Origin of the sequence: Bradyrhizobium sp. Bra64, assembly GCF_024519875.1 — a bacterium.
GTDB lineage: Bacteria > Pseudomonadota > Alphaproteobacteria > Rhizobiales > Xanthobacteraceae > Bradyrhizobium > Bradyrhizobium japonicum_G.
Genome location: NZ_JALJRD010000002.1, coordinates 343,917 through 399,556, shown reverse-complemented (window position 1 = coordinate 399,556; position 55,640 = coordinate 343,917). Strand labels below are relative to the sequence as shown.

58 protein-coding genes (2 of these 58 cut by a window edge) are annotated in these 55,640 nt (G+C 63.9%); 30 read left to right on the top strand and 28 right to left on the bottom strand.

Annotated features, from left to right (window positions below):
- On the bottom strand, positions 1–377 hold the beginning of the coding sequence (locus tag NR187_RS09445) for a nitronate monooxygenase family protein (protein ID WP_211382969.1). The gene continues 619 nt to the left of window position 1, outside the view; the window shows 377 of its 996 coding nt (coding positions 1–377); the start codon lies at positions 375–377; its stop codon lies off the left edge, out of view.
- Positions 378–1,422: 1,045 nt separating this feature from the next.
- On the opposite strand from NR187_RS09445, the gene NR187_RS09440 reads away from it, so the two are divergent.
- The 9 genes from NR187_RS09440 to NR187_RS09400 all read left to right on the top strand — a co-directional run bounded on the left by NR187_RS09440 (position 1,423) and on the right by NR187_RS09400 (position 7,654).
- Positions 1,423–1,683, top strand: a complete 261-nt coding sequence (locus NR187_RS09440; RefSeq protein WP_256806334.1) for an AlpA family transcriptional regulator — start codon at positions 1,423–1,425, stop codon at positions 1,681–1,683.
- A gap of 52 nt (positions 1,684–1,735) precedes the next feature.
- Positions 1,736–2,080 carry a hypothetical protein gene (locus tag NR187_RS09435; RefSeq protein ID WP_256806333.1) on the top strand — a complete coding sequence of 115 codons (345 nt, stop codon included), beginning with the start codon at positions 1,736–1,738 and terminating at the stop codon, positions 2,078–2,080.
- A 151-nt stretch (positions 2,081–2,231) separates the two neighbouring features.
- Positions 2,232–4,451 (top strand): bifunctional DNA primase/polymerase, encoded by a 2,220-nt coding sequence (locus tag NR187_RS09430; RefSeq protein ID WP_256806332.1) that lies wholly within the window; start codon positions 2,232–2,234, stop codon positions 4,449–4,451.
- A 154-nt stretch (positions 4,452–4,605) separates the two neighbouring features.
- Positions 4,606–4,911 carry a hypothetical protein gene (locus tag NR187_RS09425; RefSeq protein ID WP_256806331.1) on the top strand — a complete coding sequence of 102 codons (306 nt, stop codon included), beginning with the start codon at positions 4,606–4,608 and terminating at the stop codon, positions 4,909–4,911.
- 75 nt (positions 4,912–4,986) lie between these two features.
- Positions 4,987–6,051: a hypothetical protein gene (locus NR187_RS09420; protein ID WP_256806330.1), complete on the top strand. Its 1,065-nt coding sequence runs from the start codon at positions 4,987–4,989 to the stop codon at positions 6,049–6,051.
- On the top strand, positions 6,048–6,251 hold the full coding sequence (locus NR187_RS09415) for a hypothetical protein (protein WP_256806329.1): 204 nt from the start codon (positions 6,048–6,050) through the stop codon (positions 6,249–6,251). The genes NR187_RS09420 and NR187_RS09415 overlap by 4 nt, the downstream gene beginning before the upstream one ends.
- A gap of 2 nt (positions 6,252–6,253) precedes the next feature.
- Positions 6,254–6,799: a hypothetical protein gene (locus NR187_RS09410; protein WP_256806328.1), complete on the top strand. Its 546-nt coding sequence runs from the start codon at positions 6,254–6,256 to the stop codon at positions 6,797–6,799.
- Entirely contained in the window at positions 6,792–7,037 is a 246-nt protein-coding gene (locus tag NR187_RS09405; protein ID WP_256806327.1) for a hypothetical protein, read from the top strand. The genes NR187_RS09410 and NR187_RS09405 overlap by 8 nt, the downstream gene beginning before the upstream one ends.
- A 239-nt stretch (positions 7,038–7,276) precedes the next feature.
- Positions 7,277–7,654, top strand: a complete 378-nt coding sequence (locus NR187_RS09400; protein WP_256806326.1) for a hypothetical protein — start codon at positions 7,277–7,279, stop codon at positions 7,652–7,654.
- 1 nt (position 7,655) lies between these two features.
- Here NR187_RS09400 and NR187_RS09395 read toward each other — a convergent pair whose 3' ends face one another.
- The gene (locus tag NR187_RS09395) at positions 7,656–7,814 is read right to left on the bottom strand and encodes a hypothetical protein (protein ID WP_256806325.1); all 159 of its coding nucleotides are present in this window, start codon (positions 7,812–7,814) and stop codon (positions 7,656–7,658) included.
- A gap of 88 nt (positions 7,815–7,902) precedes the next feature.
- Here NR187_RS09395 and NR187_RS09390 point away from each other — a divergent pair, with 88 nt between their 5' ends.
- The 3 genes from NR187_RS09390 (at position 7,903) to NR187_RS09380 (ending at position 9,269) form a co-directional block, all read left to right on the top strand.
- The gene (locus NR187_RS09390; protein WP_256806324.1) at positions 7,903–8,199 is read left to right on the top strand and encodes a hypothetical protein; all 297 of its coding nucleotides are present in this window, start codon (positions 7,903–7,905) and stop codon (positions 8,197–8,199) included.
- A gap of 4 nt (positions 8,200–8,203) precedes the next feature.
- Positions 8,204–8,665, top strand: coding sequence for a hypothetical protein (locus tag NR187_RS09385; RefSeq protein ID WP_256806323.1), 462 nt, complete (start codon positions 8,204–8,206; stop codon positions 8,663–8,665).
- Between the two features lie 421 nt (positions 8,666–9,086).
- Positions 9,087–9,269, top strand: coding sequence for a hypothetical protein (locus NR187_RS09380; RefSeq protein ID WP_256806588.1), 183 nt, complete (start codon positions 9,087–9,089; stop codon positions 9,267–9,269).
- 318 nt (positions 9,270–9,587) lie between these two features.
- On the opposite strand, the gene NR187_RS09375 is transcribed toward NR187_RS09380, so the two are convergent.
- The 10 genes from NR187_RS09375 to NR187_RS09330 form a co-directional block, all read right to left on the bottom strand.
- Complete coding sequence (locus NR187_RS09375) at positions 9,588–11,039, bottom strand: site-specific integrase (protein ID WP_256806322.1); 1,452 nt, start codon at positions 11,037–11,039, stop codon at positions 9,588–9,590.
- Between the two features lie 680 nt (positions 11,040–11,719).
- Entirely contained in the window at positions 11,720–12,367 is a 648-nt protein-coding gene (locus NR187_RS09370; protein WP_211382970.1) for a hypothetical protein, read from the bottom strand.
- Between the two features lie 58 nt (positions 12,368–12,425).
- A complete protein-coding gene (locus NR187_RS09365; protein ID WP_211382971.1) occupies positions 12,426–12,626 on the bottom strand; it encodes a hypothetical protein in 201 nt (66 codons plus the stop codon).
- Between the two features lie 191 nt (positions 12,627–12,817).
- Complete coding sequence (locus NR187_RS09360) at positions 12,818–14,224, bottom strand: hypothetical protein (protein WP_256806321.1); 1,407 nt, start codon at positions 14,222–14,224, stop codon at positions 12,818–12,820.
- 173 nt (positions 14,225–14,397) lie between these two features.
- A complete protein-coding gene (locus tag NR187_RS09355) occupies positions 14,398–15,183 on the bottom strand; it encodes a fumarylacetoacetate hydrolase family protein (protein WP_256806320.1) in 786 nt (261 codons plus the stop codon).
- The gene (locus NR187_RS09350) at positions 15,183–16,202 is read right to left on the bottom strand and encodes a 2-dehydropantoate 2-reductase (protein WP_211382973.1); all 1,020 of its coding nucleotides are present in this window, start codon (positions 16,200–16,202) and stop codon (positions 15,183–15,185) included. Before NR187_RS09350 ends, NR187_RS09355 begins: the two co-directional genes overlap by 1 nt.
- A 100-nt stretch (positions 16,203–16,302) precedes the next feature.
- Complete coding sequence (locus tag NR187_RS09345) at positions 16,303–16,731, bottom strand: CBS domain-containing protein (protein WP_211382974.1); 429 nt, start codon at positions 16,729–16,731, stop codon at positions 16,303–16,305.
- A gap of 178 nt (positions 16,732–16,909) precedes the next feature.
- On the bottom strand, positions 16,910–18,232 hold the full coding sequence (gene oxlT, locus NR187_RS09340; protein ID WP_256806319.1) for an oxalate/formate MFS antiporter: 1,323 nt from the start codon (positions 18,230–18,232) through the stop codon (positions 16,910–16,912).
- 241 nt (positions 18,233–18,473) lie between these two features.
- Positions 18,474–19,760 (bottom strand): oxalate/formate MFS antiporter, encoded by a 1,287-nt coding sequence (oxlT, locus tag NR187_RS09335; RefSeq protein WP_211382976.1) that lies wholly within the window; start codon positions 19,758–19,760, stop codon positions 18,474–18,476.
- Between the two features lie 247 nt (positions 19,761–20,007).
- The gene (locus tag NR187_RS09330; RefSeq protein ID WP_211382977.1) at positions 20,008–20,145 is read right to left on the bottom strand and encodes a hypothetical protein; all 138 of its coding nucleotides are present in this window, start codon (positions 20,143–20,145) and stop codon (positions 20,008–20,010) included.
- Between the two features lie 311 nt (positions 20,146–20,456).
- Here NR187_RS09330 and NR187_RS09325 point away from each other — a divergent pair, with 311 nt between their 5' ends.
- A complete protein-coding gene (locus NR187_RS09325; protein WP_211382978.1) occupies positions 20,457–21,788 on the top strand; it encodes an Hsp70 family protein in 1,332 nt (443 codons plus the stop codon).
- 77 nt (positions 21,789–21,865) lie between these two features.
- On the opposite strand, the gene NR187_RS09320 is transcribed toward NR187_RS09325, so the two are convergent.
- Together NR187_RS09320 and NR187_RS09315 are read right to left on the bottom strand one after the other, a co-directional pair.
- Complete coding sequence (locus NR187_RS09320; RefSeq protein ID WP_256806318.1) at positions 21,866–22,309, bottom strand: SRPBCC family protein; 444 nt, start codon at positions 22,307–22,309, stop codon at positions 21,866–21,868.
- Positions 22,310–22,439: 130 nt separating this feature from the next.
- Positions 22,440–23,129: a hypothetical protein gene (locus NR187_RS09315; RefSeq protein ID WP_256806317.1), complete on the bottom strand. Its 690-nt coding sequence runs from the start codon at positions 23,127–23,129 to the stop codon at positions 22,440–22,442.
- Between the two features lie 286 nt (positions 23,130–23,415).
- On the opposite strand from NR187_RS09315, the gene NR187_RS09310 reads away from it, so the two are divergent.
- The 4 genes from NR187_RS09310 (at position 23,416) to NR187_RS09295 (ending at position 25,541) form a co-directional block, all read left to right on the top strand.
- A complete protein-coding gene (locus NR187_RS09310; protein ID WP_211382981.1) occupies positions 23,416–24,387 on the top strand; it encodes a hypothetical protein in 972 nt (323 codons plus the stop codon).
- Positions 24,388–24,710: 323 nt separating this feature from the next.
- The gene (locus NR187_RS09305) at positions 24,711–24,920 is read left to right on the top strand and encodes a cold-shock protein (RefSeq protein WP_211382982.1); all 210 of its coding nucleotides are present in this window, start codon (positions 24,711–24,713) and stop codon (positions 24,918–24,920) included.
- Positions 24,921–25,017: 97 nt separating this feature from the next.
- A complete protein-coding gene (locus NR187_RS09300) occupies positions 25,018–25,260 on the top strand; it encodes a transcriptional regulator (protein ID WP_256806316.1) in 243 nt (80 codons plus the stop codon).
- Between the two features lie 56 nt (positions 25,261–25,316).
- The gene (locus tag NR187_RS09295) at positions 25,317–25,541 is read left to right on the top strand and encodes a hypothetical protein (RefSeq protein ID WP_211382984.1); all 225 of its coding nucleotides are present in this window, start codon (positions 25,317–25,319) and stop codon (positions 25,539–25,541) included.
- 87 nt (positions 25,542–25,628) lie between these two features.
- Here NR187_RS09295 and NR187_RS09290 read toward each other — a convergent pair whose 3' ends face one another.
- From NR187_RS09290 to NR187_RS09275, 4 genes are all read right to left on the bottom strand, one after another.
- Positions 25,629–25,811 (bottom strand): hypothetical protein, encoded by a 183-nt coding sequence (locus tag NR187_RS09290; protein WP_211382985.1) that lies wholly within the window; start codon positions 25,809–25,811, stop codon positions 25,629–25,631.
- 363 nt (positions 25,812–26,174) lie between these two features.
- A complete protein-coding gene (frc, locus tag NR187_RS09285) occupies positions 26,175–27,452 on the bottom strand; it encodes a formyl-CoA transferase (RefSeq protein ID WP_211382986.1) in 1,278 nt (425 codons plus the stop codon).
- A 62-nt stretch (positions 27,453–27,514) separates the two neighbouring features.
- The gene (oxc, locus tag NR187_RS09280) at positions 27,515–29,248 is read right to left on the bottom strand and encodes an oxalyl-CoA decarboxylase (RefSeq protein WP_256806315.1); all 1,734 of its coding nucleotides are present in this window, start codon (positions 29,246–29,248) and stop codon (positions 27,515–27,517) included.
- Positions 29,249–29,322: 74 nt separating this feature from the next.
- Positions 29,323–30,015, bottom strand: coding sequence for a GntR family transcriptional regulator (locus tag NR187_RS09275; RefSeq protein ID WP_211383539.1), 693 nt, complete (start codon positions 30,013–30,015; stop codon positions 29,323–29,325).
- 347 nt (positions 30,016–30,362) lie between these two features.
- Here NR187_RS09275 and NR187_RS09270 point away from each other — a divergent pair, with 347 nt between their 5' ends.
- From NR187_RS09270 to NR187_RS09235, 8 genes are all read left to right on the top strand, one after another.
- Entirely contained in the window at positions 30,363–32,492 is a 2,130-nt protein-coding gene (locus NR187_RS09270) for an acetate--CoA ligase family protein (RefSeq protein ID WP_256806314.1), read from the top strand.
- Positions 32,493–32,553: 61 nt separating this feature from the next.
- Positions 32,554–33,402, top strand: coding sequence for an IclR family transcriptional regulator (locus tag NR187_RS09265; protein WP_211382989.1), 849 nt, complete (start codon positions 32,554–32,556; stop codon positions 33,400–33,402).
- Positions 33,403–33,507: 105 nt separating this feature from the next.
- A complete protein-coding gene (locus NR187_RS09260) occupies positions 33,508–34,308 on the top strand; it encodes an NYN domain-containing protein (protein ID WP_211382990.1) in 801 nt (266 codons plus the stop codon).
- A gap of 85 nt (positions 34,309–34,393) precedes the next feature.
- Positions 34,394–36,196: an adenine deaminase gene (locus tag NR187_RS09255; RefSeq protein ID WP_211382991.1), complete on the top strand. Its 1,803-nt coding sequence runs from the start codon at positions 34,394–34,396 to the stop codon at positions 36,194–36,196.
- Between the two features lie 152 nt (positions 36,197–36,348).
- A complete protein-coding gene (gene gcl, locus NR187_RS09250; protein WP_256806313.1) occupies positions 36,349–38,139 on the top strand; it encodes a glyoxylate carboligase in 1,791 nt (596 codons plus the stop codon).
- Between the two features lie 12 nt (positions 38,140–38,151).
- A complete protein-coding gene (gene hyi, locus NR187_RS09245; protein WP_211382993.1) occupies positions 38,152–38,937 on the top strand; it encodes a hydroxypyruvate isomerase in 786 nt (261 codons plus the stop codon).
- Positions 38,938–39,107: 170 nt separating this feature from the next.
- Positions 39,108–40,019, top strand: coding sequence for a 2-hydroxy-3-oxopropionate reductase (locus NR187_RS09240; protein ID WP_249128951.1), 912 nt, complete (start codon positions 39,108–39,110; stop codon positions 40,017–40,019).
- 123 nt (positions 40,020–40,142) lie between these two features.
- Positions 40,143–40,526: a DUF1236 domain-containing protein gene (locus NR187_RS09235; RefSeq protein WP_211382995.1), complete on the top strand. Its 384-nt coding sequence runs from the start codon at positions 40,143–40,145 to the stop codon at positions 40,524–40,526.
- Positions 40,527–40,565: 39 nt separating this feature from the next.
- Here NR187_RS09235 and NR187_RS09230 read toward each other — a convergent pair whose 3' ends face one another.
- The 3 genes from NR187_RS09230 to NR187_RS09220 form a co-directional block, all read right to left on the bottom strand.
- Positions 40,566–40,943: a VanZ family protein gene (locus NR187_RS09230; RefSeq protein WP_211382996.1), complete on the bottom strand. Its 378-nt coding sequence runs from the start codon at positions 40,941–40,943 to the stop codon at positions 40,566–40,568.
- 76 nt (positions 40,944–41,019) lie between these two features.
- Positions 41,020–41,616: a thiamine pyrophosphate-dependent enzyme gene (locus NR187_RS09225; protein ID WP_249128952.1), complete on the bottom strand. Its 597-nt coding sequence runs from the start codon at positions 41,614–41,616 to the stop codon at positions 41,020–41,022.
- 22 nt (positions 41,617–41,638) lie between these two features.
- Complete coding sequence (locus tag NR187_RS09220; protein ID WP_211382998.1) at positions 41,639–42,205, bottom strand: thiamine pyrophosphate-binding protein; 567 nt, start codon at positions 42,203–42,205, stop codon at positions 41,639–41,641.
- Between the two features lie 246 nt (positions 42,206–42,451).
- Here NR187_RS09220 and NR187_RS09215 point away from each other — a divergent pair, with 246 nt between their 5' ends.
- Together NR187_RS09215 and NR187_RS09210 are read left to right on the top strand one after the other, a co-directional pair.
- Entirely contained in the window at positions 42,452–43,501 is a 1,050-nt protein-coding gene (locus NR187_RS09215; protein WP_211382999.1) for a hydroxyacid dehydrogenase, read from the top strand.
- A gap of 119 nt (positions 43,502–43,620) precedes the next feature.
- Entirely contained in the window at positions 43,621–43,833 is a 213-nt protein-coding gene (locus tag NR187_RS09210; protein WP_211383000.1) for a hypothetical protein, read from the top strand.
- Positions 43,834–43,836: 3 nt separating this feature from the next.
- On the opposite strand, the gene NR187_RS09205 is transcribed toward NR187_RS09210, so the two are convergent.
- From NR187_RS09205 to NR187_RS09195, 3 genes are all read right to left on the bottom strand, one after another.
- The gene (locus NR187_RS09205; RefSeq protein WP_211383001.1) at positions 43,837–44,415 is read right to left on the bottom strand and encodes a GNAT family N-acetyltransferase; all 579 of its coding nucleotides are present in this window, start codon (positions 44,413–44,415) and stop codon (positions 43,837–43,839) included.
- A 6-nt stretch (positions 44,416–44,421) separates the two neighbouring features.
- Complete coding sequence (locus NR187_RS09200) at positions 44,422–46,779, bottom strand: Orn/Lys/Arg decarboxylase N-terminal domain-containing protein (protein ID WP_256806311.1); 2,358 nt, start codon at positions 46,777–46,779, stop codon at positions 44,422–44,424.
- 449 nt (positions 46,780–47,228) lie between these two features.
- The gene (locus tag NR187_RS09195; RefSeq protein WP_211383002.1) at positions 47,229–47,714 is read right to left on the bottom strand and encodes an Lrp/AsnC family transcriptional regulator; all 486 of its coding nucleotides are present in this window, start codon (positions 47,712–47,714) and stop codon (positions 47,229–47,231) included.
- A gap of 134 nt (positions 47,715–47,848) precedes the next feature.
- On the opposite strand from NR187_RS09195, the gene ald reads away from it, so the two are divergent.
- Positions 47,849–48,964, top strand: coding sequence for an alanine dehydrogenase (ald, locus tag NR187_RS09190; RefSeq protein WP_211383003.1), 1,116 nt, complete (start codon positions 47,849–47,851; stop codon positions 48,962–48,964).
- 2 nt (positions 48,965–48,966) lie between these two features.
- Here the strand turns inward: ald and NR187_RS09185 are convergent, their stop codons facing one another.
- The 4 genes from NR187_RS09185 to NR187_RS09170 are packed head-to-tail and all read right to left on the bottom strand — an operon-like array spanning position 48,967 to position 53,658.
- Entirely contained in the window at positions 48,967–49,602 is a 636-nt protein-coding gene (locus tag NR187_RS09185) for a 2-hydroxychromene-2-carboxylate isomerase (RefSeq protein WP_256806310.1), read from the bottom strand.
- A gap of 11 nt (positions 49,603–49,613) precedes the next feature.
- Complete coding sequence (locus NR187_RS09180) at positions 49,614–51,524, bottom strand: NAD(P)/FAD-dependent oxidoreductase (RefSeq protein WP_256806309.1); 1,911 nt, start codon at positions 51,522–51,524, stop codon at positions 49,614–49,616.
- Positions 51,521–52,168 carry a TetR/AcrR family transcriptional regulator gene (locus tag NR187_RS09175; protein WP_211383006.1) on the bottom strand — a complete coding sequence of 216 codons (648 nt, stop codon included), beginning with the start codon at positions 52,166–52,168 and terminating at the stop codon, positions 51,521–51,523. Before NR187_RS09175 ends, NR187_RS09180 begins: the two co-directional genes overlap by 4 nt.
- Positions 52,165–53,658 carry an AMP-binding protein gene (locus tag NR187_RS09170; RefSeq protein ID WP_256806308.1) on the bottom strand — a complete coding sequence of 498 codons (1,494 nt, stop codon included), beginning with the start codon at positions 53,656–53,658 and terminating at the stop codon, positions 52,165–52,167. The genes NR187_RS09175 and NR187_RS09170 overlap by 4 nt, the downstream gene beginning before the upstream one ends.
- A 169-nt stretch (positions 53,659–53,827) precedes the next feature.
- On the opposite strand from NR187_RS09170, the gene NR187_RS09165 reads away from it, so the two are divergent.
- Together NR187_RS09165 and NR187_RS09160 are read left to right on the top strand one after the other, a co-directional pair.
- Complete coding sequence (locus NR187_RS09165; protein ID WP_211383008.1) at positions 53,828–55,087, top strand: ABC transporter substrate-binding protein; 1,260 nt, start codon at positions 53,828–53,830, stop codon at positions 55,085–55,087.
- A gap of 90 nt (positions 55,088–55,177) precedes the next feature.
- A protein-coding gene (locus tag NR187_RS09160) for a branched-chain amino acid ABC transporter permease (RefSeq protein ID WP_211383009.1) crosses the window boundary here: on the top strand, positions 55,178–55,640 show its 5' portion. 440 nt of this gene lie beyond the right edge of the window; 463 of the gene's 903 nt are visible here — the first part of the coding sequence; its start codon is at positions 55,178–55,180; its stop codon lies off the right edge, out of view.

The following is a 55,640-nucleotide window of genomic DNA, read 5'->3' as shown; positions in this document are numbered from 1 at the left end:
ACGCTGGTGCATTTGTGCACGACCTTGACGCCGTGCTTCCTGAACTCGTCGACATGCTCCTGCGGCTTGTTGCCGGCGGTCTCGACCACCGTGATGCCGCTCTCGATGATGGCGGCGCGGTATTCGGCGTAGGGCGGCGGCTTGATCGCGGGCAGGATGGTGAGGTTGACGCCGAACGGCTTGTCGGTGAGGTCGCGGCAGCGCGCGATCTCCTTCCTGAGGTCCTCGGGCGTCGGCTGGGTCAACGCCGTGATGAAACCGAGCGCGCCGGCATTGGCGACGGCGGCGACCAGCTCGGCGCGTCCGACCCATTGCATGCCGCCCTGGACGATCGGATGCTCGACGCCGACGAGCTTGGTGAACCGTGTCTGCAACATGATCTGTTTCCCCCGCCTGCGTGGCGTCTTGTTGTCGGTTGATCGCGGCAGGATGCCGCCGGGGTCGGGAAAAGTCTATTGCGCGCGTGTGCGGTGGGGGCGGGGCGATCATGCGACGGGTGGGGGTGATTCCGTGAGGCGGATAATTGAGGTGTTGGCACCGGGGTGGCGCGAGGGTTTTTATGCGCCGCTACTTCAATTCCGTCATTGCGAGCGCAGCGAAGCAATCCAGGCTGTCCCCGTGGAGGGATTCTGGATTGCTTCGCTGCGCTCGCAATGACGGAGGATGAGGAGCCTTCGGAGATCATCAAATTGCATTTCCGTCGCAAGGCACACCTTTGCATCCTCGCGGCGCATCCGCCCGAGCTTTGCTTCGTCCACATCGCCCTCATCGAGACAAGGGCGCAGGGAAGGCCGGGCGCCGGCTGGCACCCGCAGGTCCGTGCGCCAAAACAATGCACACGGGTTGGACCACAGGTCAGCCAATCGCCCGGCCTTCCCTGCGCGATGGTTTACGGCTTACTTCGCGCTCTCCCCGGGGAGCGATGCACTATTGCCCCCGTCGCCCTCGCGGATCGCTGATGCGTGTGCCCGGTCGGGCGGCACGCATCACCACAGGACTTGACGCACAGACCCCGGGCGTCAGGACCACACGACTTGACGTCAAGGCCACTTTTCCCGGTGTTTTCGTTTGGTTCGCATTGCCGGGCCCCCACAGGCCCTGTTTCAGCGGGTCGGATGGGTGAAACGATATCCTGCAGTCAGATAAGGCCTGATAAACACGGCGACCGGCTTGCGGACTCGGTGAAGTTGGGCCAAGCTCAAAGGTGCTTCCGCGCCCGCTGGCCATGCCAGCCCGGCCCCGCACAGCCCCGGCCTTCCAGTATTCAGGATTGCCCGGATCAAAAAATCGCAAAGCGCAGGCGCCACCGGGCATTCCAGAAACTCGCCGCCCGGATCGTTGAACCCCAACAACGAGGGCATTGCGATGACCGCAATCGGACCACGCAAAACGACAGCCGACACCAAGAAACTGCGCGACGTCATGCTGCCGACGACGAGCGGACCACGCCGCATGATGAGTGAAGCCGAGGTGCGTGCCGTCGTTCCGGTGTCGCGCTCGACGCTGTGGCGGATGGAGCGCGAGGGCAAATTTCCGCCCGCGACCTACATCAGCGCAAACAGGCGCGTCTGGTTCGAGGATCAGATCATCGCTTGGCAAAATCAGATCGACGGATTTAGCCCGTACCGGCGTCGGGGCAACAGGCGGCGCGCACAGCCTGATCAACCGGTGGCGCCGTCGTGATGACGGCACGATCAGCTTGCAACGTTGGTAGCTTGAAGAGAAGGGAAAACACATGACGCTAGATCATCTTGAGTCCCACTACATCGACTCCATCGCACTGAGCCTTGACGAAGATGTCTATGGCGCAAACGGCGAGCTTGACGATCTGGAAATTCGCAGCCGCCTAATGGAAAAAATCGTTGCCCAGTGCAACTACCACATCAGCGGCCATAGCGGCATCTACGAGGATTTTATCTCAATGTCTGTTAAAGATTACAGCGACAAGCCCGCGCTCACTCTACGGCAGGCGGCAAGTCTGATACTCGGTGTCTGGCGGTACAAGGATTGCCAGTGCATGAGCGCGGAAGCCAAGCTGACGAGTTGGCCGTCACTTCCTGAAAATCAGGCTGCACCTTAGGGAAGCGAAGCCCGCTCAGTTGATCCCAGCTTAGCGGGCTTCTCTAGCACAGCCCCGGCATCGTCCGGACTTCCAAATCGCAAATCGCAGGCATCGACCGGGCAAATGAAAGGCCGCCCGTTGTCACTCCAACAACGGAGCTTGCGGACCAATGTCATCAAAGAAAAGCCGCGTCGCTGGTAGCACAGCGAGCGCGGCGGGTGTCGATATCGCGAGCAGCGATGACGGCATCCATAGCATTTCAGCCAGCGGCAATCAATCGGGTGCTACGGGAAATGTAGCAGGCAAGACCGCCACAAGCCCCACAGAGCTGCGCAAGTTACTGCGCAGGGCGGGCTACCTTCCCATCCCGGTGATTGGCAAGAAGCCGCCGCTTGAGAGGTGGCAGACGACACTGGAGGAAACCAACGACGGCGAAATCGATGTCTGGAGCAAGACGTTTCCCGCCGCCAAGAGCACCGGTTTGCTGACACGGACGATGCCGACGCTGGATGTCGATGTGAAAAATCCAGAGGCTGCTGACGCGGTCGAGCAGTTGGCACGTGAGCGCTTCGAGGAGCAAGGTCGCGTTCTCGTTCGGTTTGGCAACAGGCCCAAGCGGGCAATCGTCTTCCGGACTGACACGCCATTTAAGAAGATCACAGTGAACCTGATCGCGCCGGATGGCAGCAGGGACCAGAAGCTAGAGCTACTTGCCAACGGCCAACAGGTGGTCGCGTTTGGCATTCACCCGGATACCCGGCAGCCCTACACGTGGTTCGGAGGTGAGCCCGGCATGATCAAGCGCGATGATCTGCCGATTATCAATGAAGCCGCCGCGCGACAGCTTGTCGAGGATGCCGTCAAGCTGCTGGTGGACGAATACGGCTACACACGCGCAAAGGTGCGGCCGAAGGCAAACGAGCGCGGGGACGCTAAGGCAGACCACACCGGTGCAGATAACAAGGCCGCCGACGATTGGGCCTATCTCGCCGAGAACATCCGAGAGGGCCGCGAGCTTCACAACAGCTTGCGTGATCTGGCTGCGAAGTACATTCGTTCCGGCACACAGGCGGGAGCCGTCGTGAATATTCTGCGCGGCTTGATGGACTCATCAACTGCCCCGCATGATGAGCGCTGGCAGGAGCGGCGCGCCGACATCGGGCGACTGGTCGATAGTGCGCAAGGGCTGATCGCACCCGAAGCGGCCGCATCTGCACCAGTCGAGCCGCGCAATCTCGCTGAAGTGCATGAAGTGTTTCGCCGCTGGCTGGGTGACGACTACGACATCGCAACACTGCATGCGGTGCTGGCCGTCTGTGCCGCCGAGCGGATGACAGGTGACCCGGCGTGGCTGCTGGTGATCTCCGGACCCGGTAACGCCAAGACGGAAACGGTGCAGGCGACCAGCCTGCTGGGTGCGCATGTCGTTTCAACGATCAGCTCGGACGGCGCCCTGCTGTCGGCCTCGCCGCAGAAGCAACGGAGCAAGGACGCGACCGGCGGCTTGCTGCGCAAGATTGGGCAGCGCGGAATTCTGGTGATCAAGGATGTCACGTCTATCCTGAGCATGGACCGTCACGTTCGCGGGCAAATCCTTGCCGCGCTGCGCGAGGTGCATGATGGCAACTGGACCCGCAACGTTGGCACTGACGGTGGCAAGACCCTGACGTGGAGCGGGCGCATCGTCGTGGTTGGTGCCTGCACCACGGCGTGGGATCAGGCGCACGCAGTGATCTCGACCATGGGTGACAGGTTCGTGCTGATCCGTTCGGACTCAAACCTGGGCCGCGTCAGCAGTGGCCGCCGCGCGATGAAAAACACGGGCGATGAAATCCGGATGCGTGCGGAGATGGCCGAAGCGGTTGCTGGTGTGATCAACAGTATCGATCCAGAGAACACCTATACGCTCACGGATAACGACGAAAGTCTCATTGTCGAGGCGGCCAACGTTGTGACGCTGGCGCGGACCGGCGTCGAACTGGACTACCGAGGCGACGTGATCGATGCGCACGCGCCCGAGATGCCGACGCGGTTCGCCAAGCAGCTCACCCAAGTCATGCGGGGGGCGATGGCTATCGGGATGGCCCACGCGGACGCGTTGCATCTCGTGATCCGTTGCGCGCGTGACTCGATCCCGCAAATCCGCCTCGCCGTGCTCCAAGACATCGCCCGCAGTCCGGAGTCGAAGGTGATTGATGTCCGGCGTCGGCTACAGAAGCCCCGTGCCACCACGGATCGCACGTTGCAGGCGCTGCACGCGCTGGGGCTGCTAACCGTGGAAGAAGAGGAAGAGGAACGGGCCGGAAAGACGGTTCAGGTTCGGCGGTACAGCCTCGCCGACAGCATCAAGCTCGACGTGATCCGCGATACCAGAAATGTGGGTAAGTGATCAGAGCCTGCTGCTGCCGCCCTCTAACCCCCTTATTTTAAAACACTAAAATGCATTCACTCACATTTCTGGTATCGTCAGAGGGGGGTTGGCCAGCCAAGCGCAGGGGGTGGAACCGGGCGGGTCACCGCGTACAGTACGCGGGAGGCAGCTCGTGACGCCGTGCCACTGCCCGCGCTGCGGCTTCGATCTGGCCTCACCGCCGTTCGATCCCGCCAGACTGGTCGCCCGGCTGGCTGACAGCTTCGCTGGTGAGCCGTTCACGGTGGCGATGGTCTTCCGGCAGGCCGAGCGAGACCCGCACCTGCGGGCCGCGCTGGCGGGCAAGAGCGCCAAAAAGATCGGCAAGGTGCTGCAGCGGATCGCGGCAAAACGGCGGGCCTATGACGGGCTCACGATCATCCGGCATCCGGCGATGGAGGCGGGCGCGGCGGTGTGGGCTGTGGTTTTAGGGGAGTGACGCACTCCCCTAGAGGCCCTTCCCGCCGACTCCGCGCAGGCAGATGCTCACGGCCACTCCATCGAGGGCACCGTGATGACCACCGCCACCGCCGACCTGATCAGCCCCAAGCTCGAACAGTTTCGCCGCACGCGCTCGATCTCGCGCGGGCTCGCGGCGGTCGCGGTCGGCCGACTGACCGGGCAGCATCCCGATAGAATTCTGCGGCAGCATTGGCAGCATGATCATCAAGCCGCGCTGATCGCCAAGGCTGCGGTCACGCCGACAGCGATGGCCGACGTCGAGACCGCATCGAAATGGCTGTTCTTGTCCGGCCTCACGCCGCAGAGCGGAGCGGTTCGCCTGTTCAGCGGTGCAACACGTCTCGACATGGACAACGTGCATTTGCTCAACGTGTCGTCGGTGATCGCGCCGTCACCCGTGTTCGTCGGCGAAGGCAAGCCGATGCCGATGATGATGGGCACCACGGCATTGGCGGCGCTTGGTCCAGTCCGCAAGATGCTTCTCGGCACGGCGGTGACAGGTGAACTCGAATTCGCGGTGCCGGAAACCGCGTCAACGCTGATTGGTCGCGTGCTCAGCGAGCAAGCGGGCAAGTCGCTCGATGCCGTCCTGTTCGATGCCATCGCCGCTGATGATGATCGTCCGGCCGGATTGCTCAATGGCGTCGCGCCGATTGCCGCCGCAGCGGGACTGACGACCGCGTTTGATGCCGCAAAAACCGATCTTGCAAATCTTGCCGCTGCATTGGCAACGGCCGGATGCGATCCTGAGCGGATGGTCATCGTGGCGAACAGCTCGCAAGCCTTGGCGTTGCGGTTGATGGCCGGTCCGCGCTTCACCAACGAGATCATCGGCACCACGGCGTTGGCCACTGGCACTGTTGTCGCGATCGATCCTGCTGCCATCGCAAGCGGCTATTCCGGCGTTCCGGAGATCGAAATTAGCGAAGGTGGCACCGCGCATTTCGAAAGCGCAACGCCGCTGCCAATCTCGACGGCGGCCACGCCGAACACGGTGGCCGCACCTGTGCTATCCGCTTGGCAAGAGAACTTGTTGATGCTGAAGGTTCGCTTGCGTTGTTGCTGGGGCGTGCTGGTGCCCGGCGCGGTGCAGGTAGTCCAAGGAGTGACGTGGTGACAAATGACAGGGCCACTGAACTCATCGTCACGATCATGCGGCGAGATCGCGACGTCGTTCGATGTCTGACGCAGATGGCAGCTACGATGGCGTACTTGACATCCAAGCTGCCTTCGATCGAGCGCTTGCACCTCGCCGCATTGCTGCGCGATCTCGCGGACCTGATCGAACATCATGAGCTGGCGACAGTGGACACTTGACGATGAACAAGCGTGAGCGACTGGATATGATCGACCGCCTGCAGAGCGAGATCGCAGCAACGACCCTTGACATGGCCGAGCGCAGCGCGCGTGACTCGACGGAGGAATGGACGCCGCCATCGCAGCGCAAGCCGCAGCAACGGCAGGCAGCAATCAGCAACAATGTTGCCCTCGCCAACACTCTGCTCGCCCATGCGGACCAACACGTCAACGCTCGGATCGCCCGCGCTGTCGATCTACTGACAGACATATTCGGTGAGGAAACCGGTCGTTTTGAAAAGGCGCTGACACGCGTGCTCGGCGAGGAAACTGCTCGCAATGAAGCTGCGCTGCGCAAGGAGCTGATCAGGCGGCAGGACGACACAGCAGACGCGCTGCGGATCGAGGTGAGCGCGCTGCGAGGCGAGATCGCTGATTTGCGCGATGCATTCAACGCCCTGGCCGAAGATGTCGCATCGCTGCAGCAGGACGTTGGCGACATCGAGGTGCGCAACAACACGCGCAAGATCGTCGCGGTGCTACCGAGGCATGGAGGTCATCATGGTTGAAGTCGAAGTTGCTCCGAGCGCACAAGGCGTTCTCAAATTCATGGCTGCTGTGCTCGACAGTCGCGAATTTGATCCGCGTTCTGCTGCCGTTGCGATGGCGAGCGCAGCACAGGCACTGGTGCGCACCTCATCGGATCGTCGCGTACTCGCTCACGTGCTGCGGCAGCTCGCAGCCGAGCTTGATCGCGATGCCGCCGATGATGGCGATGTTGCAGCAACTGCCAGTCAGGTGAATTGACGGATGACCGGTCGTGATCTTTCGTTCCTCTGATCACGCTCGGTCGCAGCCGATGTCCGGTACACGCTCACGGGCATCGGCTGCAATCACTTTCAACGGGGTGGGGGGAAGCATTCTTTTTTACCGAAGCGCGCTTCTCGACCGGCTCGCAGGCGGCATAGTCAACAAACTGAGAAATCCATTCGCGAGCAAAAACCCCGCAGCAAAATCCCGACGAAAACATTAAGAGATCATCGCCGATGACCAAACCGAAACCGCCGCTCTCCATCGTCGGGTCGGTAACGACCGACACCCAGCCGCCGCGCAAGCTCGGCCAGCACGGCATGGCGCTGTGGGGCTCGGTGCAGGCCGAATACCGCATTCAAGATAGCGGTGGTGTCGAGATGCTGGTGCAGGCCTGCAGCGGACTGGACCGCGCCGAGGCGCTGGCGGCACGTGTCGCCGAGGATGGCGAAGTGGTCTATGCCAAGGGCGTGCCGCGCGCTCATCCCTGTATCCGCGAGGAGCTGGCGGCACGGGCCTTCGTGGTGCGCACACTGGCACGGCTCGGCCTCAACGTCGAAGCCATCAAGCCGGTCGGCCGTCCCGGTGGCGGCATCGGCTGGCGCGGCGATTAGCTCAGTTCATCTTCCGACGTATGTCCGCGATCACGTCCTTGAGCATTTGGGTGTATTCTTGCAGGTTCCGCAGACGCTCGTCGGTCTCAGACTTCTCGCTCGCACCGAGCGGCATCGCGCGCGGGGCTGCTTTGGTGGTGGTAGTCGGCTCGTCGCACATTGTGACCCTCGCTGGCTTGCTTTGGCCAAGGGCCTATGAAGCCATCGCGCGGGATCACTTTCCTTAATCTATGTCAAAGGAACCCAAAATGCCCACCACCCGCGTTCCGATCCATCGCCCACCGCAGTCACGTGTCACGAACGAAGCCCGCGCGCTGTTCGCCCGCGCACTGGGGATCGAGGCCAACGACGACCATCAGTTCTGGGAGGAAGATGGCGGCAACCGCAGGCAGTATCTCGATCTCGCCGTCGAGCTGCATCGGTTACTCGGCTTGACGCCGTGGCAGATGTCGCCGATCGATGTCGTCGGCGAGCGGCCGGACTGGTTGCGCCCGGAGGATTGGCAGCAAGCGAGCGAGCTGCGTGCAGAGCTGATCGGCGCGTGATGCCGTGTCCCTCGATCCCCGCGCCATCGATATGCTCGGCCAGCGCTGTCATCGGTTGCTGGTCGCTGGCCTACTTGCCTTCATACTGACTGTCTGGTGGCTACCGACCGAAAGCATATGGGCGAAGACTGCCGTTGGCGCAGCTGCATCGATCATCGTCCTAGTGATCATCTATCTGGTGGCATACTTCAGGTACAAGCCAGAGCCTGTCATGGTCAGCCTAAGTCCGCTCTATACGGATGCCGGTTACAATCAGTTCAGAGCGGCACAGCGCGCTGAGTTTGATGAGACCGCCCGACTGACGGCGGAGCGCGAACGCCTTCTTGCTGCAATGCTAAAGCTTGATGTGACGACCCAAGAAGGGCAACGGGCGCTGAAGGAATTGGCACGTCAGAAAAAGCCGGTCGATGCGAGGTTGGCCGTCCTTAAGAAGCAACAGCGCCGCATCGGCTTCCGCCGGTGGTAGAGCGGTGAAAACGTTTCGCCGCTTCACCGCCGATATCGATCCGGCCGATCAGCGTGGTTCATCTCGGCAAAGGCCTTCGCCAGCTTCTCCGCACCATGCCTTGCCTTGAACGCCACCCATGCCGTCTTGAACCGCGCCTTGGCTTCGTCCAGCGTCGCGTCATCGCCGGATGATGCGCCGGGGACGATGTCTGCGAGCTTCGGTTTGGCAAAGTTTTTGTCTGAAACCTTTCCATGACCACGATTGTCCAGAGCCAGATGCCCGGTGACCGGTCGCGCGTATAGCGGATGCGGCCGATGAGCTGGCCATCGTCGTGGACGTTGTAGTCGTTGGGATCGATCAGGCGGAGAGTGAGCATGCCGGGCAATATGGTAGAGCCCGACGTTCTGTTTGGGAACGCCGGGACCGTTGGAACGGCCGCATGGTTGACGTGAAGGGCTGGCGCCGACCTTTCGATGAACCCATTGCCGCGCCCGGCCGCAGGCTGGTGACGCTGCGCGATGCTGGCGAGTACATCGCTGCGCTGCCGAAGCGCGAGCACGACGCACCGGAGTGGCTGGCGGCGATGGACCGAAAGGAAATTGGAAGAAATTCAATGAGGTAGTTGGGTGCACTGTTCCCGTGGGAACGGTGCACTGACCTAACCGGGGCTGGCGGGCTTCAAGGGCGTTAGAACCTCACCGACGCGCCCGCACCGGTCGCAGGTGAATACGTGCTCGATGACGTTTTCCGTGGCGCGCAACATCGACCGAGACCACGACATTTCAGCGCCGCACTCCGGACAGATCGGAACACTGAGCTGTTCAATTGAGCGTCTGAGAATTTGCATTGGCGCCACCCGTCGTCCGGAAGGAACATTGTCGGTAGTTCGAGCGAGGCCGTCAACATGCGTCGCATCGGGCCTCGCCCGGCTGGGTGGCAATCAAGCCGCCTTCCGCAGCCCTTCATCCCTCGCACCGACGATCCGCCGCAGCTCGGCCGCCCACGCATCGAGAACTTCGCGTTTGCGCTCGACCATGATCTTTGTGGCCCGATTGTAGACCTTGCGGGTGACCGCTGGCAGCGGCTTGCCGTTCTCGTCCTTGCTGGCCTGATGGTCGAGGCAGAGCGAAATGCTCGCCTCCGACAAGCCGAGTTCACCGCACATCGTCGCCGCCGTCCGCCGTAGATCGTGCGGCGTGAACGGTGCCAGCCCGAGCAATTCGCAGATGCCCAGCGTGCGCGGCACGCGCTTGCCTTTCTTTGGGGTCTTGGTGCCGGTCAGGGCATTGGCCATGGCGTTGCGAGCCAGCGGCGCATTGCCGAAGCGGCCGACGAACACGTAGTCGTAATTGCCCATCGCCTCCGCGATGATCTCAAGCGCCAGATCAGACAGCGGCTGATTGATGACGCGGCGTTTCTTGACCCGCCGCGCCGGGATATCGACGGTGCCGTTCGCGGCGTTCAATTCATCGCGGTGGATCGGCAGCAGCTCGCCAGAGCGCAGCATGGTGACCAGCGCGAACTTGAGCGCCAGCCGGGTCTTGCGATCCCACGGCAGATCGTTGCGGTCGAGACCATGCCAGAGCGTCCTGATCTCGTCCTCGCTCAGTACGCGGTCGCGTGGATGCTCCGTGTCGAGTTTCGGCAGGTTGACGCAAGGCGATGCGGTGACGTAGTCGCGACCCGCTTCCGCCGCCCAGTTGAACAGGCCAGAGGCCGCCCGGCGCATGTGGCGGGCGTTGCTGACCGAGGGCTTGCCGCCGTGCTTGCCCGCGACGATGTCGGCCGAGAGTGTCGCGATGTCGTGCTTGGTGACGTCGCTGGCGATCTTCTTGCCCAGTCGCGGGCTGATGAAGCCGCGGAGATGGCGCGCGACGTTCTCCCAGCTTTCGATCCGGGGCCGCTTCTCGCCGTCCGCCTTGAGAACCGTGGTTTTCATCCAGTCGATGCGCAGCGCGATGATCTCGTCCACCGTCTTGCCGCGCGCGGCGGCCTGCGTCTTGGTCTGGCGCAGCTGCTCGACCAGCGCGGCCGGGGCCATCGTCTTGAGGCCGTAGACCTTGCTGCGAGCGTCCTCAACGCCGAAGGTCTCCGGATTGTAGACACCCAGCACGGTCGAGCGCTGCTTGCCGGTGGTGCTGTCGGTGAACTTGAAATTGAAGGTCGCCACGCCAGCCGGGATGATGCTGACATAGAGGCCCCGGCACTTGCGGTCGTAGACCTTGGTGCGCTCGGTGACGCGCTTCTGGCAGATGCGGTCGGTGAGGATGGTGCTGTTGCGGGCGGGACGCTTGGCAACTGGGGAATGAGCCCCAGTTGGTTCCGTGGTGATGGTGCGCTTGGCAACTGAAAGATTTTTATCAGGTGATCCGGCGATGTCGGTGGTCGTCATGTGCTTTGGCTCCTGCTTGGACTAGGGCCCGGCCCTAGATTTGGCAAACCCTGCAGAAACAGCCCGCGACAAGCCTACGCGGAATTGCCTATTTTCATAGGCTTTTGTTCGTCTCAGCAGGTTTCAATTGATGCCAAAATAAAGCCCACACGACTTGGCCGTCCGCGCACGTCCTCGCTGGGACTTCGAGAGCTGGCGTGTGCTCACACCCGAAGCCATGCGAGGACGCTGTCGGCGCCGGGTCGTATGCGCGAAGGCCTTTGCTCACGGTTTCCCGCCCTGCAATGCCATTCGCGCCCGACGCCGTCGCGTCCATCGCACCCCAACCCGCGGTTCGTGACGATCGCGATCCGCCCCTTGTCCCGGGTCAGGGCGTCTTGTGTCTACGACAAATCCGAATTTCGATAAAGCGGAATATATTTGCGACGGTGGGTTGACAGTCGCGGTGCAGATTTTGTGCGGGGTGTTTTGCCCGACGGGCGAAGCGAGGTTCCGGGCTCTGCCGACGTATTGTGCGCCGCTGCTTCAACTTTGTCGTTGCGAGCCAACGGGTCCGCGCGAAGCGCGGCCCGATGACAGGCTTCGCGAAGCAATCCGGAATCCTTCCGCGGAGGGATTCTGGATCGCGTCGTCGCAAGGGCTCTTCGTGATGACGTGGTCGCCCGGTGCGCCCTGGCGGGCTACTCCGCCGACAGCCGCACCATCTGGCGGCCGCCGTTGATTTCCTTGAGGCTGTTGACGAAGTTTTCCGGACGCTGCCAGCGGTAGGGGACCTTCAATCCCATGTACTCGGCGATGTCGCCGATGAAGCCGGTGCAGTTGGTGGTCTCGGCGTTCCAGACCGGCGAGCTCGCCTGCAATTTCTTGATGTAGGCGAACACGCGCTTGGCGTCGGCTTCGTTCAGGTAGACGCGATAGTTCGCGGTCAGATATTCCGGGTCGAGATCGCCGTAGCTCGCGCCGGTCTCCGAGGGCACCCAGGTCAGATGTCCGAGCACGTAGGCAAGCGTGTCGCCGGCCGGCGTCAGGCCCGCGACCTCGACGGCGCGCTCGCTGGTCTTGCCGTACCAGACGAAGGCATGCCCCCAGCTCGCGGCCGTCCGGGCGCGGAAGTCGACGTAGTAGGGACCTTTCTCCGCGCGCGCGACGGGACGCCGCGTCGCTTGCGGCGCCGGTCGTGCGGTGTCGGTCGTGGCAAGCGCGTTCGCGTCGGCGACGCGCTTGTTAGCTTCGTGGGCCGAGGCCGAGGGCGTCGTGCACGCGACCATGGCCGCGAGCGCAAATCCCGCAAGGATGCAGGATCCCGATCGATCAGGTTTGTTCGTCACGCTGTGCCCCTCGACTGTCGGCCGCTTACGCCAATTCCGCGCGTCGTTCGCCAGCGCGTCAGTAGCGCGCCGCCACCGGGCCCGGCGCCTTGCCGATCGGGGCCTTGCCAATCGGGCTCTTGCCAATCGGCATCTTGCCGATCGGCGCCTGCTCAGAATAGACCGGCACGGGCTGGCGACGCGGCAGATCCGCAGCGTTCGCAGCCGTCACCAGAGCAAGCGTGGCACCCAGAACAATTACAATCTTCTTCACAGTCATACCCCTAGAAGGTTTGGTCGAAACACGGCCATGCCGTGCCCCCAGACACGCCTCACAGAAGGGCGGCCGAATGCGTCCACAGTGCGGCAAGCGCGGGACATGTCTGCGGCATATGCCGGGCGCGCGCAGATGTGATGTGTCTGGATGTTTCCGAGGCGGGCGATTGCGTGCGGCGCGCGGGTGGTCGGCCTTCACCCGATGCGGTTGAGGCTGTTGCGGATGGTCGAGAAGATGCCGCCGATGTCCTTGCGCAGGCCGTCGAGCGCATTGAAATTGTCGAAGATGCGGACGAGGCGGTCTTCGACCTCGCGCTTGCTCCTGGTCAGGGCGTCGACGCGCGAGGCGAGGGTGACGCCGCCGCTCGCCTCGATCTCGCCGACGGTTTTGGCGAGGAGGTCGCGCGTGGTGCCGACCTCGGCGATCAGGGCCTCGATGCCGAACACCGGCGCCTTCAGCGGGACGAGGTCGGCCTGCGATTTCGACAGCTCCGCCTTGAAGGCGTTCAGCGTCGCCAGCGTCTCCTGCAGCGCGCCGAGGCGCTGGCGCGACTGGACGACGAAATCGTTCAGCGCATTCTGGCGGTCGGCAAGGCTCCTGCCATCGGGGTCGGTTTCGACCTCGGCGAGGGAGCGATCGAGCTGGGTCTGGCGCTGGCCGAGCTCCTCGAAATCGAGCCGGATGGTTTTCAGGATGTTGAAGCTGTCGTCGACGCGGGCGAGGCGCTGCTCGATCTCGATCTTGTTCTTCGACAGCGTCTCGACGCGGGCGGAGAGCGGCGCTTCATTGCCGGTCTCGAGTTCGTCCATGGTCTTGGCGAGGCGATCGTGGCTGAGGCTGAGCTCGCCGATCAGGGCGTTGATGCCGGCGTCCGACGCGCGCAGCGGCACCAGCTCGGCGTGGGACTTGGCCAGATCTTCCTTGTACTGGTTGAGGGTCGCGAAAATGTCATGGACCCTGCCCACCCGCGTCAGCAGCACCGATACGTCGCGCGCGATCTCCTTGAGGCGGTCGGCGAGGTTGTTCTTGCGGTCGTCGGTCTCGAGATCGTGCAGGGAGCGTTCGAGCTGGTTCTGGCGGTCGCGGATCTCGGTGAAGACGGGCTCGACCGCGCGGCGCTGCTCGGCGACCTTGCCGACCATGTCGCGCAGTCCCTGCTGCCGGCGGCGGATCTCGGCGAGCTGGTCGTGCATGTCGGTGGATTCGGTGCGGCCCTGCTGGAGAAGGGCGCGCTGCTCGGTCTGGCCCAGCTTGTCGTGCAGCGCGGAGACGGCCTCCCGGGGATCGCTCTCGATCAAGTGCTGGACGGTGGCGTCGAGGTGGTTTTGCAGGGCGTGGGCGACGACGACGTCCTCGCGGGTCTTCTTGAGGCGGTCGCTGAGCGTGTCCAGGCGCCGGTCCTGGCGCGAGAGCCGCCAGGCGGAGGCGCCGATCAGCGCCAGTCCTGCCGCCAGGATCGTACCGGTCGCGATGCGCTGCGGCACGGGCAGGCCCGCGAACCAGGCGGCCAGGTGGGCGACGTCGTAACCGAACGCCCGCTGGGCGAAGACCGCGATGGCGGCGAGCAGGGCAAACCAGGCAACCAGGAAAAACAGCCACATCGTGACTTCCTCACGCCGGCACACATTTTCGCCATAGTTGCTATTGGAGTGCGGAACCCAGATCAAGGGGCGCGCCGGATCGTTGGCGGTTTCCGCGAGCACCATCCACGGCTGGATGCGTCAGACGATCGGTGGACGGGCGAGAAGTGCCGGGTTTTCCCGGAGTTGGGCGGCTACAGCCGAAACTCGTTGGTGAGCTCGCCGATGCCGTCGATCGCGACGGTCACCGTATTGACCGGCTCCTTCATCACGCCGACGCCGACCGAGGTGCCGACCGCGATGAGGTCGCCGGGGAGCAGGGTCATGTCGTGGGAGATACTGCTGACGAGTTCCTGCGCGGTGAAGATCATGTCCGAGATCGGATAGTTCTGCCGCTCTGCGCCATTGAGGATGGTGCGCACCACCAGCCTGGCCGGATCGAGGCCGGTCGCGATGACGGGGCCGAACGCGCCGTAATCATCGATGCCCTTGGCGCGGGCCCACTGAGGAAAGGTCGGGTCGCTGGTCAGGATGTCGTTGGCGGTGATGTCGTTGACGCAGGTGTAGCCGAAGATGAAGCTGTCCGCTTCCACAGGCGACACGCGGGCGCAGGTCCTGCCGATCACGATGCCGAGCTCGCCCTCATAGGTCGTCTTGCCGTCGTAATAAGAGGGACGGCGGATCACGGCACCCGGCGCCGTGATGCTGGTGGTGGCCTTGAGGAGATAGAGCGGCTCCGGCGGCTCGGGCTGATTCAGTTTTGCTGCGAGCGCGTGAAAATTGTTCCAGAGCGCGACGATCTTGCTGGGCGCGCAGGGCGCGAGCAGCTCGACCTCAGAGAGCGCCAGCGTCCTGCCGGTGGCGGCATTGCGGCCGAACATCTCGCCCTCATGAACGCTGATGCCCGACGGCGTCAGCGCGCCGAAGCCGGTCGCGCCGGCATGGCGGAAGCGCAGCCATTGCTTCATCTCGCCCGCCATCACGCCACCGCCAGTGCGCGCGGATCGGCCGGTGCCGAGACGCCGTCATAGAGGCCGGCGATGCGGGCGCGCTGGGTCACCATCGCCAGCACCGAGTCGAGCGCGGGCGTGGCGATGCCGGTCAGGCGGCCCATCTCCTGCACCACGGTGACGAGCGGGTCGATCTCCATCGGACGGCCGCGCTCGAGATCCTGCAGCATCGAGGTCTTGTGCGCGCCGACCTTGCGGGCGCCTTCGATGCGGCGCTCGACGTCGACGCGGAATTTGACGCCGAAGGTCTCGGCGATCGCTTGCGTCTCCATCATGATCGCGCGCGACAGCGCGCGCGTGGACGGATCGGTGCAGATCACGTCGAGCGTTGCATGGGTCAGCGCGCTGATCGGGTTGAAGCAGACATTGCCCCAGAGCTTGAGCCAGATCTCGTCGCGGATGCGGTCTAGCACCGGCGCCTTGAAGCCCGCGGCGACGAAGAGGTCGGAGAGGCGCTGCACGTCGGAGGTGATCTCGCCCGAGGGCTCGCCGAGCGGGAAATTGTTGCCGTAGACATGGCGGATCACGCCCGGGGCCTCGATCTCGGTGGCGGGATAGACGATGCAGCCGATGGCGCGCTCGGCACCGATCTCGCGCCATTGCCGGCCGCCGGGGTCGATGCTTTCCAGCGTCGAATTCTCGTAATCGCCGCCATGCCTGTAGAAGTACCAATAGGGGATGCCGTTGACGGCGGTGACGATGCGGGTGCGGGGTCGGAGCAGCGGCTGCATCTTCTCGATCACGCCGGTGATCGAGTGCGCCTTGAGGGTAATGATGATGTAGTCCTGCGCGCCGAGCTCGGTGGGATCGTCTGTGCAGCGCGGATGCACCGTGTGTGTTTCTTCGCCCGCGAGCAGCGTCAGGCCGCGCTCGCGCATCGCGGCAAGGTGGGCACCGCGTGCGATCAGGCTGACGTCGGCGCCCGCGCGCGCGAGCTGAACCCCGAGATATCCGCCGATTGCGCCGGCGCCGTAGATGCAGATCTTCATGAAATCCTCGCGGGTGACCGGAATTCGGGACGAAAGATCCGGTCCGGCTCGGACGGATCCGAGCCGGGGCCGGTAGTCGCAGGGGAAGGGTCGTGTGGCTTTAGGCGGCCGCTTGCGGCGTACCGTTGATCGCTTCGTCCATGGCAGCGGCGATGTCGCGCATGCTGATGACCGAGACGAGGCTGTAATCGTCGATGACGGGCAGGTGGCGGATGTGATTCCGGTTCATCAAATGGCGGACGTGCTCGATCGTGTCGCTCGAGGTGCAGGACACGAGCTGCTGCACCGAGACGAGCTGCGAGACCTTGACGTTGACGGCATTGGCGCCGTGCTCGGCGACTGCGCGCACGACGTCGCGCTCGGTGAACATGCCGACCGCGGTGTTACCCTCGGAGCGGACCACGTCCTTGACCACCAGAGCGCTGATATTGTTGGCGCGCATCAGCTTGGCGGCGATACCCACCGTTTCGTTCATTCGCACCGTGACAACGCGCGGCGTCTTCTTGCGCAGAATGTCTCCGACCAGCATTGCAACCTCCCTGGGTGAATGATGAGGCAAGTGTGGTATACATAATGCCAATCGTCAAGCGCTGGATTTGGCTGATCCGAAAAATCTTGCGGCAGTAATGCTGACGTTTGTCGTCGCGCCAAAAAGAAGGGGCGCATCGCTGCGCCCCTTCTACAGCCGTGCAATGGCGTGTTGCGGCTTACGCCGTCTCGGTCTTGGGGTTGCCCGTTGCGGCATTGGCGCTCTCGGCTTCCTTGCCGAGGATGAAGGAGCGGCGCAGCGGCTTGATGACGAACAGCGCCATCAGCGCCGCCGTCGCGTTCAGCGCTACCGCCACCACGAACACCGCCTTCCAGCCGTAGGCTGCCGAGATCACGCTGGCGAGCGGGACGAGCAGGGAGGCGGTGCCCTTCGCGGTGTAGAGCATGCCGTTGTTGGTGGTCGCGTATTTCGAGCCGAAGGTGTCGCCGCAGGTGGCGGGGAACAGCGAGTAGATCTCGCCGAATACGCCGAAATACACCGCGGTCGCGAGCACGAACACGATCGGGACGTGGCCGTAGGCCGACAGCGTCAAGAGCATCAACGCCGCCGTGCCGAAGGCGATGAACATGGTGTTCTCGCGGCCGATCGTGTCGGAGATAAAGCCGAAGAACGGACGTCCGAAGCCGTCGAAGATGCGGTCGAGCGAGATCGCGAAGGTGAGCGCCGCCATCTGGAAGCCGGCAAGCGTCACCGGGGTGCTCGCGATCTTGAAGTCGTGCGCGATCGGGGCGATCTGCGCCGCGGTCATCAGGCCGCCAGAGGCGACCATGACGAAAACGAGATACATCACCCAGAAAATAGGAGCGCGCAGCACCTGCGGCGGAGTGAAGTCGATCTTGGTCTGCGGCAGGTTGAGCTGCTTCTTTTTCGGCGGGATCGAGATCCGTGGCGGCTGTATGAAGAAGGCGAGCACGAACACGATCACGCCCTGGCCGATGCCGAAGGTGAGGAACGCGTGCTGGTAGCCGCTCGTCGCGATCATGGTCGCGATCGGCACCACGGTGAGGGCTGCGCCCGCACCGAAGCCTGCGGCGGTCGCGCCGGCGGCGAGGCCGCGGCGGTCGGGAAACCATTTCAACGCATTGCCGACGCAGGTGCCGTACACCGCGCCTGCGCCTATGCCGCCGATGACGGCCGCCGTGTAGAGCAGCGGAAGGCTATCGGCGTAGGAGTTGAGAATCCACGAGAGCGCGATCATCACACCGCCGAACATGATGACGATGCGCGGGCCGTATTTGTCGACGAACCAGGCCTCGATCGGCACGAGCCAGGTCTCGGTGACGACGAAGATGGTGAAGGCGAGCTGGATCGCGGCGCGTCCCCAATGATGGGCCGCATCGATCGGATCGACGAACAGCGTCCAGCCGTATTGCAGATTGGCAATCATCGCCATGCAGACGATGCCCATGACGAGCTGAAGCCAACGGAAACCTGTGCGAAGGGGCGCAGCTGTCACGGCGCCATCCGTGCTGGAAATCATCAACAACCTCCCAATGCGCTTGTCTGGTCGACACCGGTTGCAAGATGACCCGATGTCGCAAATGTTGTGGCTTATCGTCGCAAGCGCTGCCCGGAGCTTGGTATACCATATTCCAGATTGCAAGCCCTATCTTGGCTTCCCTGTGACAAAATGCACGGTTCCATCGCCATGGCGGCATCGCCCGCGCAAACGAAAACGCCCGGCCGAAAGGCCGGGCGTTTTGCAGGAATGAAGTCTGGTGTCAGACGGTCGACTTCGCGACCACGACCTTGCGCCAGGGCTTGAGTACCGCGATCGCGAGCAGAGAGGCCAGGATGTTTGCGCCGGCTGCGAGGATGAACACGCTGTCCCAATGACCGGAGGTCTGCTGCACGTAATTGGCCAAGGGAACGAGAAGGGCCGCGGTGCCCTTGGCGGTGTAGAGCAGGCCGGCATTGGTGGTCGCGAACTTCGCCCCGAACGTGTCGGTGCAGGTCGAGGGGAACAGCGAGTAGATCTCGCCCCAGGCAAAGAACACCAAGCCCGACAGGATCACGAACCAGATCGGATCGTGGCCCCAGAGGTAGAGCATCCAGATGCCGACGCCTTCCATGCCGAAGGCGATGAACATGGTGTTCTCGCGGCCGATCATGTCGGAGATCCAGCCGAAGAACGGACGCGTCAGGCCGTTGAGCACGCGGTCGATCGTGGCCGCGAACGTCACTGCGGTCATGGTCATGCCGATCAGCGTGACCGGGATGGCGTCGACCTTCCAGTCCACCGCGATCGGCTTCAGGTTCGCCGTCACCATCAAGCCGCCGGCGCCGACGATCACGAACATGAAGTACATCAGCCAGAAGATCGGCTGACGCAGCACCTCGGTCGGCTGATAGTTGCGGCGGGTCTGCTGCAGATTGGCGTTCGGCACCACGTTCGGCACCTGACCCGGCTTCGGCGCCAGCAGGAAGAAGGCGAGAACGCAGATGATGATGCCTTGTCCGAGGCCGAAATAGAGGAAGGTGGTCTGGAAACCACTGTCCTTGATCATGGCCTGGATCGGCGCGACGGTGAGGGCGGAGCCCGCACCGAAGCCCGCGGCGGTGATGCCCGCGGCGAGACCGCGCTTGTCGGGGAACCACTTCAGCGCGTTGCCGACGCAGGTGCCGTAGACGCCGCCGGCGCCGATGCCCGCGACGATCATGCCGAGATAATAGCCGTTGAGCGTGGTGGCCTGCGCATTGATCGCCCAGCCGACGGCGCAGAGCACGCCGCCGATCAGCACGACGAGGCGCGGACCGTATTTATCGACGAACCATCCTTCGACCGGCACCAGCCAGGTCTCGAACAGCACGAACAGCGTAAAGGCCCATTGGATCGACGCACGATCCCAGCCGAATTTCTTCTGGATGTCGGGGACGAAGAACGTCCAGCCGTATTGGTAGTTGGCGATCATCACCATCGCCGCTACACCGACTGCCAATTGCGCCCAGCGATACGTGTCGCTGACGCGCGCGGCTGTCGGGGCGGTTGCTTGCACCATGTCCGTCATAAAGCCTCCCGTGGCGCCTCTAATTTTTCTGCGAGCGCTGGAGGGGCATTCTTGTATGCATTATGCCAAGCTTCAAGCGCTGGTCCGGCCACCGTGCGCAAATGCCGCAGCACCTTGCCTGGTCGCGGGCTGTGACTCGGGACAGCACAAGTAGAAATGGCCCCGCGCTGCGGGGCCATTCATCAAAAGTAGTATGAGAGCGGCTCTGAAACCGCCGCGCGGTCCGGCCGCGCGGGGACGTACTGGCTTACAGGCCGAAACGCGGCAGGTCGCCGTTGTGATTCGAGATCTCGGCGCTCGCCATCAGGAGGCGGTCGATCGCGGCCATCAGGCGGGCGAAGAGCGAGGAGGACGGAGCGAGAGCAACTGCGGCGGTCTTGGACATCGGAAATCCTTTCTTGAGACGGTCAGTATTGCTGTCTCATTTCGAAAGGGAAGTTATGTATACCAGATGCCAATGTCCATGCACGTCATTGCATAGCAGCATTTAATCCGCTGCATTGCAGCATAACGCCGGGTTAACGAGGCCGTTTCGGCCTTAAAGTCGCAAATTTGCTGCCCAAGGACGTCGCTTGCTCCGCAAACACCCCACCGCCACCCCGAAAAGCTGCGGAAATGCAATGGACCGGGGTCTTGGCAGGGCGGATCAAAGCCGTTAGTGCTCTGCGCCCTTCCAATCATCTGTCAGAGTGGTTCATGTCGAGCGCCTCGGCCGCCGTCTCGATCGGCATCGATTTTGGGACCAGCAACACGGTCGTCGCGCTCGCGGCGGACAACCGCCGGGTCGAGGCCATCCGCTTCGACCATGGCGGACAGCGCCACAGCGTCTACGTCTCGGCCCTGTGCTTCTGGGAAGACCGCCCGGGAGCCGGCGCCCAGGCCGAAGGCGGCCCGTGGGCGATCGAGCAGTTCCTCGAAGGACGGCATGTCTACCGCTTCCTCCAGTCGTTCAAGACCTTCGCCGCGAGCAGCAGCTTCAACACCACCCAGGTGTTCCGGCAGCGCTACAAGTTCGAGGATATTCTGGCGGCGTTCCTGCGGACCCTGGCGCGCCATGGCGGCGACAAATTCGGCTTCGAGACATCGACCATCACGGTCGGACGCCCCGTCCGCTTTGCCGGCGGCAATCCCGACGAGGCACTGGCGATGCAGCGATACCGGGCGGCGTTCGAGCGCCTCGGCGCCGGCCATGCGCGCTACGTCTACGAGCCCGTCGGCGCCGCGTTCTCGTTCGCCCGCCGGCTGGAGCGCGATGCGACAGTTCTGGTTGCGGATTTCGGCGGCGGCACCAGCGATTTCTCGGTGATGCGCTTCTCGCGCGCGGGCGGCACCTTGCGCGCCGAGCCGCTCGGCCACGCCGGCATCGGGATTGCCGGCGACACGTTCGACTACCGCATCGTCGATCACGTCGTCTCGCCGCGGCTGGGCAAGGGCTCGAGCTTCCGCTCGTTCGACAAGGTGCTGCCGGTCCCGAGCGGCCACTACACCAACCTCGCGCGCTGGCATCAGCTCGCGATGATGAAGAGCAACGGCGATCTGCGCGAGCTGCGGGAGCTTGCGCGCTCCGCGCTGAAGCCGGCTCTGCTCGAGGATTTCATCACCATCGTCGATCTCGACCTCGGCTTTTCGCTGTACCGGGCGGTGTCCGACGCCAAGGTCGCACTGTCGGCGCAGGATCAGGTGGACTTCCGCTTCAAAGGCGGCGGGGTCGAGATCGGATCGACCATCACACGGAAGAACTTCGAAGCCTGGATCGCCGACGACATCGCCCGGCTCGGCGCCACCGTCGACAAGGTGCTCGGCGAGGCCGGCATCACCGCGCGCGAGGTGGAGAAGGTGTTCCTGACCGGCGGCACCTCGTTCGTGCCGGCGGTGCGAAAACTGTTCGCCGAACGGTTCGGCAACGAACGGCTGATGTCGGGCGATCAGTTCGAGTCGATCGCCTACGGTCTCGCGCTGATCGGACACAGTCCCGACCCGGACCGCTGGACCGCGAGCGGCGGGCTCGCGCCGAGGGCGGGCGTGTAGGTTTTGGCGCCATTTGAGTGCGCGTGTCGAAGGAAGGCCACAAGGAAGGTGCCCCTCAGGCCAGTCCAGCTCTGCGGCTACTGGTTGATCTCCGGCTCGACGAGCTTCGCCAGATTCCGCAGCGATTCCTGCCAGCCGAGATAGCAGGCTTCCGGCGGGATGACGTCGGGAATGCCCGCCTGCGTGATGTCGAGCTCGGTGCCGACCGAGACCTTCTTCAAGATCACGGTGACCTGGATTTCGCCGGGCAGATTGGGGTCGTCGAATCTGTCGGTGTAGCGAAGACGTTCGCCCGGGACGAGCTCGAGATATTCGCCGCCAAAGGCATGGCTGTTGCCCGTCGTGAAGTTACGGAACGACATCTTGAACGTGCCTCCGACCTTGGGCTCGAAATGATGGACGGTGCAGGTAAAGCCGTTGGGCGGAAGCCACTTTGCCAGCGCATCCGCCTCCAGGAAGGCGCGATAGACTTTCTGCGGGCTGGTGGTCAGGACGCGGTGAAGGCGGACAGTGCTCGGCATGATGATCATCCTCGTGGATCGACGGGCGCGAATTCAGGGTCTATGGCCCATGCATGTCTAGATGACGAACGAGACAGTGCCGATCCGACAGCGCGTCCCGAATTTTCTGAAGGTGGCCCGGCGGGAGTTGCTAGACCTCCGCCAAGTCCTGCGGCGTCATCGTGAACGCCAGCGCGTAGCAGCCGGTCGTCGCATGGTTCCGCGCGCCCGCGCCGCGAAGTGTTGACGGCGAGAGCTGTTCGGCGATCACGCGCTCGACCGTGCCGGCATCGTAGCCAGATAGCAGCACGATCCAGTCGGCAGCGCCGTCTTTGCCACGGATCTGCTGTTCGGTGGTGGGCAAGCTGGTCCTGGGCGTGTCCGTCACGAGGAGGTGGGCGCCTGTCAGTCCCGGCATCTGCGCCAATGTGCCGAGCATCTCCGAGAGGCGCGTCTGCAACTCCGCCTCGCGTCCGGCCTCCGGCGAAAGCCGGATGGTGGCCAGCGAGGCGGCGACGCCGCCGCCAAAGCTTGCGACGATCCGGCACTGGCTGCGCACCATGCCGAGATGATGCGGCATCATCCTGGTCGACCATGGGGTCGGCGCGTTGAGGCGATCGAGATATCCTCTCGATGTGAGCACCTCATATTGCTCCAGCTCGTAGAGCACGAAGAAGCCTTCGGTGCCGGTCGTGCTGGTCCAGCGCGATCCGCGGCGGAAGCCGGCAATGCTCATCCGCTCCGGAAAATGCTCGTGCGAATGCCAGTCGCCGAACTCCGCGCGCTGCTCCGGGCGGACGCTCCACCACATCGCGACGGCTGCCTTGCCTAGCAGTGACATGTTGACCTCGTCTTCTTCAAGTCGTTGCCTGTAGCCGCACCGTCGAGAACCGAAAGACGATCGCGATCGTTTCCGATGCTTCCGGCGTCGCGGGTCTCCACGGCGTGCGCTACGACGCGGCACCATCTGCCTCACTTGCTTGCAGTGGTGCTCGATACGCTCCGTTCACACTTCGTAACGTTCAAGCCGAAATTTGGCTCAACTCGGCGATTAGCTATCGGCTGACTCCGTCCGGCGCCGACGGCGATCTCGCCATGCATCCATCATAACCGAAGAGACTTACGACATGAAGCAGACGACGCTGCGCTACCGGGCCTTGCGCCGGATCCGCAGCCTGCCAGCGCAGACCACTTCGAGATTGCTTGGAATGCCGGCGATCAGCCGGAAATTGGATGAGGCTTACGAGAGGGCGCGGGCATCCTATAGGCCGCGCCTGCCCAAACTCTCCCCACTCGAGATGGATATCGTCGCCGGGCTGGAAAACAACGGGGTCCACATCACGTCGCTCGAAAAGCTGGATCTGCCTGGCACTGACGCGCTTTGGACATCGGCGACCGGTATCGCGAACAGCTATGCGCACCGTGCCAAACAGGGCGAGTTTGCCGGCGAATATACCGTGCAGGTCGGCGCCGAGGATATGATGCGCCATCCGCACATCGTCCGCTGGCCCCTTCACGATCGCATCCTCAACATCGTTGAAACCTATCTTGGCCTGCCTGCCGGATATGACACGCTGAATTTCTTCTATACCCAGGCCGACGGCCGGCAGGTGGGGGCACGCAGATGGCATCGCGATGTCGAGGATCGGCGGATGGTCAAGGTGATCGTCTACCTGCACGATGTCGACATGGATACCGGCCCGCTCGAAGTCCTGCACCGCTCCTTTCCCGGCAGCGACACGCTCGACGGCGCCAATTTTCCGGTCCTCACGCAGGAAATGCTGGAGGACAGGCTCGGCGCGACGCTGGGCAGCGGCGACGTCACGACCTGCACCGGCAGGGCCGGCACGGTGATCTTCGCGGACGTCGCAAGTCACTATCATCGCGGGCGCCCGGCGATCGCGCGCGACCGCTGCGCGCTCTTCTACAATTTTTTCTCTCACGCGCCGCTTCGGCCGTTCTACTGCGAACGGCATCTGTTCTCGCGGCAGCAGCTTTTGGAATTTGCCGCAGGCCAGACCGCCCGGGCGCGGGCCTGCTTGCTGTGGCACGCGAACGTACCTCTTCTCGCCCGGATCGTGCCGCGCGCGCGGCTCTAGAGATCAATGCTGAGTTCGATCGGGCGAAGTGTCGTGCTTTGGCCTGCCGGCGTGCTCGAGAAGGCCCATCTTGCCTCTCTTCAGGCGCCCCCGCCGAGTCCGGGTCCTCAATCCTGCGAACCTTCCGCCGAGGCCTCCGGGCATTTAAATCCGGCCACGCCTTGCAAATGAGCGTGATGAGGTATACGGTGAGGTCTGTTCGTTCAGCCGCTGTGCCTTGTTGAATGCGCCCGCGGGCTCCTTTTCCATAGACATCGACGAATTGAATTTCATCTGCGCGACGATTCGCGCGGAATGCGCACGTATGCGCTTTGGAGAAGAAGATGACGACAGGTACTGTGAAGTGGTTTAACGGCCAGAAGGGCTTTGGATTCATTCAGCCCAACGACGGCGGCAGCGATGTGTTCGTTCACATCAGCGCGGTCGAGCGGGCTGGTCTTGCGGGTCTCGCTGAGGGCCAGAAGGTCAATTTCGAGCTCAAGACCGACAAGATGCGGGGTAAGGTCAGCGCAGAGAATCTCTCGCTGGCCTAACGACCTGGTGCCGTTTCACGGATGTACTGAAACGGCCGCGCTGCCCGCTCGATCCCCGGATTGAGCGGGTTTTGTCCGTTGTGGAACAGGGTGGATCATGAGCGCCAAGAAATCGGCCGAACCGACGCCCGAGGCCATCGCGCGCTCCAATCGTCAGCGTTTGGCTGTTGAAGAGGGGGCGCGAGCGATGGCGGATGCCGAAAGGCAAGCCGTGGATGTTCGCAAGAACATGGCGCGGCTTCGAGAGCTGCGCCAAGCCAAGGAAGCGGCCGACATAACCCTTCAGGCATCCCTGCCGGCACCCACCCCGGCCAAGCGCAAGAAGAAGCTGCCGCGATAGCCTGCGCACGTAACGCCATCGACAATCTCTGGACAGGGCCGGTCACATGCCAAAGAGTGCAGATCGTGCCTAGAATCAAGTTGGACGGTGGTGGCACGATCACGTTCTTTCTCGCGCTGGGCGCGGGCCGGCAAATGTGCCGACTGGCGACCACGTTCCTGACGCAGAAGCAGGCCTTCAGCTATCTTCAAAGGAACCGAACGGAATTCGAGCGCATCGCCCGGGCACGGCTGGCTTCAGGGGAGCTCGAAGACGGAATCGTCGTGCTCTCGATGCTATAGGTCGAGGTCAGGCGCCGATTTCGATGCAAGTCTTCGAGGGCACGGCTTCCGGCGCGATTGCGATCGAAGGCGGGTCCAGAGCCCTTCCTATTCGGAGCGGCTTCCCGGCTTGGCTTCGCGGGCCAATCGCTCCGCTTTCAAGCGCTCGCGGTTCTCGTTGAAGGAGTGCTGGTCCTTCGCATAGTCATTCATCGGCTTTTGCGGCTTGGCAGGCTTGAACGCCTTGTTGGCTTCACGCTTGGCGCGATCAGGGGATTGATCTTTCGACATTTCGACCTCGGTTTGATCAACGAGCGTGGTCCCGACGAGTGCCGGACGCGACAATATCCTCGCACAAGCCGACATGGATCGACACCCTCTGGGCGGAGAAGGCGGCCAATTCTTCAGCGTTGGGCAGGTCTCTTGCGAGGTGCTTGGTCACTCGCCGTGAAGACGGCGGACTCGCTTTTCCGGGAGCACGCCGTTTGAGAAGACAACGGGCGGCCACTGTGTCTGGTTCCCTGGGGACCGGTCTTTAATTTGGCCTTGGCTGGATCAACGCCCGAAGCGGACTGATTGCCGGCCCGGTCGATCTCGGGGTCGACAAAAAGGCCGCCGAAACCGGCGGCCTTTCGTGTCTTGAGATAAGTCCGCTTACTCCGCGGCCTGCTTCTGCGGCGGGTCGAGCGCGCCGGACTTGTGGATCTCGGCGACCTGGTGGTCCGAGAAGCCGAGCACGCTGCGCAGGATCTCGTCGGTGTGCTCCCCGAGCAGCGGGGAGCGCTCCACGTCGCTTGGGGAATCCGACAGCTTGATCGGGTTCCCGACCGAGATGTACTTGCCGCGGGTGGGGTGATCGACCTCGACCACAGTGCCGGTGGCGCGCAACGACTGGTCCTCGGCGATCTCCTTCATCGACAGGATCGGGCCGCAGGGGATGTCGTCCTTGTTGAGGATTTCCATCGCCTCGAACTTGGTCTTGGTCATCGTCCACTGCTCGATGCGACCGAAGATCTCGTTGAGGCGCGGCAGACGGGCGGCCGGCTTGGCGTAGTTCGGATCGGTCTTCCAGGTCGGCTCGCCGATCACGTCGCAGATCTTCTCCCAGACCGGGGCCTGGGTGATGAAGTAGATGTAGGCGTTGGGATCGGTTTCCCAGCCCTTGCACTTCAGGATGCGGCCGGGCTGGCCGCCGCCCGAGTCGTTGCCGGCGCGCGGCACGGCATCGCCGAACGGAATGCCTTCGCCGAACTGGCTGTACTCCTTGAGCGGGCCGTGGGCGAGACGCTGCTGGTCGCGGAGCTTGACGCGGGCGAGGTTGAGCACGCCGTCCTGCATCGCGGCGGTGACGCGCTGGCCCTTGCCCGAATGCGTGCGCTGATAGAGCGCGGTGACGATGCCGAGCGCCAGATGCAGGCCGGTGCCGCTGTCGCCGATCTGTGCGCCGGTCACGAGCGGAAGACCATCGCGGAAGCCGGTGGTGGAGGCGGCGCCGCCGGTGCACTGCGCGACGTTCTCATAGACCTTGCAGTCCTCGTACGGCCCGGGACCAAAGCCCTTGATCGAGGCGACGATCATCTTCGGGTTGATCGCCTGGATCTTCTCCCAGGGGAAGCCCATGCGGTCGAGCACGCCGGGGCCGAAATTTTCCACCAGCACGTCGCACTTCTTGATCAGCTCGGTGAGGACTTCCTTGCCCTTGGGGTTCTTGGTGTCGAGCGTGATCGAGCGCTTGTTGTGGTTGAGCATGGTGAAATACAGGCTGTCCACGTTCGGGATGTCCTGCAGCTGGCCGCGGGTGATGTCACCCACGCCCGGGCGTTCCACCTTGATCACGTCGGCGCCGAACCAGGCGAGCAGCTGCGTGCAGGTCGGCCCGGACTGAACGTGGGTGAAGTCGAGAATGCGAACGCCCTCGAGCGCTTTGGTCATTATGTTGCTCCGTACTCTGTCTGCCCCTGCTAACCACAGGGAATAAAGGGTTGAGGGGGGACTTACTTCTTCTTCTGCAGAACGCTCTGCGGATTGAGGTTGCCGATGCGGCCGCTCTCCGAACCCGCGGCCGGATCGATCACCGCGTTGATGAGCGTCGGCTTGCCCGAGGCCATCGCCTCGTTGACGGCACGCTTGAGCTCGTCGGGCGAGGTGGCGTTCACGCCGACGCCGCCGAAGGCTTCCATCATCTTGTCGTAGCGCGCGCCCTTGACGAACACCGTCGTCGCTGGATCGGCGTTGACGCTGTTGACGTCGGTGCCGCGATAGATGCCGTCATTGTTGAAGATGACGACGCAGATCGGCAAATTGTAGCGGCAGATGGTCTCGACCTCCATGCCGGAGAAGCCGAAGGCGCTGTCGCCTTCCACTGCGAGCACGGGGTGGCCGGTCTCGAGGGTCGCGGCGATCGCCTGGCCCATGCCGATGCCCATCACGCCCCAGGTGCCGACGTCGAGACGCTTGCGCGGCTTGTACATGTCGATGACGCCGCGGGCGAGGTCGAGCGTGTTGGCGCCCTCGTTGACGAGGATCGCCTCGGGATACTCCTTGACGACGTTCTTCAGCACGCCGAGCGCGCCGTGATAGTCCATCGGCGACTTGTTGTTCATGAGCTTCGGCGCCATCTTGGCGACGTTCTCTTCGCGCTTGGTCGAAATCGCCTTGGTCCATTCGGCGGGCGGGACGCTCCAGCCGGAGGCCATCGCCTGGTTGAAGGCCGAGACGACCGAGCCGATGTCGCCGACGACGGGCGCGACGATCTCGACGTTGGAGTCCATCTCCCGCGGCTCGATGTCGACCTGGATGAACTTCTTGGGTGCGTCGCCCCAGTTCTTGCCCTTGCCGTGCGAGAGCAGCCAGTTCAGCCGCGCGCCGATCAGCAGCACGACGTCGGAATCTTTCAGCACCGTGGAGCGCGCAGCACCTGCGCATTGCGGATGGGTATCGGAGAGGAGGCCCTTGGCCATGCTCATCGGCAGGAACGGGATGCCGCTCTTCTCGACGAAGGTCTTGATCTCCTCGTCGGCCTGCGCGTAGGCAGCGCCCTTGCCGAGGATGATCAGGGGACGCTTCGCCGCCTTGAGCACGTCGAGCGCGCGCTTGATCGAAGCGGGCGAGGGGATCTGCGCGGGCGCAGCGTCGATCACCTTGACCAGCGACTTCTGGCCGGCATCGGCGTTCATCACCTGGCCGAACAGCTTTGCCGGCAGGTCGAGATAGACACCGCCCGGACGGCCCGAGACCGCGGCGCGGATGGCGCGGGCAAGGCCGATACCGATGTCCTGGGCGTGCAGCACGCGATAGGCCGCCTTGCACAGGGGCTTGGCAATCGCGAGCTGGTCCATCTCCTCGTAGTCGCCCTGCTGGAGGTCGACGATCTCGCGCTCGGAGGAGCCCGAGATCAGGATCATCGGGTAGCAGTTGGTGGTGGCGTGGGCGAGTGCGGTGAGACCGTTGAGGAAGCCGGGCGCGGAGACGGTGAGGCAGATGCCGGGCTTCTTGGTGAGGAAGCCGGCGATGCCCGCCGCGTAACCGGCGTTCTGCTCGTGACGGAACGAGATCATGCGAATGCCGGCGGCCTGCGCCATGCGGCCCAAATCCGTGATCGGGATGCCCGGCACATTATAGATGGTAGTAATGCCGTTCAGCTTGAGCGCGTCGATGACGAGATGAAAGCCATCCGTCAGTTCCTGCTCGGTGCCCGGTGCTTCGGACTTGGTCGCGGTATTCAGCATGGGCCTTGTCTCCCTGGTCTCAAGATGCCGTTTAGGCTTTGTGGGCGAATTGCTCGCCCTTCTGGTGAACGTTGCTAGAAGAGTTCCTGACCGTGCGCTTCGACGTAAGCTGCAAGGCCAAGGGTGTGGTCGCGAGCGCGCTTCTCGGCGAGGTCGGTATCGCGCGCCTCCAGGGCTTCGATCATGCCCATATGCTCGGGCAGGGAGGTCGCGGTGCGATCCTTGCGTCCGATCGTCAGTTGCCGGTAGCCGCGCACGTGCAGCAAGAGGTCATTGGTGAGGTCGACCAGCACCGGCGATTCCGACAGCGAGATCAGTGCCTGGTGGAAGGCGATGTTGGCGCGCGAATATTCCTCGACGTGATCCTCGGGCAGGCGGTCCTTGCTGAAATCCTTGAAGTAGTCGCGCAGCGCCGTGATGTCCTTCTTGCGCGCGGTGGTGGTGATGAGGCGGGCCGCCATGCTCTCCAGCGCCGCCCAGGCGCGGATCATGTCGACGATCTCGCTCTTGGTCCGGCGCACCACCATGATGCCGCGGCGCGGAACGGTCTTCACGAAACCGTCCTGCTCGAGCATCGCAATGGCTTCGCGGATCGGTGTGCGGCTCACACCGAGGCGTTCGGACAGCGCTCGCTCGTCGAGCATCACCGGCTCGGGCGTCGAGTAGATGTCCATCTTGAGGATGGCTTCCTTCAAGGCGTCATACGCCTTGTTCTTGAAGCTGCTCTCCGGGGCAATACGAACGATTGCGATATCTGCCTCGGCCATGTTCGGCAACGCCTTGGTTGGTTTCCGCAGTGACACGACGAATCTCCTCCAGTGGGAGTCGTCTTTTACAGGATTATTAACTGGAAAGTTTTTGGCATACCAAATGCCAGAATGTCAAGCTGCCTATTTTTTGCGGCATTCTAGGCAATGCGGTCGCTTGACAAATTGGCTTCTGGCATACCAAATGCCATCGCCAGCCATTTTTGATCCAAAGCGGCGGAGTAGCCTCGGCTTTATGCCACTCCATTCCGCGACATGGAACAGAGCGCGGCGAATGGCAAGCATCACGGGCAGCCGCACACGCGCGCGCTTTGAAAAGAACGAACCGAGGTCAAGGGAGAAGCCACATGTCCAATTCCAAAGATGCCGTCCGCAAGGTGCTCGACCAGGTCAAGGCGGACAACCGCACCAGCCTGACGGCGCCGGAAGGCAAGCTGGTCTGCGACGCCTACGGCATTCCGGTGCCGAAGGAAGGCGTGGCGAAGTCGGCCGGCGAGGCCGGCAAGATGGCCTCCTCGATGGGCTTCCCGGTGGTGATGAAGATCGTCTCGCCGGACATTCTCCACAAGACCGAAGCCGGCGGAGTCATCGTCGGCCTCAAGACGGCGCAGGATGCCGAGAAGGCCTACGAGACCATTCTCGGCAACGCCAGGAAGTACAAGTCCGACGCCAAGATCGAAGGCGTCCAGGTGCAGCAGATGCTGGCCGGCGGCACCGAGGTGATCGTCGGCTCGATCACCGACGGCTCGTTCGGCAAGCTCGTCGCCTTCGGCCTCGGCGGCGTGCTGGTCGAAGTGCTGAAGGACATCACCTTCCGCCTCGCGCCGGCGACCAGGGAAGACGCGCTCTCGATGCTCGACGGCATCCAGGCGCATGAGATCTTGAAGGGCGTTCGCGGCGGAGAGCCGGTGAACCGCACGGCGCTGGCCGATGTGATCGTCAAGGTCTCGCAGCTCGTCACCGATTTCCCTGAAATCGTCGAGCTCGACCTCAACCCGGTGTTTGCGACGGCGAAGGACGCGATCGCCGCCGACGTCCGCATCGTCGTCGATTTCGCCTATGTGCCCAAGCCGAAGCCGCGCCCGACCGAAGAGATCGTCGCGGCCATGAGCCGTATCATGCAGCCGAAGGGCGTCGCCGTGATCGGCGCCTCCGCCGAGGACGGCAAGATCGGCAACTCCGTGATGAAGAACCTGATCAACGGCGGCTACAAGGGCGAGATCTATCCGATCCACCCGAAAGCACCGGAGATTCTCGGCTACAAGGCCTACAAGAGCGTCAAGGACGTGCCGGGCGTGATCGACACCGCGGTGTTCGCGATCCCCGCCAAGTTCGTTGCCGGCGCGCTCGTTGAATGCGGTGAGAAGAAAATCCCGGGTGCGGTTCTGATCCCGTCGGGCTTCGCCGAAGCCGGCGCGCCCGAGCTGCAGGCCGAGATCGTCGAGATCGGCAAGAAGTACGACATCCGCCTGATGGGGCCGAACATCTACGGCTTCTACTATACACCCGCCAATCTCTGCGCGACCTTCTGCACCGCCTACGACGTCAAGGGCCACGCGGCGCTGTCCTCGCAGTCGGGCGGCATCGGCATGGCCATCATCGGCTTCTCGCGCTCGGCCAAGATGGGCGTGTCCGCGATCGTCGGCCTCGGCAACAAGTCCGACATCGACGAGGACGATCTGCTCGCTTTCTTCGAGCAGGACCCGAACACGAACCTGATCGCTCAGCATTGCGAGGATCTCAAGGACGGCCGCGCCTTCGCGGAAGCCGCCAAGCGCGTCTCCAGGAAGAAGCCGGTCGTCGTGCTCAAGGCCGGCCGCACCTCGGCCGGCGCCAAGGCGGCCTCGTCGCACACCGGCGCGCTCGCCGGCAACGACAAGATCTACGAGGACGTCCTGGCGCAGTCCGGCGTGATCCGCGCCCGCAGCCTGCGGCAACTGCTCGAATTCGCCCGCGGCGTGCCGGTGCTGCCGACGCCGAAGGGCGAGAACGTGCTGATCATCACCGGTGCCGGCGGCTCGGGCGTGCTGCTGTCGGACTCCTGCGTCGACAACGGCCTGTCGCTGATGTCGATGCCGCCGGATCTGGATGCGGCCTTCCGCAAGTTCATCCCGCCGTTCGGCGCGGCCGGCAATCCCGTGGACATCACCGGCGGCGAGCCGCCGATCACCTATGTCAACACGGTCAAGCTCGGCCTGTCGGATGAACGCATCCACTCGCTGATCCTCGGCTACTGGCACACCATCGTCACGCCGCCGATGGTGTTCGCCCGCAACATGGTCGAGGTGAAGAAGGAGATGGAGGCCAAGGGTTTCGTGAAGCCGATCGTGGCCTCGCTCGCCGGCGACGTCGAGGTCGAGGAAGCTGCCGAATATCTGTACCAGAACGGTATCCCGGCCTATGCCTACTCGACCGAACTGCCGGTCGAGGTCCTAGGCGCCAAGTACAAATGGGCGCGCGGGGCAGGGCTGCTCTGAGACGACGATACCCATTCACCTCTCCCCGCGTGCGGGGAGAGGTGAGAACAGTCAGGTCGCGATGAGCAAGAACGTGATCCGGCGCAAATCGCTCGAGCCCAGGTCGCCCGTGGAGGCCGATCACGAGGCGCGCGACGGCGGCGTGCAGTCCGTCGACCGCGCGCTGTCGATCCTCGAGACGCTCGCCGAAGACGACGAGGGCTATCGCCTCAGCGACCTCGCCGTGCGGACCGGCCTGTCGGCCTCCACCGTCCACCGCCTGCTCGCCACGCTGGAAAGCCGCCGCTTCGTGCAGTTCGACCGTGCCGAATCCAAATGGCATGTCGGCGTGCGCAGCTTCACGGTGGGCGCGAGTTTTGCCCGGCGGCGCAATTTCACGGCGCAGGCGATTCCGTACCTGCGCAAGCTGCGCGATCTCACCCGTGAAACCGCCAATCTCGCTGTCGTCGACGACGAGTTCATCATCGTGCTGACGCGCATGGAGAGCCGCGAGATCATGCGCTCGCTGACCAAGGTCGGCGGCCGCGTTCCCATGGTGACGTCGGGCGTCGGCAAGGCGGTGCTCGCGACCTATTCCGACGAGGACGTCGGCGCCGTCATCCGTCATCACGGCATGCCGCGCCTGACGGAGAAATCCATCGTGCGTCCGAGCGACCTCTTCAAGGAACTCGCGACGATCCGGAAGCAAGGTTTTGCGGTGGACGACGAAGAGGCCGAGATGGGTCTGCGCTGCGTCGCCGCCGTGGTCTACAATGCGCTCGCCGAGCCGCTCGCCGCGATCTCCGTCTCAGGTCTGACCAGCCGCGTCACCGACGCCCGGCTGCCGGAGATCGGCCGCGTGGTGCGGGATGTGGCGGCGGAACTGACGGCGGCACTGGGCGGCGTGATGCCGGCGGCCAAGCCGGATTGAGCAGAGTTTGCGTTCCGGCGCGCCTCTTGAAAAATCAGGTCTGGCGGCAAGAGCCCCAACATCGGTATATCGATCAACCGTTGTCGCATCCTTTTGGGGAATGTCATGCCGTCCGAGCTCCGTTCGCCCCGTCTTGCCGTCCTGATCGATGCCGACAACGCGTCCGCCAAGATCGCGGATGGACTGTTCGAGGAGATTGCCAAGATCGGCGAGGCCAGCGTTCGCCGCATCTACGGCGATTTCTCCAATGCCAGGTCCAGGGGCTGGGCCGACATCCTGTCCAAACACGCCATCATCCCGCAGCAGCAGTTTGCCTATACGACTGGGAAGAATGCGTCCGACATCACCCTGGTCATCGACGCCATGGACCTGCTTCACAGCGGCCGGTTCGACGGCTTTTGCCTGGTGTCGTCCGACAGCGACTTTACCCGCCTGGCCGCCCGCATCCGGGAGCAGGGCATCGACGTCTTCGGGTTCGGCGAGCAGAAGACGCCGGAGAGCTTCCGGCAAGCCTGCCGCAGGTTCGTCTACACGGAGAACCTGCTGGCCGCCCCGGCGAACACACAGGAGGCCGCCTCGAGATCGGCGTCGCTTCAGCCGCTTGATGCGGCGACCCCCATCATCAAGAAGGTCATTACCCAGATGGAGAGCGAGGACGGCTGGGTGACGCTCGGGGAAGTCGGCCGCCAGCTTGCCAACCTCGCTTCCGATTTCGATCCGAGAACGTTCGGCTTCCGCAAGCTGAGTGACCTCGTGCGAAAGACGAATTCCTTCGAGATCGACGAGCAGAATGGGAGGTCGATGCGGATCCGGGTCAAGCCCGCTGCCGCACCAGCCCCGAGACGGCGGAACTCGCGCAGACCTGCAAGGCCAGGGACGCCAGGCGGTTCGCCGCCCAAGGCGTAAGCAGGACCTGCCGTTATATTTGCGCTTGCCCGGTCCGGCGCAGGGCGTAACCATCGCGTGGCCATAACGCCATGCGAGGGTCCCGATGACCAAACTCACCCGCTTCGCCGTCGCACCCCTGCATTCGATGACCCGGCGTCTGGCCGATGTCGCTTCCGCGCGTCTCGGGCCGGATCTCGTCGTCACCGGCGCGCGGGTGCTCTCGACCTATTCGGAACGCATTCATCCCGGGCGGGAGGTCTGGATCACCGGTGGCCGCATCGCTGCCGTGAAGCCGGCCGGCATGGCCAGGAAGGTGTGGAGCGACGTTGCGGTTTATGACGCGGCCGGCGGCATTATCGCGCCGGGGTTGGTCGACCCGCACATCCACATCGAATCCTCGATGGTGACGGCCTGCGCCTATGCCGAGGCCGCGCTCCTCAACGGCACCACCACGATCTTCTGCGACAGCCACGAGATCGGCAACGTCATGGACGTCGCCGGCGTCGAGGCGATGCTCGAGGATGCGCGCGAGGCGCCGCTCTCGATCTTCCTGACGGTGCCGTCGACGGTGCCGGCCACGTCGGCGGAACTGGAGACCGCCGGCGGCGATCTCACGCCCGACAAGATCGCCGCCCTGTTCGACCGCTGGCCGGAAGCCGTCGCGCTCGGCGAGAAGATGGATTTCGTGCCTGTCGCCATGGGCGACGAGCGCAGTCATGCGATCCTCGCCGCCGCCTTGAAGCGCGGACGCCCGGTGTCCGGACACGTCTACGGCCGCGAGTTTGTGGCGGCCTATGCGGCGTCTGGCGTCACCGATACGCACGAGGCGATCGACCGCGACATCGCCGACGATTTGCTCGATGCCGGCGTCTGGGTCTTCCTGCGCGGGGGACCGCCGACTACGCCGTGGCACTCGCTGCCGCAGGCGATCCGGACCATCACCGAGCTCGGCGCCTCGCACAAGCGCACCGCGGTGTGCACCGACGACCGCGATGCCGACGACCTCCTTCTGTTCGGTCTCGACTGGGTGGTGCGCGAGGCCGTGAAAGCGGGGATGTCGCCCGAGCAAGCATGGTCGATGGGCTCGCTGCATGGCGCGACGCGCTTCAACATGGACAGCGACATCGGCGGGCTCGGCGGTGGCCGCCGCGCCGATCTGGTGCTGACGGACGACAATCTAAAGCCGCAATGCACCTGGTATGGCGGCGAGCTCGTGGTCGAGAACCGCAAGATCACCTCCCGGCTCGATCAGGCGCTGTCGCAGCGCTATCAATATCCAAAGGCGGCCTATGCGACCGTGAAGCTGCCCGAGAAGGTCAAGCTGACGCCGGCGCTGCCGGCCAAGGCCTGCACCGTCAACGCGATCAGGACCGCACTGCCGGGCATCACGCTGATCCACGAGAAGGTCGCGATCGAGCCCGCAAAGGACTGGCCGTCGCTGTTCGCGCGCTATGGCCTGTGCTTCGTCACGGTGGTCGAGCGCCACGGCAAATCCGCCGGCAACGTCGCCTATGGCCTGCTGAAGGACTTTGGCCTGAAGCGGGGCGCGGTCGCTTCCAGCGTCGGGCACGACAGCCACAACATCATCGTTGCCGGCACCAACGAGGGCGACATGCAAGTGGCGATTGCCGCGATCAAGCAACACCAGGGCGCCGTCTGTGTCGTCGCCGACGGCAAGGTGAGGGCGCTGGTTCCGCTGCCGATCGCCGGCCTGCTGTCCGACAAGCGCGTCACCGAGGTGGCCGAAGAGGTTAAGGTGTTGAAGAAGGAATGGGCGGAAGCCGGCTGCACCATCCCCTACATGGGCTTCAATCTGATTCCGCTATCGGTCATTCCGGAAATTCGCATCACCGACAAGGGCCTCGTGCTGGTGCCGCAGATGGAGCTGGCGCCGCTGTTCGAGTGATCCGCTTTCACGCCTGTCTTCGCCTAACTGACTGAAGCCGCCGCGATTTTTCCGCGGCTGCCGCATCGTGGAAAATAAAATCGATCTCGTTGAGATCGCATCTTGCGCGCCTGATGATCCCGCTCGCTGACGCAACCTGAGCGAGGTCCGATATGGCGAAGATGCGAGCTATCGATGCTGCCGTGCGTATCCTGGAGAAGGAAGGTATCTCGACCGCCTTCGGCGTTCCCGGGGCTGCGATCAACCCGCTTTACTCGGCGCTGAAGAAGCGCGGCTCGATCCGCCACATTCTTGCGCGCCATGTCGAGGGCGCCTCGCACATGGCCGAGGGCTACACGCGGGCGAAGGCCGGCAATATCGGCGTCTGCATCGGCACGTCGGGGCCGGCGGGAACCGACATGATCACCGGGCTCTATTCGGCGATCGCCGATTCCATTCCGATCCTCTGCATCACCGGCCAGGCGCCGCGCGCACGGCTCTACAAGGAGGATTTTCAGGCGGTGGATATCGAGTCGATCGCAAAGCCCGTGACCAAATGGGCGGTGACGGTGCGCGAGCCGGCGCTGGTGCCGCGCGTGTTCAGCCAGGCGTTTCACGTGATGCGCTCGGGGCGGCCGGGACCGGTGCTGATCGACATGCCGCTCGACGTGCAACTCGCCGAGATCGAGTTCGACGACGAGACCTATGAGCCGCTGCCGGTCTACAAGCCAGCCGCGACGCGCAAGCAGGTCGAGAAGGCGCTGGACATGCTCAACGCCGCCGAGCGTCCGCTGATCGTCGCGGGTGGCGGCGTCATCAACGCCGACGCCTCGGACCTCCTGGTCGAATTCGCCGAGATCGCGAACGTGCCGGTAGTGCCGACATTGATGGGGTGGGGCGCCATCCCCGACGACCACGTGCTGATGGCCGGCATGGTCGGCCTTCAGACCAGCCACCGCTACGGCAACGCCACGATGCTCGAATCCGATTTCGTGCTCGGTATCGGCAACCGCTGGGCCAACCGTCACACCGGCTCGGTCGAGACCTACACCAAGGGCCGCACCTTCGTGCATGTCGACATCGAGCCGACCCAGATCGGGCGGGTGTTCAATCCCGATCTCGGCATCGTCTCGGACGCCAAGGCCGCGCTTGAACTCTTCGTCGCCGTCGCCAGGGAGTGGCGCCGGTCGGGCAGGCTCCGCGAGCGCCAGGCGTGGCCCGCGGCCTGCCGCGATCGCAAGCGATCGATGCTGCGCAAGAGCCATTTCGACAACGTCCCGATCAAGCCGCAGCACGTCTACGAGGAGATGAACAAGGCTTTCGGCCGCGATACCACCTATGTTACCGTGATCGGCCTGTCGCAGATCGCCGGCGCGCAGTTTCTGGGTGTCTACAAGCCGCGCAACTGGATCAATGCGGGGCAGGCAGGTCCGCTCGGCTGGACGCTGCCCGCCGCGCTCGGTGTGCGTGCGGCGTGTCCCGATCGCGCCATCGTCGCGCTCTCCGGCGACTACGACTTCCAGTTCCTGATCGAGGAGCTGGCGGTCGGCGCGCAGTTCAATCTGCCCTACATCCACGTCGTCGTGAACAATTCCTATCTCGGCCTGATCCGTCAGGCCCAGCGCGGCTTCGACATGGACTACCACGTCCAGCTCTCCTTCGAGAACATCAACGCGCCCGAACTCGGCGGCTACGGCGTCGACCATGTCGCAGTCGCCGAGGGGCTCGGCTGCAAGGCGATCCGCGTCACCGACCCGAAGGACTCGCAGGCCGCATTCGCGACCGCGCGCGAGCTGATGGCGAAGCATCGCGTGCCCGTGGTGGTCGAGTTCATCCTCGAACGCGTCACCAACATCGCGATGGGCACGGAGATCGACAACATCGTCGAGTTCGAGGAGGTGCTGGATCTGCCACTCGACGAGGTCGAGCGGGCGCGGCCGGGCGTGTTGCAGCCGGCAGAGTAGGAGCACAGCATCATGCCGAAATTTGCCGCCAACCTCACCATGCTCTTCAACGAGATGCCGTTCGTCGACCGCTTTGCCGCGGCGAAGGCGGCGGGCTTTTCCGGGGTGGAGTACCTCTTCCCCTATGATTTCGACAAGGCGCTGTTGCGCGAGCAGCTCGATGACCATGGGCTGACGCAGGTGCTGCACAATCTGCCAGCCGGAAACTGGGCAGCGGGTGAGCGCGGCATCGCGATCCTGCCTGATCGCGTCGCCGAATTCCGCGACGGCGTGTTCCGCGCTATCGACTATGCCAAGGCGCTCGATTGCGAGCAGCTCAACTGCCTGGTCGGCATCGCGCCTGTCGACGCCGATCCGCGCGAGCTCAACGAGACGCTGGTCGGGAACCTGCGCTTCGCCGCCTCGACGCTGGCGCGGGAGAACATCAAGCTGCTGGTCGAGCCGATCAACACGCTCGACATTCCCGGCTTCCACCTCAACGGTACCGAACAGGCAGTGCAGCTGATCTCCGAGGTGAGGTCGAACAATCTCTTCATCCAGTACGACATCTATCACATGCAGATCATGGAGGGCGATCTTGCCCGCACCATGCAGGAATATCTGCCCCGGATCGCGCACATCCAGCTCGCCGACAATCCCGGCCGCCACGAGCCCGGCACCGGCGAGATCAACTATCCGTTCCTGTTCCGCCACCTCGACGCGATCGGTTATCGCGGCTGGATCGGCTGCGAATACAAGCCGCGCACCACGACGCTGGAAGGCCTGTCCTGGCACGCCGCGCAGACATTCGAGACGTGAAACTGTAGCCGCAGCGACGGTGCGCTCCCTCTCCCACCTGCGGGAGAGGGGAGGGCTCGTTGAGGTGCACTGAGAAAATCCCCGGTGGAAGGAGCCCTCACCCGGCGCTCTGCGCCGACCTCTCCCGCAAGCGGGAGAGGAGCACCGAGCGCGTGGATGAAACTTCACTAATGCAACTGAGAGAAACCAAAACCATGATCGAAATCGGCTTCATCGGACTTGGCACCATGGGACGGCCGATGGCCGGCCATCTTCTGGCCGCTGGTCATCGCGTTCTCCTGCATGACGTCGCCCCGGTCCCGCCCGAGCTGATCGCGGCCGGCGGTGTCGCCTGCAAGTCGGGCAAGGAGGTCGCGGAGGAGGCCGATGCCGTCATCATCATGGTGCCGGATACGCCGCATGTGGAAGCCGTGCTGTTCGGCAAGGACGGCGTTGCCAGTGGTATCTCCAAGGGCAAGATCGTGGTCGACATGAGCTCGATCTCGCCGCTCGCAACGAAAGAGTTCGCAAAGAAGATCGAGGCACTCGGCGCGGATTATCTCGACGCCCCGGTGTCGGGCGGGGAGGTCGGTGCCAAGGCGGCGAGCCTCACCATCATGGTCGGCGGCCCCGAGCGCGCCTTTGGCACCATGAAGCCGGTCTTCGACAGGATGGGCAAGAACGTCACCCGGGTCGGCGCCAATGGTGATGGCCAGACGACGAAGGTAGCCAACCAGATCATCGTCGCGCTGACGATCGAGGCGGTGAGCGAAGCGCTGCTGTTCGCATCGAAGGCCGGCGCGGATCCGGCGCTGGTGCGGCAGGCACTGATGGGCGGCTTTGCGTCGTCGCGCATTCTCGAGGTGCATGGCGAGCGCATGGTGAAGCGCAATTTCGATCCGGGTTTTCGCATCGAGCTGCACCAGAAGGATCTCAACCTCGCGCTCGAAGGCGCCCGCGCGCTCGGCCTGTCGCTGCCGAGCACGGCAGTGGCGCAGCAATTGTTCTCGTCCTGCACCGCGCATGGCGGCAAGGGTTGGGACCACTCGGCGATGGTGCGCGCGCTGGAACTGATGGCAGGGCACGAGATTTCGGCGGTGTAAGTGTTACACAGTAACACTCTCCAGATTTGCCAGATTTGGCCTGTCTTTCGTCACGCGGGAACCGGAACAATGGTCCGGCCCCGCGGGTTGTGAGCGCAGGACAATCACTGGAGACATAAGCACATGAAAACCCGTCTTGCGATTTCGTTGGTTGCCGCGTCACTGCTGGCGTCGAGTGCAGCCTTTGCTCAGTCGACGACCGAACAAGGCGCCAGGAACGGCGCACGCGCTGGCGGCGACATTGGCGGCCCGGTCGGAGCCATGGTCGGCGGCACGGTCGGTGCGGCCGTCGGTGCTGGCCTGGAAATCCCGAATGCGATCCTGGGTGGAATCCCGCGCGATGACTCCGTGGTGGTTCACGAGCGCGTCGTGGTCGGCGAGCCGCTGCCCGCGACCGTGGTGCTGCGCCCCGTGCCCAACTACACCGAATATCGTTATGCGGTTGTGAACGATCGCCGCGTGATCGTGGAGCCGCGCACACGCCGCGTCGTCAAGATCATCGACTGATCGGACGTTGAGCTTTGAAGAGGCGGGCCCTGCGGAGCATCACTCCGCGGGGCCTTGGCTTGTCAGGGCCGAATTTGCGCGAAACCGGGTCCTGACCCAATCGGCGATGGCCGCGAGCGTGAAGCCGACGCAGGCGGTGCCGGCATCGACCAGAAAGTCCTCGAGCCGCGCGTGCCGTCCCGGCGCCCAGAATTGCATCAGCTCGAGCAGGCCGATCAGGACCACCGAGATGGCCGCGACGGACGTCCGGCGGCTCCGGTAGGCGAGGCCGAAGGCGAATCCCACCAGGATGAACGCAAGGGCATGTTCGCCGTCCTGGCCGAGGTCGGAATGGGGCCGCAGGCCGGGCGGGCCGAGGGTTGCAAAGGCGACGGCGGCGGCAAGCAGCCAGGCGGAGGAGCGAACCAAAATGGACATCCGATCCGCTTAGCACGGATTGCAGCAGCCTGCCGGGGCGCCGGCATCAGATCGCCGTGTAGTTAATGACGAAACTTTAAAGTGGCTCGCGCACGCCGAGCCCGTGCATGAAGCGTTCCCGGATCTGCACGGGATCCCTGCGGGTGGCCCCCACGCCCGGCTTGTCGTCGATGCGGACGGCGATCAGGCTGGGCTCGCCAGCCGCCATGGCCTCGTCGACCAGCCGCTCGAAATCCTCCTCGTCCGCCGCCCAGGCGCTGTTGCCAAGGCCCGACCCGGCAGCGATGGCGACGATGTCGGCCACGCTGGACGCCGGCGTCGGCTGCGCGCCGGTGATCTGGTAGATGCCGTTGTCCATCACGATCATGATGAGGTTCTTCGGCTTCAAGGCCGCGATGGTCGAGAGCGCGCCGAGCTGCATCAGCAGCGAGCCGTCGCCTTCGAGCGCGAAGACGCGGCGATCGGGCTGCGCCAGCGCCACGCCCAGCGCGATCGGGAAAGCGAGGCCCATGCTGCCCAGCATATAGAAATTCTGCGGGCGATGGCCGGCGGCCCAGAGGTCGAAATTGGTGTTGCCGATGCCGCCGATCACGGCTTCCTCGTGCTTGAGTTTTGCGATCAGGCGCGAGGTCACATCGAAGCGGTTCATCACCTTGGTATTGCGCGTGTTCATTTTAGAACTCATTTGGCCGACCTCACTTGTCGAAAGTCTTGCCGCCGGTGAGCAGCGGGTTGAGGATCAGCGCCACCGGCGCCTGCGTGGTGACGGCCTGCTTGATCGAGCGGTCCGCAATGAATTCGAGTTCGTCGAGCCGGGTGATGGTGTGGTGTTCGAGCGCCAGCGAATCCAGCACCGGACGCATGGTGCGGCAGACCAGCGACTGGCCGTAGTTGAACTCGCCGAGCGTGCCGCGCTCGGAGACGAACATGATCAGCGGAATCTGGTAGGGCACCGCGAGCGAGGCCAGCACGTTGGCGAGCGTGGCAAAGCCGGACGTCTGCATCAGCACTGCTCCGCGTCGTCCGCCCATCCAGGCGCCCGAGACGATGCCGACGGCCTCCTCCTCGCGGGCGGTGGCAAAGGTGGTGAAGAACGGATCGGCGTGCAGGTTCTTGATCAGCGGCGTCAGCACGCGGTCGGGCACGTAGGGGATCAGGCTGATCTCGTTCCGCTTCAGGGTTTGCTGCACGATGCCGTGCCAGCTCCTGTCGCTGGACTCCTGTTTCGCCTGGGGCGAGGACTGCTGTTCCGCAATCGCCATTGCGTTCTCCCTTCAGCCGCGCATGCTTCTTGGTTTTTCGGACGTCACGGCGGTCTGCCGAACTTGACGCGGCGGGCCGGATTGTCAACATGTCCGGGCCGGACCGTGATCTGCGCCAGATGGCCTGCCGCGGCCGGCACCGCCATGTCATAGGGGGCGGCAACGAAAAAAAGCGGAGGGACGCATGGAAGGGGTGCTCGATGCGCCGGCCTTGCGGATCTCCTCGAGAGAGCCGGAAGGGTCCTGATGTCCGTCAACAGCAAGCGCGTCTTCTACTCCAATTATTTGGCCAATCCGATCTACATCGACATCCTGAAGGCGCGGCCCGACGTCCGGCTCGATCGCATCGAGAACGAGAGCCCCGAGGATTTCTACGCGCCGATCATCAGTGCCGCCCATGTCTACCAGATCGGCGCCGCCCGCGACGAGCTCGCGCCTCATTTCCATGTCGACGCCGCCTTCCTGAAGCGGACGCCGAACCTGCTGCTCGTCTCCAGCAACGGCGCCGGATTCGATCCGGTCGACGTCGAGGCCTGCACGGACGCGGGCGTGCTGGTCGTCAACCAGTCCGGCGGCAACGCCCATTCCGTGGCCGAGCACGCGCTGGCGATGATGCTGACCTTGTCCAAGCGCATCATCCAGTCCGATCGCCGCCTGCGCCGCGAGCGCGACGTCAACCGCAACGAGCTCGTCGGCAACGAGGTCGAACACAAGACCGTCGGTATCATCGGGCTCGGCAATGTCGGCCGCCGCATCGCCGCATTGTGCAAGGGCCTGCTCGGCATGAAGGTGCTGGCCTATGATCCGTACCTGTCGGCCGAGGTGATGGCCGAGCGCGGCGGCGAGAAGGTCGAGCTCGATGAGCTGTTGCGCCGCGCAGATTTCGTCTCGATCTCCTGCCCGCTCAACAAGGGCAGCCGCAACATGATCAGCGTGCGCGAGTTTGGGCTGATGCAGCCGCATGCCTATTTCGTCACCACGGCGCGCGGCTTCATCCATGATGAGGACGCGCTGCTCGGGGCGTTGCGCGACAAGCGTATTGCCGGCGCCGGCCTCGACGTCTGGTCCAAGGAGCCGCCGCCGCCGGAGCATCCGCTGCTCCAGCTCGACAACGTGCTGGCGAGCCCGCATACCGCAGGCGTCACCATCGAGGCCCGCCAGAACATGGGCCGGATCGCCGCCGAGCAGGTTCTTGACGTGCTGGACGGCAAGCGTCCGCCGCGCCTGATCAATCCGGAGGTCTGGCCGGTCTACGCGGAGCGTTTCAAGCAGGCCTTCGGGGTGACGCCGGGGTAGGGGCCGCCGGAACGACACGGTGGCGAGAACCGCCCTCCCACCTTGATCCGCGTCAAAATCCCCCTCCCGCAGTCAGGCTAAATGGGATTAGAGTGCCGCCGGGGCAGGCAGGAGGTCCCATGTCAACTTATGTCGTCAGGTTCATGAAGGACGTGCTCGGCCAGTACGGCCGGCAGATCGAGGTGTGCCAAGGCACGCTCGAGATCGACGCCTCCGATGAGGACGAGGCCCGGGAGCGGGCGAAGGCCAGGTTTTGCAAGGACCAGGCGTTGCATCACTGGTCGTTGCATGCCGACCGCATCCAGGTCAGACCGGCTGACTTTCCGTCGTGAGACCTACCGGCCCGGAGTCGTGACAGGCGGGGGCGCCGTCGTCCCGGCGCCGAGCGACCGTTGCACCATGACGGTGTCGGACCAGCGGCCGTGGCGATAGGCGACACCGCTGAGCAGGCCGGCGCGCGTGAAACCGAACCGCTCGTGCAGCGCCAGCGACGGGGCGTTGTCGGCATCGATATAGCCGATCATCTGGCGGAAGCCGGCCGCGGCACAGGCGTCTATCATTCCCTGGAGCAGCAGCCGTCCGACCCCACGGCCGAGATGCGCGTGGTGGACGTAGATCGAGTGCTTGGCCGTATAGCGATAGGCCGGACGCTTGCGGAACAGCACCGCATAGGCATAGCCCACCACTTCGCCGCGATAGGTCGCAACCAGATGCGGCAGGCGCGTCTGCTTCAGATTCTTGCGCCGGTCGCGCAGATCGTCGGGCTCCGGCGCGCCGGTTCCCTCGACGTCGCGCGGCACGCCAGTGCGGACGTGATGGCGGTAGATCGCCAGCATCGCCTCGACGTCGCTTTCGCGTGAGGTGCGGACCAGCACCGGCTCGTCATCCTGACGTGCAACCGCCGTCTCGTTCATCGGCAACTACTCGGCAACGACGTACGTATAGAGCCCGATACGCCCCTGCGCATCGATCTCCTTGTAGACGCCCTGGATTTCCACATCGAAGCCCGGAAACGTGTTGAAGCAGGTCTCGAACATCTTGAGATAATCCACCATGGGCTTGGCCCGTTCCGTCAGCCGCTCGCCGGGCACGATGGTGGCAATGCCGGGCGGATAAACCACGAACGGCGTGGTGGCGATGCGACCCGCGATCGCCTCGATCGGCAGATAGTCGACGTCGTTGCGGAACAAATAACGCGCGGCATCACGGGGCGACATCGCGATCTCGGGCATGTGCTCGGGCATGAACTGCCGAGCCTGGAGCGCGCTGACATCGGCGGCACGGAAGAAGCGGTGCATCTCGCCGCAGAGGTCGCGCAGCCTCACGCCGGCATAGCGCGCCTGTCGCCGCTGATAAAATTCCGGGATCACGTCGGCCAGCAGCGCGTTGTCGTCGTGCAGCCTCTTGAATGCGACGAGACCGGAGATCAGCGTGCCGGCCTTGCTCGCCTCGACCCCGGGCGTGAGCAGGAAGAGCAGGGAGTTGAGATCGTTCTTCTCGGGGACGATGCGGTTTTCGCGCAAATATTGCGCGACGACCGGCGCGGGAATGCCGTGCTCGGCATAAGCGCCGCTGGCGCGATCGAAGCCGGGGGTGAGCAGCGTCAGCTTGTTCGGATCGGTCATGGCAAAGCCTTCGCTGAGGCCAGGAAAGCCGTGCCAGTTGGTATCGGGAGAGAGCTGCCACAGTGCGGGATTGGTGGCGAGCTCGTCGGTGGAGAGCGTTTCCCAGGCGACATTGTGCGCCGCGCCGGGACGGCTGAGATCGGGAATGGCGACGCGATCGGGAACGAAGGGTTCGAAGAACCAGCGCCGGTCCGGTTTCTGCTCCTTCTCCTCGAACTCCCGGCGCATCGCGCGGATCTTCTTGCGCAGCTCGATACCGAGGCGGATCGTGTCGTCCCACAACACCTCGCCGGAGCGGCCCTTCATCATCTGCGCACCGACGTCGAGCGAGGCGAACAGCGGATAGAAGGGAGAGGTCGAGGCGTGCTGCATGAAGCTTTCGTTGAAGCGGCGGTGCTCGACGCGCCGCTTCTGGCCGCGGATGTGGCGGTCCTTGACGTGGATCTGGGAGGCCTGTGAAAAGCTCGCGAGCTGCTTGTGGGTCGACTGCGTCGCGATGATGCCGGGCGCCTCGGGGGAAAGGTTCGCAAGCCCCATGGCGAAGCGGCCGGCATAGAGCGGGTGGAACTTCATGAAGCCGGCCCAGGCCTCGTCGAACAGGATGTACTCGCAGAGATGGCCGATGCGCTTCAGGATCATCTCGGCGCTGTGGATCGTGCCGTCATAGGTGCACTGCTCGACCACGGCGACGCGGAACGGCCGCTCCTTGCGCCAGGCATCCTTGTCCGTGACCAGCGGATGGTTGCGGATCGCCTCGCGCAAGGCCTTCTCGTCGAGCATATCCCAGCGCATCGGGCCGATCAGGCCCCAGGCGTTGCGGATGGTCGGCACGTAGACCGGGACGCCGCCATTGATCATCAGCGCGCCATGATGAGCGGCCTTGTGATTGTTGCGGTCGAACAGCACGAGGTCGCCGTCGGTCACGAGCGCGCCGAGCGCGACTTTGTTCGAGGTCGAGGTGCCGTTGAGCACGAAATAGGTCTTTTCCGCACCGAAAATCTGGGCGGCTTCCTTCTGCGCCTTCAGTGCCGGTCCCTCATGGGTAAGGAGGTCGCCGAGGTCGAGCACGGAATTGTCGAGATCGTCGCGGAAGACGGATTCGCCGAGATGCTCGACGAAGACCCGGCCGATCGGGCTGCGGTTGTAGAACACGCCGCCATTGTGGCCCGGACAGGTCCACAGCTGGTTGCCTTCCTCGGCATAGTCGACCAGCGCGCCGAAGAACGGTGTCTTCAGCGTCTCGGCATATTGCTTGAGCCGGCTGATCAGGTTCTTGGCGATGAAGGTCGGGGTTTCCTCGGACAGGAAGACGTAGCCGTCGATGAAGTCGAGCACCTCGACGGGGAGATCCTCGAAGCGCTTGCGCCGGATCAGGAGGATGATCGGGAAATCGAGGCCGCGCCGCCGCATCAGATTGATCAGCGCCGAGGTCTTGCCCTCCAGGCCCTTCTTGCCCCAGTCCACCACCATGCAGCCGATCGCGGCATCGGTCTGCACCGCGATTTCGGCGTCCTCCAGCTTGCGGGCCCGGACCACCTCGAAGCCGGAGCGCTGGATCTCCTCGATGATCTGGTTGAAGCGGATGCCTTCGAGGTCGTCCGCGTCGAACACGGGTGCGGCGAAGAGGAAGTTGAAGCGCTTGAAATAGTCCATGTCAGGTCCCGAATGTGCAGGGACCGACAGGTCTCTGCGTATTCGATGACAGTTCTATGACGGAGCCAAAAGGCCGGTGTTGATGAGCCAATGGCGGTTCGCGGGTCAGGGCACGTGAGTGCGCATGATGAAGGAACCCCACACCCAGCCGTTCGAGAACTGACACCAATCGTCCGTCCGGCATCCCACAAGCGGAAACTTCTGCCCCTTGCGGAGGACGCCGATCACTTTCCCGACCCCGCCGGGAATGTCGTAGAGATCGACGTCAGAGATGATGGCCGTGGTCTTCTGGGCGGGGGCACCCGTACCGAGGACGCGGGTGTGGGTCGCGAGGCGCGGGGTGTCTTCAACCGTTCGGTTGATCTCGGTGCTTGCGTGTGATGGGAACTCGCGTATTCCCTGGCGCGTGTAACTCTCCAGTCACGAGCCGGGTGTGCCGACGGAAGCCATCAGCCTTGTCGCTTTGCCTCGCCGAACACCACGGTCGGCACCGCGCGGTTGACGACGTCGCGTAGCGCGAAGCTCGATTGCACCCGCGCCACCCGCGGCAGGCGCGACAGCTCGGTGCGGTGGATGCGTTCGAAATCCTGGATGTCGCGGGCAAGCACGATCAGGATGTAGTCGTCGTTGCCCGACATCAGGAAGCAGCGCACGACGGAGGGGCATTTCACCACCTCCGCCTCGAACGCCTTCAGCGCCTCGTCGCTCTGGCTTTCCAGCGCGATCCGGACCAGCACCGTCGTGGTGAGGCCGAATTGCGCGAGGTCGAGCGCGGCCTGGTAGGCCTGGATGTAGCCGTCGTCCTCCAGGGTTTTCTGCCGCCGCGCCAGCGCCGTGCTCGACAGGCCGACCTTGGTGGCGAGCTCGGTGTGGCTGGCCCGCGCATTGGTGGTGAGTTCCGCAAGGATGGCGAGATCTTTCCGGTCCAGGGCCAAGGTTTGGTTTCCAGCGTGAAAGGGCACTTCCGCGCCTGAAACCGGCGCGGGGAGGGCAAAGCTAGCGGATATTTGCACGAAACCAAACCGGGCACGTCGTTACGATGATCGGAGTGAATCAAAAGGAGCCCAGAATGCGCGTCGGTGTGCCCAAGGAAATCAAGGTGCAGGAATATCGCGTCGGGCTTACCCCGGGCGCGGTCCGCGAATATAGCGCGGCAGGACACCAGGTGACGGTCGAGACCGGCGCCGGCAGCGGCATCGGCGCCTCCGACGAGGTCTATCGGCGGGCAGGGGCCTCCATCGCCGACAGCGCCCACGATATCTTCGCGAAGTCCGACCTGATCGTGAAGGTGAAGGAGCCGCAGAAGGTTGAGTGGGCCCAACTTCGCGAAGGCCAGATCCTGTTTACTTATCTGCATCTCGCGCCGGATCCCGAACAGGCCAAGGGCTTGCTTGCCTCCGGCTGTACGGCGATCGCCTATGAAACCGTCACCGACGCGGCCGGTCGCCTCCCCCTGCTCGCGCCGATGAGCGAAGTCGCCGGCCGCCTCGCCATCGAGGCCGCCGGCGCCGCGCTCAGGCGTTCGGCTGGCGGACGCGGGCTGCTGCTGGGCGGTGTCCCCGGCGTTCAGCCGGCGCGGGTCGTCGTGCTCGGCGGCGGCGTGGTGGGAACACAGGCCGCGCGCATGGCTGCAGGGCTCGGCGCCGAAGTCACCGTCATCGACCGCTCCATACCGCGCTTGCGTGAACTGGACGATCTCTTTGCCGGGCGCGTGCGCACCCGGTTCTCGACGATCGAATCGGTCGAAGAGGAGGTGTTCGCCGCCGACGTCGTGATCGGCGCGGTGCTGGTGCCGGGCGCCAGCGCGCCAAAGCTCGTCACGCGCGCGATGCTGAAATCGATGCGGCCGGGCGCCGTGCTGGTCGACGTCGCGATCGACCAGGGCGGCTGCTTCGAGACGTCCCATGCGACCACGCATGTCGATCCAACCTATGAGGTCGACGGCGTCGTGCATTATTGCGTCGCCAACATGCCCGGCGCGGTGCCGGTGACATCCAGCCAGGCGCTGAACAATGCGACGCTGCCGTTTGGCCTGATGCTCGCGAACAAGGGCTTTGCCGCGGTGCTGGAAAATCCGCATCTGCGCAACGGCCTCAATGTCCATCGCGGCCGGATCACAAACAAGGCCGTGGCCGAAAGCCTCGGGCTTGAGTTCGCGCCCGTGGAGAGCGGGCTGGCGGCGTAGGACTATGTCGGCTTGCGGTGGCGGCTGCCGAGTGCGGCTTCGATCGTCTCGGGTCTCTCGATGCGCTCGATCAGCATGTCGATGCGGTCGCCGCCCCAGAACAGCTCGCCGTTGAAGACCATGGTCGGCACGCCGAACACGCCGAGCGCTTCGGCCTCGTCGATGATGCGGTCATGCTCGGCGCGGGCGGGGCCGCTGACATAGGCCTCGAACTCGCTCGCCGAGCCGCCGCACGACGTGATGACATCCGTGATCGCGGTGAGATCGTCGATCTCCAGCTCATGGCTCCAGAACTTTCGGAACACCGTGTCGTGGTAGGGGCGGAAGAAGCCGTGGGCTTGCGCGAACAGCATGCCGACGCTGGAATAGAAGGCATCGTAGATCCGCCTCGGGCCCTTCATGACAAGCCCCTGCGCATTGGCATAGCGCCGCGCGTCCATATAGGCGTAGCGCACCTTGCGCCAGAAATGCGGCTTGCGCTCCTCCACCGTCCCCATGAATTCGGCGATGCGTAGCGTGTAGGGCAGCCATTCGATCTCGACGCCGTGCGTCTCCTCGAACTCGAACAGGCGCTTGTTCGCCACGAATGCGTAGGGGCTCTTGTAGTCGGTGTAGATGCGCACGCGGGGTTTGGGCATAGGCGGATTCCTTACGCCTTCGTCAGCCTGTACTGCCTCAGATCCGGATCATGCGTCATGCGCCAGTAATCCACGAACCGCCAGGGCATCGCCGAAAACACGCGGCCGCTGCTGTTGCGATAGTAGGTGCTCATGCCGGGGTGAGTCCAGATCATGGCCTCGTGCTCGGCATCGACCTTCTGGACGTAGTCGTCGAGCACCTCCCTGCGGACGTCGATGGCGGCGACGTCGTGCTCGATCATGTCGGCAAGGCAGGCGGAGATGTAGCGGCTCTGGCATTCCGACTGGAAGATGACGCTGCCGCCATGGGCGGGCCCGGAGTTGGGGCCCAGCATGCAGAAGAAATTTGGAAAGCCCGGCACGGTGAGGCCGAGGAACGCGGTTGGATTGTCGTTGGCCCAGGCGTCGCGCAAATCCTTGCCGTCACGGCCGCTGATGTTGAGACGCGCCGCCATCTCCGTGACCTTGAAGCCGGTCGCCACCACGATGATGTCGGCGGGGCGGTGCTTGCCGTCGGCCGTGACGATGCCATCGCGGTCAATATGATCGATGGTGTCGGTGACGAGCTCGACATTCTGCCGCGTCAACGTCTTGAACCAGTTGTTGTCGAGCAGGATGCGCTTGCCGTAGGGCGGGTAGGTCGGGACGCATTTTTCGATCAGATCGGGCCGGTCTTTCAGCTCCAACAGGATGAAATCGGTCAGCTCCTGACGATGCCGGTCATTGCCCTTGTTGACGGCGCGCTCGGGATGCGGCCAGGCCGGGTCCTTGCGCAAGAAGGGCAACAGCCCGTCGCCGTAGCGCCAGAACATGTTGAAGCGATACCACTGCACATAGAACGGCAGGTGCGCGAGCAGCCAGCGCGCGCCGTCGCTGATCGGATCGGCATAGCCCTTCACCGGCCGCGCCCATTGCGCGCTGCGCTGATAGACCGTGACCGAGGCGACACGGCCTGCAATCGCCGGCACCAGCTGCATCGACGTCGCGCCGGTGCCGATCACGGCGACGTGCTTTCCGTCAATGTTGATATCGTCGGACCACAGCGCCGAATGCAGGATCGTTCCCTCGAACTCGTCCTCGCCCTTGAAGCGAGCGCGGGAGGGATCGTTGAGCTGGCCGATCGCGGAGACCAGCGCGGTGGATTCGAAGGTCTCCTCGCCACTGTTTGTCTTGAGCGTCGAGATCCAGCGCCGCCTGCCTTCGTCCCAGCGCGATGATGTCAGCTCGGTGTTGACGCGCAGATGCTTGCGGATGCCGTATTCCTCCGCGACCTTCTGCAGGTAGCCGAGCAGTTCCTCGCGCTGGCAGAAATAGCGGGTCCATGCATTGCCCGAGCCGAAAGAGTAGGAATAGGAGTGGTTCGGCGTGTCGACGCCACAGCCGGGATAGCGGTTGATCCACCAGGTGCCGCCGAGTTCGTCGTTCTTCTCGACGATGGTGTAGGGGATGCCGAGATGGCCGAGCGCGACGCCAAGCGCGATGGCGCAGACGCCGGCACCGACGATCAGGACATGCTGGTCGGCAAGCTTCTCGTCGGAGGGACGCTTGGTCCAGCGCGGCTCGCGCGGCACAAAACCCATCTCCTCGCGCATCAGGGGCGCATATTCCGGCGCGACGTTCTCGCCGAGGCAGGCGCGCATCATCTTGAGCAGCAGCTCCTCGCCGGGGTCGGCAATGACTGGCTTCGGCGTACCATCGGCAAAGAGCTCGACGACCGCTGCGCGAATTTCGTCCTGGACCTCCTTCGGCACCCCGGCCTCGGGATCGGGAATGAGGCGGATGTCGCGTCTGGGTAAATACGGCGGCGCGAGCCATTTGTCGTCGCCGGTCATGTGGACCAGCACCATCAGGAGGCAGCGGATGTCGCCCTCGGCGATGGTCGAGGCGAGGTCGAGCGGCTTGTGCGGAGATTCGATGTTCATGGCGTGTCCTGATCTCCGGATGCACGAAAGAGGCCGCGCGTCATCAGCTTGCGGTAGGCGGAGATGACGTGCTCGGGCACGGCGGTGACGCCGCCTTCCGAATAGGAGTAGCGGCGGCTGAGATAACCGCGCGATCCCATCAGCATGTGGACGATGGCTTCGAATTCCTCGTCGCTGTAATCCGCGATGGCGCCCGAATGCCGTGCGCGCCGCAAAATGCGGACATAGGCGACCGAGATGTTGTCGAGATGCTTCTGGTATCCGACCGGCGCAAAGAACTCGGCTTCGTTGAGGATGCGCAAGAACTCCGGCACCTCGCGGATGAAGTCGAAGAAGGCGGAAAAGCGCGCGATCTCCTGCCGTGCCGCATCCGCCGTGCCGGTGCGGGCGCGGATGAACTCGACCATGTCGAGGCCGATCTTGGGCAGCAGCTGGTCGAGCAATTCCTGGCGGTTCTCGAAATGATTGTAGAAGGTGCCTTGGGCGACGCCGGCCTGCTCGGTGATACGGGCGACCGAGGCCTCGGCATAGCCGTGCTTGCCGACGACCTTCGTCGCGGCCTCGAAGATCTTCTGCTTGGTCCAGGCGTTGCGCTCGACCCGGTTGAGTTTTGTGATTTTTGCGGTGGCGGGGCCTTGCGTCATGCCACGGTCTCCAGTTCGGCGCGCAGCACGCGCTTGAGAATCTTTCCTGAGGGATTGCGCGGCAGGCCGTCGCGAATGATGAGCTCTTTGGGCACCTTGAAGCTCGCCAGCCGCGCCCGGCAGTGCTCGGTGAGGGCAGGGAGCTCGAGGCTCGCGCCCTCGGCCAGCACGACGATAGCCACCGGCCGCTCGCCCCAGCGCGGATCACGCAGGCCGATCACCGCGACCTCGCGCACCTCTGATAGCTCGTAGATGACGCGCTCGACCTCGGAGGATGCGATGTTCTCGCCGCCGGAGATGATCATGTCCTTCTTGCGGTCGGTGAGATACAGGAAGCCCTCCTCGTCGAGATAGCCGACGTCGCCGCTGCGGAACCAGTCGCCGAAGAAGGCGGAGGCTGTCTTCTCCGGATCCTGCCAATAGCCGCGCGTGATCTTTGGGCCGCGCAGGCAGATCTCGCCGTTGACGTTCGGAGGCAGGGTCTTGCCGTTCTCGTCTCGGATCTCGATCTCGACATGAGCGATGGCGCGTCCGGTCGAGCCGATCTTCTCGATCTCGCGGCCGGGCTCCATGAAGGTGTCGCCGCCGACGGTCTCGGTGAGGCCATAGGCGTCGATGTAGCGCGCGTTGCGGAAATACTCGGAAAACGCGCGAATACGTATCTCCGGCGTCTTCTCGCCGCCGCCGATCGCCCATTCCAGGCTGGAGACGTCGTAGCGGTCGCGGGTGGGGCAGGTGAGCATCGCGGTGGTCATTACAGGCGCGAACCACGCGGCGTTGAGCTTGTCCTCGGCGATCGCTGCGAGCGCGGTCTCCGGCTCGAAATTGCGTTCGATGTGGATGAACCCGCCATGCCAGAGCACGGCGATGCCGGGCAAATCGAGCGCACCGACATGATAGAGCGGGCCGACGACGAGAAGGCGCGTCTGCGCGCTCAAGCCCAGCGCAATAGTCTGATCGGCGGACTTCCAGTAGAAATTATCGTAGGTGAGCATCACGCCCTTGGGGCGGTCGGTGGTGCCCGAGGTGTACATCAGCCGCATCAGGTCGGATGGAGCGCGGACATGCATTGGCGCTGCCAAAACATCGCCCACGAGGCGCGTGAGGCTCTGTTGCGCGGCCTCATCGAGTACGACGATCTTCGCGCCCGCTGCATTCGGCGCGAGTTCTTCATCGACGATCAACAGCCGCGCGCCGGCATTGCCGGCGATGTAGCCGACCTCGTCGCGGGAGAGGCGGAAGTTGATCGGCAGAAGCACCGCGCCGAGATGGCTGGTCGCGAAGACGAGCTCCAGAAACGCCGCGCTGTTCTTCATCAGCACGGCAACGACGTCACCGGCGCCGATACCCTGTACGGCGAGCCAGCCGGCCGCCTGCCGGATGCGCGCATCGAAAACGGCGTAGGAGATCTCCTGGCCGCGATATTTCAGCGCGGGCCGATCCGGCGAGCGCCGGGCATGGAAGGCGATGAAGCTCGAAAGGTTGATCATGCTGCGGTTTCGGGCCGATTGCCGGCCTCGTTTCCTCCCGTCTGAATAGTGACTCATAATTCATGTTTGTCTTGACGTCACCCCCTACCTCTGGAATTGTTGGAGCCACGGAGACGCGACGATCTCCGACTGGGATCAGGAAACGCCGACCCGACAGAGGGAGGGGAAATTGACGAGAACCCGCACACCGGGCATCAGCCGCCGTTCATCACTGGCGCTGATGGGCGCCGGTGCAATCAGCGTCGCCGCGCCGTGGGTGGCGCGTGCGCAAGCCAAGACCATCAAGATCGGCATGCCGACGATTCTGTCGGGCCGCGTCGCGCAGCTCGGCACGTCGTCGCGCAATGCGGTGATGCTCGAGGTCGACAAGGTCAATGCGGCCGGCGGTCTTGCCGGCCGGCAGATCGAGATGGTGATCCGCGACTCCAAGGGCCAGCCGCAGGAAGCCGCGCGTGTCGCGCGCGAACTCGTCAACACCGACGGCTGCGAATGGCTGATCGACGGCGAGGCGTCGTCCGGATCGTTCGCGGTGCACGAGGTGGCGCGCGATCTCGGCGTGCTCTGTGTCCATACCTGCTCGGAAGCGTCCTCGCTGACTGCCGATCCAAAGCAGCACATTCCGAATGCGTTCCGCTGCGTGAGGCAGGGCATTCACGATTCGATCGTCGGCGGCAGCTATGCGGCCGCGATCGCCAAGACCAAGGGCCTGAAGAAATGGGCGACCTGCTCGCCGGATTATGCCTATGGCCGCGACACCACCGGCGAGTTCACGCTGTACCTGAAGCGCTTCGCGCCCGACGTCGAGCTCATCAGCGAGTCCTGGCCAAAACTTTTCCAGCCCGACTACACCGAGGTGGTGACCAAGATTTTGCAGGCCAAGCCGCAGGCGCTGTACTCCTGCCTGTGGGGCGGTGATCTCACCTCCTACATCGACCAGGCCAACATCTACGCGATGTTCGGCCAGATGGAGGTGTTCGCGGTCAACATGGCCGACTACACCGCGCTCACCGTGGTGAAGAACCTGCCGAAGGGCATCCACTCCGGCAATCGCTACATCAAGACCTTCCCGGCCACGCCGGAGAACGCCGCCTGGGGCGATGCCTACAAGGCCAAGTACAACGAATATCCGACCAACTGGTCGTGGCAGAACGCCACCGCCGTGATGTTCCTGGCCGAGGCCGCCAAGAAGGCGAATTCCACCGACGGCAAGAAGATCGCGGAGGTGCTGGCCGGCCTCACCATCAAGTGCCCGTTCGGCGCCGACGGTACCGTGACGATGCGCGGCGACGACCATACGCTGGTCGGCTACGCCATCGGCTGGGGCACCACGATCCCGCAGGAGCCGTACGTGCCCGAGGTCAAGGCCGGCGACTGGAAGACCATCTTCGAACTCGAAGCCGAGTGGAAGAAGAGCAAGGGCTACACCTGATCACGCACAAGGCGGAGACGGCCGACCGTCTCCGCCTGCTTCGTTTGGCTCTCCGCGCCGGATCCGGCGCGACGCAATGAAAGTGCTCCCGTGGATCTCGACGCGCTTGCCGGTTGCCTCTCCAGCTCCGCCTGCCTGGTGACGCAAACCACCAGCGGCCTCATCATCGGCATGCTGCTGTTCCTGGTCGCGGTCGGGCTGACGCTGATCTTCGGTGTGCTCAAGATCGTCAATTTCAGTCACGGCGCCTTCTACATGTTCGGCGCCTATTTTGCGATGACGGCATATCAGCTCACCGGCAGCTTTGCGCTGGCGATGTTCGCGGGTGCGGCCGGCACCGCCGTTCTCGGCCTGATCTTTGAGCGCGTCTTCATGAGCCGCGTCTACGGCGCCGACGTCTTGATGCAGCTTCTGGTCTGCTACGCCTTCGTGCTCATCTTCGACGATGTGGTGCGGCTGATCTGGGGACCGGAATTCAAGTCGATGGGCATGCCGGCGGCGTTCCAGGTGATGCCGCTGTTCATCGCCGGCGGGGTGGTGCCGCCTTATTACC

Coding starts and splice junctions, on each gene's coding strand:
- NR187_RS09400 (WP_256806326.1), top strand. CDS start 7,277: ATGACCAAACCGAAACCGCCGCTCTCCATCGTCGGGTCGGTAACGACC.
- NR187_RS09200 (WP_256806311.1), bottom strand. CDS start 46,779: ATGGACTATTTCAAGCGCTTCAACTTCCTCTTCGCCGCACCCGTGTTC.
- ald (WP_211383003.1), top strand. CDS start 47,849: ATGCGCGTCGGTGTGCCCAAGGAAATCAAGGTGCAGGAATATCGCGTC.
- NR187_RS09315 (WP_256806317.1), bottom strand. CDS start 23,129: ATGTCACTGCTAGGCAAGGCAGCCGTCGCGATGTGGTGGAGCGTCCGC.
- NR187_RS09175 (WP_211383006.1), bottom strand. CDS start 52,168: ATGACGCAAGGCCCCGCCACCGCAAAAATCACAAAACTCAACCGGGTC.
- NR187_RS09395 (WP_256806325.1), bottom strand. CDS start 7,814: ATGTGCGACGAGCCGACTACCACCACCAAAGCAGCCCCGCGCGCGATG.
- oxc (WP_256806315.1), bottom strand. CDS start 29,248: ATGCTGAATACCGCGACCAAGTCCGAAGCACCGGGCACCGAGCAGGAA.
- NR187_RS09185 (WP_256806310.1), bottom strand. CDS start 49,602: ATGCCCAAACCCCGCGTGCGCATCTACACCGACTACAAGAGCCCCTAC.
- frc (WP_211382986.1), bottom strand. CDS start 27,452: ATGACCAAAGCGCTCGAGGGCGTTCGCATTCTCGACTTCACCCACGTT.
- NR187_RS09235 (WP_211382995.1), top strand. CDS start 40,143: ATGAAAACCCGTCTTGCGATTTCGTTGGTTGCCGCGTCACTGCTGGCG.
- gcl (WP_256806313.1), top strand. CDS start 36,349: ATGGCGAAGATGCGAGCTATCGATGCTGCCGTGCGTATCCTGGAGAAG.
- NR187_RS09225 (WP_249128952.1), bottom strand. CDS start 41,616: ATGAACACGCGCAATACCAAGGTGATGAACCGCTTCGATGTGACCTCG.
- NR187_RS09360 (WP_256806321.1), bottom strand. CDS start 14,224: ATGTGGCTGTTTTTCCTGGTTGCCTGGTTTGCCCTGCTCGCCGCCATC.
- NR187_RS09180 (WP_256806309.1), bottom strand. CDS start 51,524: ATGAACATCGAATCTCCGCACAAGCCGCTCGACCTCGCCTCGACCATC.
- NR187_RS09230 (WP_211382996.1), bottom strand. CDS start 40,943: ATGTCCATTTTGGTTCGCTCCTCCGCCTGGCTGCTTGCCGCCGCCGTC.
- NR187_RS09220 (WP_211382998.1), bottom strand. CDS start 42,205: ATGGCGATTGCGGAACAGCAGTCCTCGCCCCAGGCGAAACAGGAGTCC.
- NR187_RS09170 (WP_256806308.1), bottom strand. CDS start 53,658: ATGATCAACCTTTCGAGCTTCATCGCCTTCCATGCCCGGCGCTCGCCG.
- NR187_RS09390 (WP_256806324.1), top strand. CDS start 7,903: ATGCCCACCACCCGCGTTCCGATCCATCGCCCACCGCAGTCACGTGTC.
- NR187_RS09255 (WP_211382991.1), top strand. CDS start 34,394: ATGACCAAACTCACCCGCTTCGCCGTCGCACCCCTGCATTCGATGACC.
- NR187_RS09355 (WP_256806320.1), bottom strand. CDS start 15,183: ATGGCGGGCGAGATGAAGCAATGGCTGCGCTTCCGCCATGCCGGCGCG.
- NR187_RS09325 (WP_211382978.1), top strand. CDS start 20,457: ATGTCGAGCGCCTCGGCCGCCGTCTCGATCGGCATCGATTTTGGGACC.
- NR187_RS09345 (WP_211382974.1), bottom strand. CDS start 16,731: ATGCTGGTCGGAGACATTCTGCGCAAGAAGACGCCGCGCGTTGTCACG.
- NR187_RS09440 (WP_256806334.1), top strand. CDS start 1,423: ATGCTGCCGACGACGAGCGGACCACGCCGCATGATGAGTGAAGCCGAG.
- NR187_RS09405 (WP_256806327.1), top strand. CDS start 6,792: ATGGTTGAAGTCGAAGTTGCTCCGAGCGCACAAGGCGTTCTCAAATTC.
- NR187_RS09410 (WP_256806328.1), top strand. CDS start 6,254: ATGAACAAGCGTGAGCGACTGGATATGATCGACCGCCTGCAGAGCGAG.
- NR187_RS09310 (WP_211382981.1), top strand. CDS start 23,416: ATGAAGCAGACGACGCTGCGCTACCGGGCCTTGCGCCGGATCCGCAGC.
- NR187_RS09435 (WP_256806333.1), top strand. CDS start 1,736: ATGACGCTAGATCATCTTGAGTCCCACTACATCGACTCCATCGCACTG.
- NR187_RS09270 (WP_256806314.1), top strand. CDS start 30,363: ATGTCCAATTCCAAAGATGCCGTCCGCAAGGTGCTCGACCAGGTCAAG.
- NR187_RS09215 (WP_211382999.1), top strand. CDS start 42,452: ATGTCCGTCAACAGCAAGCGCGTCTTCTACTCCAATTATTTGGCCAAT.
- NR187_RS09305 (WP_211382982.1), top strand. CDS start 24,711: ATGACGACAGGTACTGTGAAGTGGTTTAACGGCCAGAAGGGCTTTGGA.
- NR187_RS09265 (WP_211382989.1), top strand. CDS start 32,554: ATGAGCAAGAACGTGATCCGGCGCAAATCGCTCGAGCCCAGGTCGCCC.
- NR187_RS09365 (WP_211382971.1), bottom strand. CDS start 12,626: ATGACTGTGAAGAAGATTGTAATTGTTCTGGGTGCCACGCTTGCTCTG.
- NR187_RS09240 (WP_249128951.1), top strand. CDS start 39,108: ATGCAACTGAGAGAAACCAAAACCATGATCGAAATCGGCTTCATCGGA.
- NR187_RS09300 (WP_256806316.1), top strand. CDS start 25,018: ATGAGCGCCAAGAAATCGGCCGAACCGACGCCCGAGGCCATCGCGCGC.
- NR187_RS09290 (WP_211382985.1), bottom strand. CDS start 25,811: ATGTCGAAAGATCAATCCCCTGATCGCGCCAAGCGTGAAGCCAACAAG.
- NR187_RS09260 (WP_211382990.1), top strand. CDS start 33,508: ATGCCGTCCGAGCTCCGTTCGCCCCGTCTTGCCGTCCTGATCGATGCC.
- NR187_RS09380 (WP_256806588.1), top strand. CDS start 9,087: ATGGTTGACGTGAAGGGCTGGCGCCGACCTTTCGATGAACCCATTGCC.
- NR187_RS09420 (WP_256806330.1), top strand. CDS start 4,987: ATGACCACCGCCACCGCCGACCTGATCAGCCCCAAGCTCGAACAGTTT.
- NR187_RS09350 (WP_211382973.1), bottom strand. CDS start 16,202: ATGAAGATCTGCATCTACGGCGCCGGCGCAATCGGCGGATATCTCGGG.
- NR187_RS09320 (WP_256806318.1), bottom strand. CDS start 22,309: ATGCCGAGCACTGTCCGCCTTCACCGCGTCCTGACCACCAGCCCGCAG.
- NR187_RS09210 (WP_211383000.1), top strand. CDS start 43,621: ATGTCAACTTATGTCGTCAGGTTCATGAAGGACGTGCTCGGCCAGTAC.
- oxlT (WP_211382976.1), bottom strand. CDS start 19,760: ATGACGGACATGGTGCAAGCAACCGCCCCGACAGCCGCGCGCGTCAGC.
- hyi (WP_211382993.1), top strand. CDS start 38,152: ATGCCGAAATTTGCCGCCAACCTCACCATGCTCTTCAACGAGATGCCG.
- NR187_RS09330 (WP_211382977.1), bottom strand. CDS start 20,145: ATGTCCAAGACCGCCGCAGTTGCTCTCGCTCCGTCCTCCTCGCTCTTC.
- NR187_RS09430 (WP_256806332.1), top strand. CDS start 2,232: ATGTCATCAAAGAAAAGCCGCGTCGCTGGTAGCACAGCGAGCGCGGCG.
- NR187_RS09275 (WP_211383539.1), bottom strand. CDS start 30,015: ATGGCCGAGGCAGATATCGCAATCGTTCGTATTGCCCCGGAGAGCAGC.
- NR187_RS09375 (WP_256806322.1), bottom strand. CDS start 11,039: ATGACGACCACCGACATCGCCGGATCACCTGATAAAAATCTTTCAGTT.
- NR187_RS09205 (WP_211383001.1), bottom strand. CDS start 44,415: ATGAACGAGACGGCGGTTGCACGTCAGGATGACGAGCCGGTGCTGGTC.
- oxlT (WP_256806319.1), bottom strand. CDS start 18,232: ATGATTTCCAGCACGGATGGCGCCGTGACAGCTGCGCCCCTTCGCACA.